We start from the raw sequence: 56,197 nt of genomic DNA on the forward strand, positions 1-56,197 counted from the left end.
CGCACGCTGACCCAGGGCACCGCTTCGGCGGCGGCCAAGTCCTCGGCCGCGCAGAAGGTCAAGGCCGGCGACAAGAGCACCGTCACCTACGGCCCGCAGCCGCTGATGGTGCCGGCCGACGGCGACTCCTACGACGCCAGCTTCTGGACCATCCCGTGCAACGAGGGTCCGTGGACCGGCTCGCCCAACAGCGCCATCAAGGACTCGCAGAAGCTGATCGACAAGCAGCTGCCGCTCCTGGGTGCCGGCTGGTTCATCCAGCCGTGCCTGTTCTGGAAGAAGCCGCCGTCCTCGCTGCCCGTGCTGGACGGCAAGGGTGTCCCGCCGGTGCTGATCGTCGAGTCGGAGCACGACCCGGCGACGCCGCTCGAGGGCGCGAAGCGTGCGCACAAGGCGTTCGCGGGTTCGCGGATGCTGACGATCACCGGCGAGGGTGACCACGGCATCTACGCCGGCGGCAACGCGGGTGTGGACAAGGTCGTGGAGGCCTACCTGGTCGACGGCGTCGTGCCGAACGACCAGAACCTGCCCGGCATGCCACTTCCGGTGCCCGCGGGCGCCTGAAGGCACTAGATGTGGTGGGGCCCCGCCGAACTCCGGTTCGGCGGGGCCTTTTCCACACCTGTGCACAGAGTTGTCCACAGGCGGTGGACAACTCCAGTGGTATTCCATCCATGCCCCCGCCACCGCCCTCAACGGAGGCGCTTCGCGCCGCGGTGGTATTAAAATCACGCCCATGGTGCGCGTACCGCTTACGGATGAAGAGCGCGAACGGGGCGAACGGCTCGGCCAGGCGCTGCGCGAGGCCCGCGCCGACCGGAGCATGGTCGACGTCGCCGCGGAGGCCGGGATCTCGGTCGAGACGCTCCGGAAGATCGAAACCGGCCGTATCCCGACGCCGGCGTTCTTCACGGTCACGGCCATCGCCGACGCCGTCGGCCTGCCGCTGGAGGAACTGCGCGCGGCCGTCGCGCCCGCCGCGTCGCCACCGCTTTCCCAGGCCAGTTGACCGCCCCGGGCCTGCGCTGGCACCTCACCGCTGACCCGGCTCGAGAAGCTGCGGACCCACGAGGACCGGCCCGGAGTCACCCAGGCCGAGAGCGGCAAGGTGCGCGGTGGAGGCGGTGAAGGGTCCTTCCTCGCGGCCACCGGACGACTTCGATCCAGGCCAGTCAGACCGGGCGCAGCTGCTTGAGGATGTACTCGCGGTCGTTGAGGAACGCGCAGCCCGGGACAGGCAGGTCGTAGCTGTTGAGCAGCTTCTCGAAGTCCGAGAACTCGTCGGCGGAAAAGCCGAAGCCGACGCGGTAGGCGTGCGCGGCCAACACGTCGGCCAGCTCCTCCCACTCGCCGGCCCACAGCAGGGTGCGGTAGTGCGTGTAGTCCTCCGGCGAAAGCCGGTTGCCGATCGTCGTCAGGACGCTGTCGGCGAAGAAGCTGATGCGGTTGCCCTTGAGGTCGGCGACCGTCGGGTTCGCCGGGTCGCGTGCCGTGTCGGGGTTGCGGATCACGCCCGGGCCGGCCACCGGGTACGCGGTGTGGACGTGCCCGTTGTCCTCGACCAGCACGATCAGGTGCACGTTGAACCGTTCGCCGGCGCAGCGCCAGCGGCCGTTGCGCTGCTGCCGGCGGGCCTCGCTGGGGTCGTTCGCGACGTCCTTGACCACGGAGATGATCTGCTCGTCGGTCCACCCGGCCGGGAACTCGCTGGTCGCCCTGCGCCCGACGCCCGGTGCGTGCCCGCCGCCCACTCGCTGCTCCCTTCGTCGCAACGAGCGTAGGTCAAACGGCGGCAGCGAGCACCACGATGCCGACCAGCTGCAGATCGAGCCCGCGGAACAGCTGGCGGGTGAGGTTGGCGGGCATCGGGCCCATCGGGGTGTCGACGAACCCGGGATTCGCGTAGTCAACGGCGGTCCGGGTGACCGTGCGCAGGATCGACAGGACCGACAGCGGCACGGCGAGCCAGGCCGTCGCGGCGAACGACGTCCCACCCGCGAGGGTGACCGCCACGAGCACTGTCCACCAAAGCAGACCCACGCCGCCGAGCACCAGGCCGTGGGCCAGCACCAGTTCGCGGTCCGTCGAGCCCAGCCACCGGCGCCGCCCCGGGTTGCGCCAGAGCTCGCCGAGGCCGCCGCCGAACGGCAGCAGCGCCACGTACCCGCCGACGCCGATCAGGACCGCGCCCGGCACCGTCGGCACCGCGATGTGCGCGACGACGACCGCGAGGCCGACCAGCAGCGCCGCGCCCGCGTACCGCACCCGGCCGAGCGTGCCCGCCCAGGCCAGCCGCAACGACGTCGGGCGGCGCAGCGAAAGCCCGCCGGTGGGCGCGGACGGCGGCAGCAGCATCATCGGGTCGAGGAAGGTGACGGCGACCGAGCGCAGCACCCGGCCGTCCCACCCGGCGAGCAGCGCCGCCCGGCCCGCCCGCGACACCGGCTCGCCGCCGAAGGCCAGCGGCAGCGCCGCCACCAGTACCCCGGCCGCGACGAGCTGGACGGTCGCCGGGCCGAGGCCGAGCGCCGCGATGCCCAGGCCGACGACCGCGAGCACCAGCGGGCCGAGCGCGTCGAGGCGTACCGACATCCGCCGCGCCGTCGCGAAGGCCGCCACCCCGGTCGCGGCGACCACCGCGACCGCCGCCCGCCACTGCTCCAGCCCGGCGCCGCCGACGGCGAGCAGCAACGCGGCCAGGTAGCCCGTCACCGCGACCACGCCGGTCCACGCGCCGAGCAGCCGCAGCGTGACGACCCGGCCGCGGTCCACCGGGGCGAAGTCGAGCCAGGTCAGCTCGGCCGGTTCGACCCACGCGAAGCCCCGCCGGAGCAGGCCGCGCCAGCCCACCGCGCAGCAGAGCGTCAGCAGCCCGAGCACGGCCGGGAAGTCCACAATGGACGAGCCGTAGAGCGCGGGCCGCCAGCCGTCGACGTGGAAGAACGCGGTGAACAGGAACCCGAAGCCGAACAGGAAGACGAAGGTGGCGGTGTCGCCGCTGAAGATCCCGCCGAACCGCTTGCGCCCGGGGATCCGCATCCGCCGCGGGGTCGGCGTCACCACAGTCACCACAGCTCGAGCACGCTGTCCGCGGCTTCGAGCAGCGGCGGGTGGTGGGTGGCCACCACGACCGCCGCGCCGGCCGCCGTCGACCGGGCGATCACCTCGACCAGCCACTCCTTGCCCGCGGTGTCCAGCGCGCGTTCCGGCTCGTCGAGCAGGAGCACCCGGTGCGGCCGCGCGGTGACGCCGAGCAGGAGCAGGCGACGGCGCTGGCCCGCGGAGAAGTGGCCGGACGTCACCCGCATGCGTTCGCCGAGGCCCGCGTCCCGCAGCAGCTCCTCGTGGTTGCCGAGGTCGGCGCCGAACGAGCCGGACAGCAGCTCGAGGTGCTGCAGCGGCGTGAGCTCGGCGAAGAAGTCGGAGTCGTCGAACAGCACCGACACCTTGCGGCGGAACTCGACGTCCCGCTCGTCCGGCACCTTGCCGTCGATCAGCACGCGGCCGCGCTGCGGCTTCTGCATGCCGTAGAAGCAGCGCATCAGTGTCGACTTGCCGACCCCGTTGGGCCCGACGATCGCCGCGCACTCGCCGGGGTCGACGGAGAAGTCCAGGTCGTCGAACAGCCACAGCTCGCCGGCCCGGACGCCGAGCGCCTTCGCGTCGATCATCGGAGGTGTTCGAGGACCGGCGCGAACTCGTCGAGGAACGGTTCGAGGATGGTGAAGTAGCTGAAGCCGAACCGCTCCCGGTGCCCGCGGAGCTGGTCGGCGATCTGCGCCGGCGTGCCGACGAGGACGACCGGCAGCTCGCTGAGCGCTTCGGCGTCCAACCGGCCTTCCACGATCAGTTCGACCTCGGCCAGGCCGGCCGCGCGGTCGTTCGTGACCTTCACGAACTGGCAGAGGAGGTTGAACTCCACGTGCGCCTCGCGGTCGCCGAGCTTCGCGCGGACGAACGCCACGCGCTCGTCGATCTCCTCGGGTGTGGCCGCGGCCAGGGGAGCGCCGTCGGGGGTCTTCGTGGTCCCGGTGAAGCCGATGATGTCGGCGTGCTCGGCGGCGAGGGTCAGCACCCGGTCGCCGCGGCCGCCGAGCAGCAGCGGCGGCCCCTCGGGACGCGTCGGCGTGGGCTTGTGCTCCGGGTCGGCGTACAGCCGCTTGAGCTCGGTGATCGTCCGCTCGAGGTGGTCGACGCGCTCGCGGGCGGACGGGAACGGCAGCCCGGCGGCCTCGAACTCCTCCTTGACGTACCCGGCGCCGAGCCCGAGCTCCAGGCGCCCGTCGGTGAACTGGTCGGTGCCGGTGACTTCCCGGGCGAGCAGCACGGGGTTGTAGAACGGCGCGTTGAGCACGAACGTGTTCAGCTTGACCCGCGAGGTGACCTCGCCGGCCAGGACGAGCGCCGGGAACGGCGGCGCCATGCCCAGGTGGTCGGCCGCCGACAGGACGTCGTAGCCGAGGTCCTCGACCTTGCGGCACTTCTCGACCCAGGCCGCGCGGCTGTCCGGCACGACCATGTTGACACCGAAGCGGAAATCCCCAGTCATGATGACCAAGGTACTCAGCGGAGCTTTTCGATCACCGGGGCCAGCCTGGTGAGATCGTCTTCGAGCACGGTGAAGTAGCTGACGCCGAGGGTTTCGCGGGTGCGCAGCAGCTGCTCGGCGACCGCTTCGGCCGAACCGGCGAGGACCGTCGCCAGCTCGCCGAGTTCGTCGACGCCGAGGTGCGGCACGAGCTGGTGGGCCTCCGCCAGTGCCGCCCGCCGGTCGCCGGTGATCCGGACGAAGTGGACCATCAGGTTCAGCTCGGTGTCCCGGCCGTCGAGCACGTTCCTGACGAAGTCCGCGCGCTCGGCCAGCGCGGCGGGACCGGCCAGGGCCAGCCGGCCCTCGGGCGCGCCGGGCGCGGTACCGGTGAGGGCGATGGTGTCGGCGTGCGCGGCGGCGAAGGTCAGCATCCGGTCGCCGCGGCCGCCGAGCAGCAGCGGCGGGCGCGGGCGGCCGTCGAACGCGCGCTCGACCTCGGTGACCGCGGCGGCGACCCGCCGGAACCGGTCGCCGGGCGTGCCCCACTCGATCCCGGCGGCTTCGAACTCCGCGCGGACGTACCCGGCGCCGAGCCCGATCTCCACCCGGCCGCCGGTGAACTCGTCGAGCGCGGCGAGGTCGCGGGCCAGGACCACCGGGTTGTGGAAGCTCGCGTTGAGGACGTAGGTGTTCAGCCGGATCCGCTCGGTGGCCTCGGCGGCGAGCAGCAGGGCGGGCACCGGCGCGACCCGGCCGAGGTGGTCGACCACGCCGGCGACGTCGTAGCCGAGGTCCTCGGCCTGCCGGCACTTCGCCACCCACTCGGCCCGTGAGCCGGGCACGTACAACGCCACGCCGAAGCGGAACGGTCTCATGGCCGCGAAACTACCGGGAAACGGTGGAAGGGGACGCCCCGACGGGACGTCCCCTTCCGCCTCAGAACGTTCAGCTCAGGCGCTGGGCCAGCGCGTCGAGCTCGTCGCGCAGCGAGGTCGGGACCTCGCCGATCTTCTCGAACCACTCCTCGATCAGCGGCAGCTCCTCGCGCCACTCCTCGGGCTTGACCTCGAGCGCGGCCTGGATGTCCTCGATCGGCTCGGTCAGGCCCTCGGTGTCGAGGTCCTCCGCGCGCGGCACGAAGCCGACCGGCGTCTCGACGGCGTTGCCCTTGCCCTCGACGCGCTCGATGACCCACTTGAGGATCCGCGAGTTCTCGCCGAAGCCCGGCCACAGGAAGCGGCCGTCGTCGCCGCGGCGGAACCAGTTGACGTAGAAGATCTTCGGCAGCTTGTTCGCGTCGGCGTTCTTGCCGAGGTTCAGCCAGTGCTTGAAGTAGTCACCGGCGTGGTAGCCGAGGAACGGCAGCATCGCCATCGGGTCGCGGCGGACGTTGCCGACCGCGCCGGCCGCGGCCGCGGTGGTTTCCGACGACATGGTGGCGCCCATGAACACGCCGTGCTGCCAGTCGCGGGCCTCGTTCACCAGCGGCACCGTGGTCTTGCGGCGGCCGCCGAACAGGATCGCCGAGATCGGCACGCCCTTCGGGTCGTCCCACTCCGGCGCGAGGATCGGGCACTGCGACATCGGCGTGCAGTAGCGCGAGTTCGGGTGGGCGGCCTTCTCGTCGGAGTCCGGCGTCCAGTCCTGCTTCTTCCACGACGTCGCGTGCTCGGGCCGGTTCTCCATGCCCTCCCACCAGATGTCGCCGTCGTCGGTCAGGGCGACGTTCGTGAAGACCGTGTTGCCCTTCTCGATCGTGCGCATCGCGTTCGGGTTGGTGTGCCAGTCGGTGCCCGGCGCGACGCCGAAGAAGCCGAACTCGGGGTTGACCGCGTACAGGCGGCCGTCTTCGCCGAAGCGCATCCAGGCGATGTCGTCGCCCAGGGTCTCGGCGCGCCAGCCCGGGATGGTCGGCTGCAGCATGGCGAGGTTGGTCTTGCCGCAGGCGCTGGGGAACGCCGCCGCGACGTAGTGGACCTTGTCCTCGGGCGAGATCAGCTTGAGGATCAGCATGTGCTCGGCGAGCCAGCCCTCGTCACGCGCCATCACCGACGCGATGCGCAGCGAGTAGCACTTCTTGCCCAGCAAGGAGTTGCCGCCGTAGCCCGAGCCGTAGCTCCAGATCGCGCGCTCTTCGGGGAAGTGCGAAATGTACTTCGTTTCGTTGCAGGGCCAGGAAACGTCCTTCTCGCCCGGTTCGAGCGGGTGACCCACGGAGTGCAGCGCGGGCACGAATTCGCGCTCGGACCCGTCCGGGGCAATGAACTTCTCGAGGGCGGCCTTGCCGGCGCGGGTCATCACGCGCATCGAAGCGACGACGTACGCGAAATCCGTGATTTCGATACCCAGCTTGGGATTGTCGTCACCGAGCGGGCCCATGCAGAACGGGATGACGTACATCGTGCGGCCACGCATCGAGCCGCGGAACAGCTCGGTCATGGTGGCCTTCATCTCGGCCGGGTCCATCCAGTTGTTGGTCGGACCGGCGTCCTCGGGACGCTCCGAACAGATGAAGGTGCGGTCTTCCACGCGGGCGACGTCGTTCGGGTCGGAAGTGGCCCAGAAGGAGTTCGGCTTCGACTTGAGCTGCACGAACGTGCCCGCCTCGACCAGCTCCTGGTTGATGCGGGCGGCTTCTTCGTCAGACCCGTCGACCCACACCACGCGGTCCGGGGTGGTCAGTTCGGCGACCTCCCGGACGAAGGACAGCACGCCGGTGTGCGTCGTCGGCGCGGTGTCCAGTCCGGGGATGGCGACTGCGGTCATCTCTACTCCTGACTTCCGACGACAAATGAGCCCGCCTCGGAACGTCAGTGTTCCGACGCGGGCCTCGTTGCCGGCGACCGAATGGCTTCGCACACCGGCTGGCGAACCGGTGTGTGCGATTTGGGATTCCCCGAGAGTAGCCGCATGACCGGCGAGTAACCGAGAGCTGACGTGTAGGTTCTCTCACAAGAACGATAAGGGAATCGATTCAGATGTCACTTGATCGGTGTATTCGCTGAAAATCTTCCGGTGGCCCGGGACACACCTGTGACCTTGTCGTTTTCATTGAAGACATGAAGAAAGCCCGAGGCCGGAGCCTCGGGCCTTCAAACTATGACCTGGGTCACTTTCAGTTCGGCGAAATCCACTGCCCGGTGCCGGAGTCGATGCGCGCGACGCCTTCCAGGGTCTGCGTGCCGGCCTCGCCCCAGGCGGCGTCGGCGGCCGGGTCGCCCTCGGTCCCCGAGTTCATCAGTCCACTGGAGACTTCGGTCCACTGGCCGGGGCCGGAGTGCTCGAACGTCGTGGTGGTGCCGTCGGCCTCGGTCTGCACGGCGATGTCCGCTTCGCCGTCGCCGTCCTTGTCGGTGAAGGCGATGGTGCCGCCGCTCTTCGTCTCGACGATGGCGGTGTCGTTGTGGCCGTCGTGGTCGGTGTCGATGGTCGCGACCCCCGCGTCGACCTCGCCGTCCGGCAGGTCGGCGTGGATGTGGCCGCCGGAGCTGTCGTCACGGCCGCCCGTGTCGGAGTCGTCGTGGCCGCCGCCGGAGCCGTCCTGGACCCACTGGCCGCTGGCCTCGTCGTAGACCGCCTGCTCGACGACCTTCCCGTTTTCGTCCAGCACGGCGTAGTGGTCGGCCTCGCCGTCGTGGTTCGTGTCGATGAAGGCCTGGCCCGAGCCGTCTTCGTGCTCGATGATCGCGGTGTCGTTCACCCCGTCTTCGTTCACGTCGTAGTTGACCTCGGCCTGGTACTCCTGGCCGTCGACGTGGACGGTCATCGCGTCCGCGCTGCTCGCGTCGGTGTCGCTGCCGCCGCTCTCGTCGACCCACATGGCACTTCCCCCTTCGAAACGCTCCGACCTGCTGTCTGAGGGTATGACTCACCGTAGGCCCGTTCGGTTCCGCTCCACAACCGGACCGGCGCTCAGGCCGTTTTGTCCCGCAGCGCCCGGATCCGGGTAAGGAAGGCTTCGGCGCGCTCACGGCCGTCGCTGACCTCCTTGAGCCGCTTCGACACGACCGAGATCTTCTTGGCGCGTTCCTGGGCGCCCATCTTGATCGTCTTGTCGACTTCCTTCATCTCCGCCTCGATGGCGTCGATGCGCCGGCCCAGCGCCTCGTCCAGTGCCATCGACAGCTGCTGCTCGGCCTCGATGAGCTGTTCGGCGACGAGCTGGTCGAGCGTCGAACGGGCGTCCGCGATGGCCTCCACCAGCCACTGCTTCATGTGCTGCTTGTCGGCCGCGTGCTTGCGCGTGCGGGCCATCCACCAGCCTGCCCCCAGGCCGATGATGATCGTCGCGGGCAGCACGACCGGGTTGAGGATCGCGACACCGGCCAGCGGGAGCGCGGCGACCTTGCCGGCGCCGACGCCGCCGGAGATGCCCATGAAGACGAGCAGCTTGTCCTCGGCCGTCGGCGGCTTCTTGTCCGGCGGGCGCAGCACCACCGGCGGGCCGCCCGCCCTGGCGAACTGCGCGCGGATGACGTCGAGCTCTTCGGGCGAGAACAGCTCCGACAGCGAGACGTTGGTGACCTGGTTCAGTCGTTGCGAGAGCAGCATGGAGATCCGCTGCGACGTCGTCTGCAGCGCGATGTCGACCTGCTGCGGCAGCGCGGCCAGCTCGTCGCGCTTGGCCGCGTCGATCAGCTGGCGGAAGTGGGTCTGCGCGTCCCGCATCTGGCGGCTGGACTCGTGGCCGACCTCGACGCGGGTGCGCTGCACCTCGCCGCGCAGCTTCAGCTGCCAGCCGCGGGTGGAGCTGCGGCGTTCGGCCTGCAGCTGGTCACGGCGTTCGCGCAGCTGCTCGGCCTCGGCCTCGCCCGCCGACAGCGCCCGGCTCTCGGCCTGCAGCTTGGCCTTCAGCTCGCCCAGCGCGCTGGACAGCGCGCGCAGCGTGTTCGCCTCGCCGAGCATCGCCGACCGGCCGACCAGCAGCTCCTGCAACGCCGTCTGGATCGCCGCGACCCCGGACTTCTCGCGCAGCATCGCGGCCATCTGCTCGTTGGGCGCCTTCGCCGCTGTCTCGAACATCCGCGCCGACACCGGGTGGAACACCGCGTCGGCGAAGCGGGGCGCATGCTCGCGCAGCAGCTGCTTGTCGGCCTCCATGACCTCGCGCCAGCCGCGGAACATGTCCACCTTGGTCAGCGCGAACACCACTGTCTCGACGCGCTCGCCGACGTCACGCAGGAACTGCAGCTCGGTCGCGGTGAACGGCGCCGAGGCGTCGACGACGAACAGCAGCGCGGTGGCGCCCGCGGCGGCTTCCTTGGCGAGCTCGCCGTGCATCGAATCGAGCCCGCCGACCCCCGGCGTGTCGACCAGCGAAAGCCGTTCAAGCAGCGGCACCGGGCCGGTGACCTCGACGTACCGCGGCGGGAGCTGGCCCGGCGGCAGCTCGTGGGCGGCGGAGACCCAGTTGATCAGCTGGCCGAGGTCGATCGGCACCGGGGCGAGCTGGCCGGGGTAGCAGGCGTGCGCGCCCCAGGTGTCCGCGTGGTCGAACACCAGATAGGTCGCGGTGGCGACGTCGGCGTCCACCGGGGACAGCCCCGGCCGCGCGATGAGCGCGTTGACCAGCGAACTCTTGCCGCGGTTGGTCTCGCCGACGACCACGACGGCCGGCTTTTTCGGCCGGGCCTTGCGGATGTCCTCGACCCACTTGGCGGCGTCCGGATCGGCGTCGCGGACGACGGTCAGCAGCTGGTCTCGGGTCGCGGCGACCTGCGCGGGCAGGCTCGGCGCGGTGGGTGCGCTCACGGGTTCTTCTTCGCGTAGACGGTGACGATCGGGGCGCGCAGCAGGCGGTCGTGGTCGGCGAAGCCGGTGACCTCGGTTTCGGCGACGATGCCGTCGAGCGCCGGGTCCTCGGTCGGGACCGCGCCGCCGGCTTCGTGGCGGGCCGGGTCGAACCGCTCGCCGTCGGGCCGCAGGGCGTGGACGCCGACCGCGGCGAGACCCTCCTCCAGGCGTTCGACGACGCCGCCGCTGCGGGCGCGGTCCAGGGCGTACAGGCACATCTGGATCAGCGCCTGGCGATCCGCGAGGGCACGCTCAAGGTCGCTCACCTGCTGCAAGGGGTGCACATCGGTGTCCGACGCGACGGAGCCGCTGTCGGTTCCCTCCTTGCGAAACCACGCCATGCGTCCAGTTTGGCGGACTCAGCCGCCGTCCGGGGGCGAAACCGGGCGAAGGAACCTGATCAGGATCGTCCGGAGGATCGCCTGCTCGGCCGCCAGATCGAGGTCCGGGTCGATGCTGGCCCGCGAGATCATCGCGTCGATCAGGCCGGCGAGCCAGCCGGCGACCGCGCGCGGGGCGACACCGGGGTCGATCTGCCCGGCCGCGGCGGCGCGGGCGACCAGGACGGCGAGGCCGTCCCGCAACGCGCGGTCGTTGCGCTGGATCAGCTCGGCGAACTCGTCGTCACGGGCGGCCTGCGCGGCGGCTTCCAGGACGATCCGGACGACCCCCGGGTGGGCGACCTGACCGGCCAGGTCGGTGACGACGTCGAGCAGGGCGGCCAGCGGGTCGTCCGTCCTCGCCGCCGCTTCGAGGCGTTCGGCCGTCTCGGCGGCGTCGTCGGTGAAGATCGCCGTGAAGACCGCGCGCTTGCTGGGGAAGTAGTGGAAGAGGCTGCCGGAGCTGATGCCCGCGGCCCGGCAGATGTCCGCCGTCGTCGTCCGCTCGAAGCCCTTTTCGGCGAAGCAGCCGGCGGCGGCGTCGACGATCGCGCGGCGCTTGGCCGCGTGCTTCGCCGGGTCGACGGTCCTCATCGCTCGACCGGCGGCTCGTCGCGCCAGGGGTAGCCGTGCTCGGCGAAGGCGGGCGCCAGCTCGTGGTTCTTGAGGTCGGTCTTCTCGCGGGCGATCTCGCGGCCGTCGGTCGTGCGCAGGACGAGTTCCTTGCCGTCGAGGTAGACGGCCTCGAGGTCGGCCTCGATGCGCCGGGTCTTGTCGCCGCGGACCAGCGTGACGCGGGTCGGCGACACCGTGACGACGAGCCGTTCGTGGGCCCAGATCGCGGCGAAGACCAGCCCGAGCACGAGCCCGCCGGCGACCGCGGCCAGCGTCGCCCACGGCTGGGGCAGCTTCGTGAGCACCTTGAAGACGCCCTGGAACGGGAAGGCGGGCAGCTCGGTGACCCAGGCGGCGATGGCCCAGACCCCCACGCCGAGCGCGCCGCCGATGAGCGGGCAGCCGACCCAGGACCCGGTGCGCAGCCACGACGGCTCGTCGACGGTCGTCTCCATGCCGCCTATTATTAGACCGCGTGCTCGGTTTATGAAAGCCGGGTCAGACGAGCTCGTCGATCACCTCACGCAGCACCGCTTCCAGGCCGGGGCCGTCTTCGGCGAGGCGGGAGGAGACGAGCACCTGGTCTTCGGCCGTGCGCAGCCAGATCGAGCCGGCGACGGAGATCTCGATGACGTTCAGCCGGAAGGGGTACGCGCGGCGGCCCTGGCGGACCTCGGCCTCGCGGACCAGCTGGCCGAGCCGCTCGCCGGCGACGATCTGGCGGCGGTAGAAGCCGGGCGCCCACGGCGTGCCACCCGGCGGCTCGTGCGCGCCGCGCAGGGCGGGCCCGCGGGCGTTGGCGAAGTGGCGGGCCGCGGCCGGGGCGAAGAAGTCGACGGCCTGGCGCATCGCCGAGCCCGGGGCGAGCGCCGTCCGGCCGTAGCGGGTGCGGGTGCTGCGCGGATCGGGGTCTTCGCGGTTGCGGAGGAAGGCCAGCAGGTCGACCCACCAGTCGGCCCACTGGGCCTGGACGGCGGCCCGGTCGAGCCCGGCCGGGACGTGCACCGGGACCTGCGGCTCCACCGGCGGCAGCACCTGTCCTTCGGAAACGGACAGTGCCAGGGCGTCACGGATGTACAGCGCGACGTCGACCTCGGTCTCGCTGCTCCAGCCCGCTCGCCAGGATGTCGTGTTTTCTAGGCGCACGTCTCAACAGTACGCGGGAACCGGCGCCCACCAGCGAAAGTCGGCAATCAGAAACAAGCTCACGCTTCGCGGACCTGTTGCCAGATCAAGAAGTACGCCCGGTGGACGACGTGCGCGACGCGGCTCTGCGCCGGCGTCGCCCCGAACGACGCGAAGGACCGCCACCAGCCCGCGCGCTCGAGGGCGTGCGCGGCCAGCTCCGGCCGCGGCGCGCCGGGCTTGCCGAGCTGGGCGCCGATGTCGGCGTTGCTGCCGACCCGCAGCACCTCTTCGGAGAGGTCTTCGGGCATGTCGACCGCGCCGGACGCGACCAGCGTCAGCGCTTCGAGCAGCCTCAGCTGGTGGGCCTCGGGCTTGGCGAGGAGCACCTCGATGGCGTCGTGGACGCGCTGGCGCTCCGCCGGGTCGGCCGACGCGTGCGCGAGCGCGGTCACCGAGGCCAGTGCCGCGGCCGCCTTGATGCCGTCGGCGCGGGCGGCGAACACGATCGACAGCCGCTGCCGCACCGCTTCGAGCCCGGACGCGTCGAGCAGCGCCCGCCGCAGCGCGCCCGCGGTGATCTCCGGCTCCTTGCGGATGGCCTCGACGGCGTGCGAGATGCCGAACAGGTCGAGCTTCTCCAGCAGCCGCAGCCGGGTGCCCGCCGGGACGTCGCACTCCCAGCTGGTGAAGATGTCGGCCGAGATCAGCATGGTCTGCAGGACGTCGTCGTCGAGCTCGGCGAGCTGGCGCAGGGCCTCGGCGTCGGCGGAGGTGAACCCGCCGGACTCGGCGGACTCGGCGATCAGGCCGATCACCGGCAGCACGTCGGCGACGCGCGGCTTCAGCGTGCTCGCCTGTTTCTCGGCGAGCAGCGTCGCGGCCTTCCAGACGTCGCCGCCGGAGCCCTCGACCGACTCCGGCGCGATGGTGTCGGCCTTGTTGAGGACGGCGATCGCGTTGACCGGGCCGGCCTCGCGGCTCGCCGTCGCCGCGGTGAAGGCGGCGAGGGCCTGCTGGTCGTCGGCGCGGACGCCCTGGGTGACGACGTAGAGGACGGCTTCGGCGCCGGCGACGGCGTTGCGCGAGGTGTCGTCGAGCTCGTCCGAGCCCTCTTCGTCGTCTTCTTCCTTGCGGTGTTTCGCCGCGCCCAGCAGCTGCTCGGTGCGGGACACCGAAGCGGCGTCAAGCGAGCCGAGGCCCGGGGTGTCGATCACCGTCATGCCCTGGAGGACGGCGTTGGTCAGGTACGCCTCGATGTGCGACACCTGCTCGATGTCGACGCCCAGCTCGGCGGGGATCATGCCGTCGGCGGCGAAGGGGAGCACCTGCTTGCGGCCGTCCGTGAAGACGATCTCGACGCGGTCGACCGTGCCGTACTGGAACCGGGTCACCAGCCGGGTGCACTCGCCGATGTCGGTCGGCGCGACCCGGCGCCCGATCAGCGCGTTGACCAGCGTGGACTTGCCCGACTTGATCCGGCCGGCCACGGCGACCTGCAGGGGCGCGCCGAGCCGGCGCAGCACTTCGGCGAACCCGGCGGCGGTGCGCGCCGAGACCTGCGGCTGCAGGCGGTGACACAGGTTGGCCACCGACATCGACAGCGGGCCCGCGAGCCGGCCCTGCTCCGGTGACGTCACGGCCCCCAGTCCTCCCCGGTCTCACGGACAACCCCTGAATCGTGCCATGCGCCTCATCCCGTGGTCGCACCGAAGGTGGTACCGGCGACCGACGCGCGATCCCGAGCGCGCGACCTAGTGTTGTGTGGTGCGACGGCTGAGCCTCTGGATGCGTGCCCACCCCATGGCGGGCGACTCGGTGCTGGCCGTCCTGCTCGGCTTGTTCGACCTGCTCCTGTTCGCCGCCGGCGGCCTGGACGAGGTCGTCGGCCTGCCGCCCTGGTACGTCACCGTGCCGGTGGAGCTCGCGATGGTCCTGCCGCTGGTGTTCCGGCGGAAGTCGCCGCTGTGGTCGGCCTACGTCGTGCTGGTGATCGGCGTCGTGCACGCAACGCTGGAGCTGGGCATCGCGAGCATCGCCGGCCTCGCGATGAGCATCTACTCGGTCGTCGTCTACGCCGGGCGGCGGCAGGGCCTGGTGTACGTCGGCGCGGTCGTGGCCGGGTCGGCCCTGATGCTGGCGCTGGGGCCGTCCGAAGAGCTCGTCATCTCGGCGCTGTTCCTCGCGTTCGGGATCGCCCTGTGCTGGACCCTCGGCGAGTTCGTCGGGGCCCGGCGCGCCTACGACGTGGAAGTGGAGGCCAGGTTGCACCTGCTCGAGACCGAACGGGACCAGGCCACCCGGATCGCGGTGGCCGAGGAGCGCGGGCGGATCGCGCGCGAGCTGCACGACGTCGTCGCGCACGCGGTGAGCGTCATGGTCGTGCAGGCCGACGGCGCTTCGTACGCACTGGCGAGCAACCCCGAGCTCGCGCAGCGGGCCCTGCAGACGATTTCCGAGACCGGCCGCGGCGCCCTCGGCGAGCTGCGGCGCCTGCTCGACGTGCTCCGCAGCGACGACGCCGACGGCGAGCCGCGGGTCCCGCAGCCGGACGCGCACGCGCTCGCCGAGCTGGCCGACCGGATGCGCACCGCCGGGGTGCCGGTGGACCTGGAGCTCGGCGAACTCGGCGACCTGCCGGCCGGCGTCTCGCTGGGCATCTACCGGATCGTGCAGGAATCGCTGACCAACACGCTCAAGCACGCCGGGCGCGGCGCGACGGCTTCGGTGCGGGTGCACCGCACCGGCGACCTGGTGGAGGTGCTGGTGTCCGACGACGGCGCCGGCCACATCCCCCAGCTGGTCCCGGCCGGCCGCCGCGACCCCCGCCTGCCGGGCGGCAACGGCCTGATCGGCATGCGCGAACGCGCGCACGTGTACGGCGGGACATTGGACGTGGGCCCGGCTCCGGGCGGAGGGTGGCAGGTCCGCGCGGCCCTGCCGGTTAGGTTGGACAAGTGATCAAGGTGGTGGTCGTCGACGACCAGGAGCTGATGCGCGTCGGGTTCCGCATGGTGCTGGGCGCCCAGGCGGACATCGACGTGGTCGGCGAGGCGGGCGACGGCGCACAGGCGATCGAGCTGGCGTCACGGCTGCGGCCGGACGTGGTGCTGATGGACGTCCGGATGCCGGTGCTCGACGGCGTCGAGGCGACGAAGCGGATCGTCGCCGCCGGCACCGCCCGAGTGCTGGTGATGACGACGTTCGACCTCGACGAGTACGTGTACGCGGCCCTGCAGGGCGGGGCGAGCGGGTTCCTGCTCAAGGACACCCAGCCCGACCACCTGGTGTCGGCGTTGCGGGCGGTGGCTTCGGGCGACGCGGTGGTGTCGCCGTCGGTGACCCGCCGGCTGCTGGACCGGTTTGTGGGCACGGGCGGCGCTCCGATGCGGGACACGGGCGAGCTGGACGTGCTCACCGATCGCGAGCGCGAAGTGCTGGTGCTGATCGCGAAGGGCATGTCGAACCTCGAGATCGCGGAGGCACTGTTCCTGTCGGAGGCAACGGTGAAGACGCACGTCGGGCGGATCTTGGCGAAGCTGGAGCTGCGGGACCGGGTGCAGGCCGTGGTGCTGGCCTACGAAACGGGTCTCGCACGCCCTGGCCTGGGCTGACCTCGAGGGGCACTTTCACGTGAAAGTGCCCCACGGACGGTCGCGACCACGGCCTTCGGTGCGCTGTACAGCTCAGCCTTGGTGACGATCACGAAGCGCCAGCCCAGCGCTTGAATCGCCGCTCGGCGCGCTTCGTCGTGCCGCGGCTGGTCACCCTCCCCGTGCCATTCGCCGTCGTACTCCACGGCGAGCTTCTGCTCCGGGAAGGCCAGGTCCAACCTGCCCGCGAACACGCCTTGCGCGTCGAAGACCTCAAGCTGGACGTCGGGCTCGAGGCCGGCGACGGCCAGCCAGACCCGCAGCTCGGACTCCGGAATGCTCTCCGAACGAGGATCCGCAAGCCGGAAGGCCTTCTTCGCGCGGACGATCCCGCTGTCGCGCCGGCCCTTCAGGTACACCTCCAGCTCCGCTGCGTCGACCTCCCCTGCTCGGAGCAGTGCGTCGAGGTAGCCGACGACCCGCGGCAGGGAAATGTGCAGCCTGGTGTTGGTCAGGATGTCGAGGGCAAGGCGCGGCGAAGTGGCCAGCCGGATCTCGTGCCACGGCTCGCTGTCGATCGATCCCCGGCTCGTCCGCCGGACGTGCACGCCGTCCCGCAAGCCGAACAACGGGTTTCCCGGCAGGATGAGTTCGACCGGGGCGTGCGAGCCGACCAGTTCCAGGCCGCGGACAGCGGCGGCCGAACACCCGGTGATCACCGCGTCCGATGGCGCGAGCAGAGCCGCGGCCCTGCACCGGAGCACGTGCGTGACCGGGACCGTCGAGGCCACATAGACGTTGCGAAGGAGCCTGGTGAAGAGGGGAGACCGTAGCGTTTTCTTGGTCAACGCACCCTCGGCGATGGCATGGCTCCCGAGGAACGGTTCGGCGAAGTCTGCGGAGGCGGAGAACGACACGACCCGAGCGTGCCGCACGCCCCGGCAGAACAAGCCGGTTCAAGATCAACTAACGCCCACTTGTCCACATCCCCCAGAAGTTGTCCCAAGGGGGCACTTTCACGTGAAAGTGCCCCATTCTAGGGTCAGCGGAAGTTGTCCGGTGGGGTGGTTGCCTCGTCCTTGTCCGTGTGGCGGACCTCTGTGATCCAGCGGCCGAAGTCGGGGCGGTCGCCGTCGATGTCCGTGTAGTCGTACTCCTTCATCAGCGTCCAGGACGCCAGCGTCTGGCCGGCGAAGCGGGACACCGAGGGGTCCTGCGCCAGGGCCGCGACGCCGCGGGCCAGCAGGTATGGCGTCTCCGAAATCTTGAAGTCGACCGGGGCCAGCTTGCCCACCGCGTCGCGCCAGTTCTCTTCTGTCACCTCGAAGTGGTCGAGCATCGACTCCGAGCGGAGGAAGCCCGGGGTCACCGCGAGGCCGACGCAGTCGTACGCCTTCAGTTCCGCGCCCAGTGCGCGGCCGAGGGCGCGGATGCCGCACTTCGCCAGGTAGTACGGGAAGCCCGCGCCGACGTAGTCGTCGTTGTCGCCGTCGGTCACCTCCAGGACCAGGCCGCGGCGGGCGATCACCAGGGGGAGCAGCCGGTGCAGGGCGATCAGGTGCGTGTCCAGCGCGTTGTGCGTCAGCTTGAGCGCGTCCTCCAGCGGCGTCTCCCAGTACGGCGCGTCGAAGTGGAAGTACATGTCGCCGCCCCAGACGTCGTCGACCAGGATGTCGATTCCGTCCACTTCGGACTCGATCTGCGCTCGTAGCGCGTCCACATCGGACACCGACGTGAAGTCGCAGCGGACGACCACCGCGCGGCCGCCCGCCGCCTCGACCAGCTCGCCCGTCTCCTCGATCGTTTCCGGGCGTTGCATCGGCGAGCGCGTCTCGCGCGTCGTGCGGCCGGTGACGTACACCGTCGCGCCCGCTCGGCCCAGCTCCACCGCGATCGCCCGGCCGCAGCCCCGGGTCGCCCCCGTGACCACCGCCACCTTGCCTTCGAGACTCATGGTTCCTCCCGTCCGCGCCACGCGGCCAAGACCGCGTCGACGTCCTCTGCCAGCCGGTCGGCCAGCCGCCCGTGCGGCCGGATCGACCAGTCGATCGACACCCCGTTGATCACGCCGAGCACCGCACGCGCGGCCCGCGGCACGCTCGGTGCGTGCGGCAACGACCCGGCCGCCGCCCGCACCAGCCGCCGCAGCTCCTCCTCGACCGCCGTGAAGTGCTCGCCCAGCAGCGACCGCAGCACCGGGTCGCCGATGTCCACGCCGAGCTGGCCCAGGTGGTTCGCCGCCTCTTCGGCGTCGCCGAGCACCGCGTAGACCGACACCGCCGCCGCGCGCAGGCCGTCGACCGGGTCGTCCGCCCGCGCGGCGCACTCCCGCATCTCCTCGACCGCCCGCCGCGTGGCCCGGCGGCTCATCGCCTGCAGCAGACCGCTCTTGGAGCCGAACCGCTGCGCGACCGTGCCGACCGAAACCCCGGCCTCCGCCGCCACCTGCGCCAGCGTGAAACCCGGGCCGCAGCGGCCGATCACGGTCTCCGCCGCACCCAGCAGCCGCTCGTCGGTGATGCTCCTCGGCCGGGCCACCCAATTATTGAACCACAGTTCATTAACTACCGCGAATCAGGGTCGCCTCAGGGTCATCACGGATCGCGCATCGGCCGGAAAGCCAGCAAGGTACTACTCAGGTAGGGGGACCGGTTCGGCCTCCAGGGTGACGCGCGAACCACCCCCGACCCGCGACGATGAACGCGTCGTAAGCGAGGGGCGGAAGAGGAGCAGCCATGATCGAGGCAACGGGCCTCACCAAACGGTACGGAAAGACGCTGGCGGTGAACAACCTGTCGTTCTCCGTGTCCGCGGGCCAGGTCACCGGCTTCCTCGGTCCGAACGGGGCGGGCAAGTCCACCACCATGCGGATGATCCTGGGCCTGGACAACCCGACGGGCGGCCAGGTCACCATCGGGGGCAAGAAGTACCACGACCTCAAGGAACCGCTGCGCACCGTCGGCGCGCTGCTCGACGCGAAGTGGGTGCACCCCAACCGCTCGGCGCGCGCCCACCTGCTGTGGATGGCGAAGTCCAACCGCATCCCGGCGAGCCGCGTCGACGAGGTCCTCGAGACGGTCGGCCTGACCAGCGTCGCGAACAAGCGCGCCGGCGGGTTCTCGCTCGGCATGTCGCAGCGGCTCGGCATCGCGGCCGCCCTGCTCGGCGACCCCGAGGTGCTGCTGTTCGACGAACCGGTGAACGGCCTGGACCCCGAGGGCATCCTCTGGATCCGGAAGTTCATGCACCGGCTGGCCGACGAAGGCCGCACCGTTTTCGTGTCCAGCCACCTGCTTTCGGAGATGGCGCTGACCGCCAGCAACCTCGTGGTGATCGGCCGGGGACAGCTGATTTCGCAGTCGTCCACCGAAGACTTCGTCGCCCGCGCCGCCGAGAACACGGTCAAGGTGCGTTCTCCGCAGCTGGCCGAGCTCCGTGACGCCCTGCAGCGCGCCAGCGCCGGGGTCGTCGAGGACACGAACTCGCTCGTGGTGTCCGGGATGGACAGCGACAAGATCGGCGAGATCGCCGCCGCCAACCGGATCGTGCTGCACGAGCTGAGCCCGCAGACCGGCTCGCTCGAGCAGGCCTTCATGCAGATCACCGGCGACTCCGTCGAGTACCACACCGGCCTCGACGCCGAGGCGCAGCACGTGCTCGAGTCCGCCAAGTAACCGGGGAAACCAAGACCATGAACCTGCTCGCCGTGGAACGCATCAAGCTGTTCTCGACCCGCTCGCCGTGGTGGTGCGCGCTCATCACCCTGGCACTGGCCATCGGCTTCGCCGCCATCTTCTCCGGCGCGTCGCCCGCCGACGAACCGGTCAGCGTGGCCGCCACCCAGTTCGGCGGCTCCCAGTTCGGCATCGCCGTCGTCATGGTGCTCGCCGCGCTCGCGGTGACCACCGAATACCGCTTCAACACCATCCGGACGACCTTCCAGGCGGTGCCGCACCGCTCGCCGGCGCTGGTCGCCAAGGCGATCGTCGTCGCGCTGGTCGCGCTCGTCATCGGGGAGATCGCCGCGTTCGGCGCCCTCGGCCTCAGCATGCTGATGCGGCCGAACGACGGCATCGGCCTGCACACCACGCAGGACTGGATGAACGTCGCCGGGCTCGGGCCGGTGTTCGCGGTCGCCGCCGTGCTCGCCGTCGCGCTCGGAATCCTCGTCCGGCACAGCGCCGGCGCCATCGCCCTGCTGCTCATCTACTACTTGGCCGTCGAAGAGCTGGTGCAGCTCATCCCGAAGATCGGGCACCACATCCACGAGTGGCTGCCGTTCAACGTGGCGAACAAGTTCCTGCGCGGCGCCGCCGCCGGGGGCGACGGCCCGCCGCCGTCGGACTCGCCGCTGAGCCCCGGCTGGGCGCTGGCGTACTTCGCCGGCATCGCGATCGTGTTCCTGCTCGTCGCGCTCGGGGTCGCGAAGAAGCGGGACGCCTGAGGGGAAACAGGGGAAAAGGGGAGAACACCGGATCCGGGTCGCGCTGTCGGGGGGCGACCCGGATCCGGTGTTTCGCAGTAGGCTCCCCATGGACGGACGGGGGGACCCATGATCGAAGCGACAGCACTGACCAAGCGGTACGGCGCCACCACCGCGGTCAACGAACTGACGTTCACCGCGCGGTCGGGGCGCGTCACCGGCTTCCTCGGTCCGAACGGCGCCGGCAAGTCCACGACCATGCGGCTGATCCTCGGCCTGGACACCCCGGACGCGGGCCACGTGCTCGTCGACGGCGTCCCGTACCGGGAGCTGAAGGATCCACTGAGGACGGTCGGCGCGATGCTGGACGCCACCTGGCGCCACCCCGGCCGCAGCGGGCGCGACCACCTGCGCTGGCTGGCCGCGACCAACGGCATCCCGGACAAGCGCGTCGAAGAGGTGCTCGCGCTGGTCGGCCTGACGAGCGTCGGCAAGACGCGCGTCCTGCAGTACTCGCTCGGCATGCAGCAGCGGCTGGGGATCGCCGCCGCCATGCTCGGCGACCCGCGCGTGCTGCTGTTCGACGAGCCGGTGAACGGCCTCGACCCCGAGGGCATGGCCTGGATCCGGCAGCTGCTGCACCTGCTGGCCGACCAGGGCCGGACCGTGTTCGTGTCCAGCCACCTGCTGCCCGAGATGGCGCAGACCGCGCAGGACCTCGTCGTGATCGGCCGCGGCAGGCTGATCTACCAGGGCACGATGGACGACTTCATCGCGCAGACGAGCGAGCACGGCGTCCGCGTGCGCACCCCGCACGCCGACCAGCTGCGCGCGGCACTGGCCGGGCAGGCCGAGTTCACCGAAGCCGACGGCGCCTTCCTGGTGTCCGGCTTGGACAGTGACCGGATCGGGCAGCTCGCCTTCGACGCCGGCGCGACCCTGCACGAGCTGAGCCCGATCACCGGGTCGCTCGAGCAGGCCTACCTCGACCTCACCCGCGACGCCGTCGAGTTCGCGGTGCCGTCTGTGTCGCCTGCGTCGTCTTCGGAGGCCGCCCGATGATCACCAACCTCCTCCGCGCCGAGCGCATCAAGCTCTTCAGCACGCGGGCGCCCTGGTGGTGCCTGGCCATCGCGCTCGTCGCGCCGCTCGGGTTCACCGTGCTGTTCTTCGCGCTGGCCGGCCCGGAGATCCCGCCGACCGTCGGCAACACCCAGCTCGCGAGCGGCAACGGCCGGACCGTGCTGCTCGTCCTCGCGGTGCTCGCGACCGCGTCGGAGTTCAACTGGGGCACCATGCGGCTGACGTTCCAGGCCGTGCCGAGCCGGGCGCCCGCACTGCTGGCCAAGGTCGTGGTCGTCGGCGCCTTGGGTGCGGTCCTCGGGCTGGTCATCGGCTTCGGCTCCTGGGGAGTCGCGACGCTGGTGCAGCCGGACGCCGACCTCGCGCTCGACTCGGGTGCCGCGCTGCGCTCGGTGCTCGGCCAGAGCCTGGTCTTCCTGTTCACCGCCGTCGCCGGCGTCGGCGTCGCGCTCCTGCTGCGCAGCGTCGCCTTCGCGCTGACGGTGGTCCTCGTGTGGACGCAGGTGCTGGAGGGCGTCATCGTCCTCATCCCGGGCGTCGGCAAGCACATCTACCAGTGGATGCCGTTCCACGCCGCCGACGAGTTCGTCGGGGCGGGCGGGTTCGCCGCGGGGCCGCTGGGGCTGCCGTCCGCGCCGCTCGGCCCGTGGGGCTACCTCGGTTACTTCGCGGCGATCACCGTTGCCCTGTTCGTGGCCGGCGTACTCGTCACGGCACGACGCGACGCCTGAGCGTGACCGCGGTCTCAATACCGCACAAAACCTTGTTAACAAAAGGTGAAACAACTGTGGCTTCTCTCACAGCCACCGGACATACTGCTACGACCAGGCAAGATTCATAAGTGAGAGCACCGGACCCGTCTGAACTCCCCCTGGAGGTGAATCTTGACGGTGGACACCGGGCAAGAATTGGGCGGCACGATTCCCCGAGCCCGCGTCGAAGACGACGCTCCCCGGCTCGAACCCATGCTGGACCTCGAATGGTCGCGGGCGATCGAACTCCCGCAGGCCGCCATGACGGCGGCGACCCCGGCCGAACTCCGCCGCGCGTGGGTGCACCGCGCGCCCGAAGACAGCGTCCTGGCCCTGTTCCGCGCTTCGGCCGGGATGGCGGGCCCGATCCCCGCGCCGTGGTGGCTGCGCGCGGTCGCGGACGGCAAGCTCGATTCGCGGGAACAGGGTTTCCGCGTCGAGGACCGGATCGCGCAACTGCTCGGCAGGCGCCCAGGGTGGGAATTCGTCCCGTGGGCCGCGGACGGCGAATCCGGCTACTGGGAGTTCATGCCGTCCGAACGCGGCAAATCGGGACACGCGATTCCGACGACGGTGATGAACACCGACCGGCACCCGGGCTGGATCGACGTCCTGCCCGCGCACACCGGGCGGACCCCGGACCCGATCCCGATCGCCGGCCTGGCCGGACTGCGGTCGCGTCTCGGGGTGATCGAGGCGGTTCGTTAATCCATCCATGCCCCCGCCACCACCCTCAACGGAGGCGCTGCGCGCCCAGCTACATTCCATCCGTGGAGAAACAGGACGGACGTCGGCTGCGCAGCGTGGTCAGTTACGTCAAGCGCGGTGGCCGGATGACCGTCGGGCAGCAGCGGGCGTGGGACGACCACTGGCCGCGGCTGGGCCGCACGGTGAGCGAGCTGCCCGAAGGGCCGCTCGACTTCACCGCGTGGTTCGGCCGCGAGGCGCCGGTGATGCTGGAGATCGGCTCCGGCATGGGCGAGACGACGTCGCAGCTGGCCGCCGCGGCGCCGGAGCTGAACTACGTCGCGGCCGAGGTCTACGACCCGGGCCTCGGCCAGCTGATGCTGCGCGCCGAAAAGCTCGGCGTCGAGAACCTGCGGCTGCTGCACGGTGACGCCGTCGTGCTGCTGACCGAGCACGTCGAGCCGGACACGCTGCACGGCGTGCGGCTGTTCTTCCCGGACCCGTGGCCGAAGAAGAAGCACCACAAGCGGCGGATCGTGTCGCCGTCGTTCGCCGCGCTCGTGGCGTCGCGGCTCGCGCCGGGCGGCACCTTCCACATGGCGACCGACTGGGAGAACTACGCCGAGCAGATGCTCGAGGTCTGCTCCGCCGAACCGGCGTTGAAGAACCGGTACGACGGCTGGGCGCCGCGCCCCGAGTGGCGGCCGGTGACCAAGTTCGAGCAGCGCGCCGACGTCGAAGGCCGCGTCTCCCACGACCTCATCTTCGAGAAGCAATAGGGGCACTTTCACGTGAAAGTGCCCCTCCCTGGTGGGCACTTTCACGTGAAAGTGTCGGGTTCGCCCCTCCCCCGACAGAGGGGCGAACGCCTTATTCGTCGGCCAGCGGCTCGGCCTGGACCCGCTTGAGCGCGGGTGTGCAGACCGACGCGCCGAGCAGGGCCACGCCGACCCCGAGCACGACCGGCGCCAGCAGCCACGGGCTGAGCACGATGCCCCGCGGGTCGACCATGCTGTAGAGCCCAACGCCGACGCCCACCCCGACGATTCCCGCGCCGATGGTGGCGACCAGAGCCGGCAGCGCGGCTTCCATCCGCAGCGCCCGCGACAGCACCCGCACCGGCGTGCCCGCGGCCATCAGCGCACCGAACGTGCGGCGGCGGTCCATCACCGAGCCCGCGGTCGCGACCGCGGCACTGCAGCCGGCCAGGACGCCCGCCGCGATCAGCCCGATCACGGTGACCCGGCGCAGGTCGCCGAGCTCGGTCTGCTGGTTGTACAGGTACTGGTCGCGGCTGCCGATCTCCGCGCCGCCCGCCGGCCCGGCCAGTGCGGTCCGGACGATCTCGCGGTTCGCGTCGGTGGTCGGCGCGACCACGGTGTAGTCCTTCGGTGCCAGGCCGTCCGGCAGCGCGGCCGGGTCGACGATCAGCGTGTCCGACAGGTCCGGGTCACGGGGCCGCACGGCTTCCACCCGCGTCCCCGACTTCGCGGCGACCGCCGGCCCGTCCCACGCGGTGGCGAACCGGTACTGCGCGAGGTCGATCGCCGAGCCGCCGATGACGGCCGGGCCGCCCGTGCAGTTCTCCGGCGTGAGCCCGTAGCGGGTCAGCTTGACGGCGTCGGCGCAGGTCATCACCAGCGCGCGGTGGCCGTAGCGGTTGTCGCCCGTGCCCTTGACGAGGTAGACCTCGCCGACCGCGACCGCCTTCTCCTGCTGGCCGTACTTCTGCAGTGACGCGTTGGCCTGCTCGACGATCGGGCCCGCGTGCTGGTCGTCGGTGTCGACGTAGAGCACGGAGTCGACGTAGGAGCGCCCGCCGCCGGCCATCGACTCGAACGTCGGCAGCAGCGTCAGCGCCATCGACCCGGCGAACACCGCCAGCACGATCCCGGCGGACGCGCGGTAGGCGCCCTTCGGGTCGTCACGCAGGCGGCGGCCGGCGAGCAGCGCCGACGGGCGCCGCCAGATCCGGACGAACGTGCCGCCCACCGCCGACGTCACCCACGGCCCGACGATCGCGGCCGAGCCGACCAGCAGGAACAGGCCCGCCATGACGAAACCGATGCCGCCGTAGTCCTTCGCCGTCGCCACCGCGACCAGGAAGAACAGGCCCGCCGCGGGCAGGGCCAGCAGCCGCCACCAGCGCAACGGCTTCTTCGTGTGGCCGCCGGTGGCGAACAGCGGGTTCTTGAGGACGCGGCGCAGGCCGAGCACGCCGGCCAGGACGACGAGCACCGGGATGGCCACGACGATGAACACCGTCAGCCCGACCGGCAGCGCGAAGTCGGACGCCAGCCAGGTGCCGCCGGCCCACGGCACGAACGACGCGAGGCCGTGCAGCGCCGGGCTGAGGAACAGGCCGAGCAGGGCGCCGATGCCTGCCGACAACGTCGTCTCGGCGGCCACCATGTTCGTGACCTGCCCCGGCGTCGCCCCGGCCAGCCGGATCGCGGCGAGCCGCCGTTCGCGCCGGGCCGCGGTCAGCCGCGCCGAAGACGCGACCAGCACCAGGCTCGGCACCAGCAGCACGATGATCCCGACCCAGGACAGCAGCATGAGCAGGGCGTCCGGGCTCGCCTTCCCGCTCGGGAAGCCCGCGATCCGGTCGGCGTTCTGCGGCATCGCGTCCGGCGTGTGCCCGGTCAGCGCGACGAGCTGCTCGGGGAACCGGAGGCCGTCCTCGCCGAGCGCGCCGACGGGCTTGCCGAACCGGTCGCCGAGCTGCGCGGCCGGGTTGGCCTGCAGGAGCCGGCCGAGCGCGGGCGACACGACGGTCTCGCCGGGGCCGGGCAGCTGCGGCACGCCCGGCGGCAGCTGGATCGAGCCGGGGGTCACGCCCGGAGCCAGCGCGACGTCGACGCGGACGATCTGCTTGCCGTCGAAGTAGTCCCTCGACGCGTTGTAGAGCAGGTTGACCGGGCCGTCGGAGCTCCGGCTGTAGAACTGCTCGCCCTGCCAGAGGGCACGTTGTTCGCGGTTCTGGGTGGCGAACGGCAGCGTCGCCAGCAGCAGCACCAGCCCGGTCGCGACGGCCACCCCGATCGCGGTGAGGATCGCCGACGTCCGGGTCCGCCGGTCGACCTTCAGCACCCGCAGGGCGATCTGGAGGGAGTTCACGCCGCGAGCCTCGTCGCGATCAGGCCGTCGCGGATGGCGACGGTCTTGGGCATCGACTCGGCCAGCTCGCGGTCGTGCGTCACCACGATCACCGCGGCCCCGGTCTCGTGGGCGGCGCCGAGCAGGGCGTCCATCGTCTCGCGGCCGGTACGCGTGTCGAGCGCGCCGGTCGGCTCGTCGGCGAAGATGACCTTCGGCCGGTGGGTCAGCGCCCGCGCGATCGCGACGCGCTGCGCCTCGCCGCCGGACAGCTCGCCGGGACGGCGCTTTTCCTTGCCCGCCAAGCCGAGCCGGGACAGCCAGACGCGGCCGGCGTCGATGGCCTCCTTGCGGCCGAGCCCGGCCAGCAGGGACGGCAGCGCGACGTTCTCTTCGGCCGACAGCTCGGCGACCAGCATCCCCGACTGGAAGACGAACCCGAACTCGGTGCGGCGCAGCTCGCTGCGCTTCTTCTCGCCGAGGTGGTCGATCCGCTGCCCGCCCAGGAAGATCTGCCCGTCGTCGGCGCGCAGGATGCCGGCCAGGACGTGCAGCAGCGACGTCTTGCCCGAGCCGGACGGCCCGACGATGGCGACGGCGTCCCGCGGCTGGATGTCGATGTCGATGCCGGCCAGGGCGTGCTGGGTGCCGTAGCGCTTCACCAGCCCGCGGCCGGACAGCACGGGGCCGTTCGTCACGTGTGGCGTGTTCGGGTCCACGAGGTTCTCCCTGTCGGTGAGGATCTTGATGCCGACGAGCCTCGCCGAGACCGGGGCGTGTCCACTTCGGGCAGACGGCTAGTCACGCCCGGGCCCGCATCGGCCGATCGGCCGAGGGTGCGCGGGCCAGTCGGCCAAGGTGCGGGTGCCGGGGAATCACGTAACGTCACGTTGTGCCCGCCGCGCCCCTGCCGAAAACGCTCTACAACCGCGCCGCCGCCCTGGTGCGGCGCATCGGCGTGCCCTCCGCCATCCTGTACGCCGCGCTGCTGTTCGACGTCATCTACACGACGCAGGCGGCACTCGACCGGCTCGGCCCGCGCCTCGTCGACTTCGGCCTGCTGCCGGGCATCTTCGCGATGGCGGCCTGCGGGCTCTGGGCCCAGAAGCGGGCGGCGGTCGCCGGGGTGGCCGGCGGCGGGGTGCTGATCGTCTCCACCCTCTTCATCCACGCGTCCCGCATCCCGCCGTACTCCAGCGTGCTGCCGAAGGTGACCATCACCGAGGTCGTGGCCGGGGTGCTGATGGTCTACTTCGTGGCCCGCCGGGCGCGGGCGGGCGTGGCGTTCTGCGTGATCAGCTTCCTGGTCGTCGCGGGCCTCGTCGCGGTCTTCGGCCGGTACGGGAGTGTCGCCGACGTCGACAGCGGCACCGGCTTCCAGGCGCTGCTGTTCGGCCTGCTGCTGCTCGTCGGCCCGCTGGTGCCCGCCATCGCGGCCCGCGACCGCAGCCCCCGTGGTGCCCCGCGGACGCGGCTGCTGCGCCGGGTGAACGAGCTGGCGATGGGCCAGTGGCCGCTGATGGGGCTGCTCGCGTTCGCCTTGCTGTTCGAGTTCGGCTACACGTACTCGAACACCGTCCGCGGGTTCCCGATCCTGTTCTGCTCGATAGTCGCGTCCGTCATCGCGGTGCTGTCGCCGCGGCGGCCCGCGGACGCGCTCCTCGGCCTCGCCGGGATCATGCTGGTGTCCGCGGTCGTCACGCCGTTCCTGGACCTGCGCGCCGGCGACTACCAGATGACGGGCGGGGTGCCGGTGGTGCAGGTCATCGCCGGCATGGGTGTGGTGGTGAACCTGACCCGCGCCCGCGGGCTGAGCCAGTCGTGGCCGCGGATCGGCGTGCTGTCGGCCGTCGTCGCGCTCGCGGCGATCCTCAACTCGTACCGGTCACGGGGTCTGCAGACCGACCCCCAGGTCCTGTCGGTACTGGCGTTCGCCGCGACGATGATGCTCGGCATCTCGGTCGCCATCGGCCTGATGCTGCGTTCGCGGGACGCCGAGCGGGTCACGGCCGTCCAGTCCGCGGTGAGCGACGCGCAGACCGCCGAGCGGATGGCGCTGGCCCGCGAACTCCACGACGTCGTCGCCCACCACGTCACCGGCATCGTCGTGCAGGCGCAGGCCGCGCGGATGATGGCCGAGCGGAACCCGCAGATCGCCGTCGAGGCGATGGGCCGGATCGAGAACGCGGGCGTCGAGGCGCTCGCGGCGATGCGGCGGCTGGTCCGGTCGATGCGGGGCGACGCGCCGGCTGGGTCGAGCGAGTTCAGCGAGCAGGCGACCACCGACCTGGGTGCCGACCTGCGGAAGCTGGTCGAGGGCGCCAACCACGGCGTGGCGACGTCGATGCACCTGGACCTGCCGCCGGACCTGCCGCACGAGGTCGGCCGCTCGGCGCTGCGGCTGGTGCAGGAGTCGCTGACGAACGTCGGCAAGCACGCCGCCGAGGCGACGGAGGCGTTCGTCCTCGCCGAGGTGGCGGGCGACCAGCTGCACCTGCGGGTGACGGACAACGGGCGCGGGACGACGCGCCGTCCGGCCGGCGGGTCGGGCGGCTACGGTCTGGTCGGCATGCGTGAACGCGTCGCGCTGCTCAAGGGCCGGCTGTCGGCCGGGCGGGACCCGGACGGCGGCTGGCGGGTCGAAGCTTGGCTGCCGCTGGCGGCCGGGGAAGGGGACGAGTGATCCGGGTACTGATCGCCGACGACCAGGAGATGGTGCGGATGGGGTTCCGCATGATCCTGGACGCGCAGGACGACATCGAGGTCGTCGCCGACGTCGCGGACGGCGTTTCGGCGGTCTCGAAGGCCCGCGAACTGCGTCCGGACGTCTGCCTGCTCGACATCCGCATGCCCGGCCTCGACGGCCTGGAGGTCACCCGGCAGCTGGCCGGGCCGGACGTGACCGACCCGCTGAAGGTGGTCGTCGTCACGACGTTCGACCTCGACGAGTACGTCCACACGGCGCTGCGCAACGGCGCGTCGGGGTTCCTGCTGAAGGACGCGGGCCCGGCGCTGCTGATCGAGGCGGTCCGCGCGGCCGACCGCGGCGACGCGCTCGTCTCGCCGCAGATCACCGTCCGGCTACTCAAGCACTTCGACGGGTCCGGCTCGGCGAAACCGCAGGTCCCGCCGCCGTCCGAGCCGCTGACCGCGCGCGAGCTGGAGGTCGTCAAGGCGGCCGCGCAGGGGATGACGAACACCGAGATCGGCAAGGAGCTCTTCATGTCGTTGTCGACGGTGAAGACGCACCTGGCGTCGGTGCAGAGCAAGATCGGCGCGCGGAACCGGGTGGAGACGGCGGCGTGGGCGTGGCGGAGCGGAGTCGTTTCGTGATTCCGGGTGCGTAGTATCCAGAGATGCAACGCCGTTTCCACGCCCCTGTCGTTCTCCCCGCCGACCCGTCCTGTTCGCTTCTCCGTGACGCGGTCGTCGACGTCGACGCCGACGGGCGCATTTCCTACTGCGGACCGGCGGCCACCGCCCCCGAGTCCGCCGCACCGGTCACCACCCTGACCGGCATCCTGCTGCCCGGCTTGATCAACACGCACGCGCACAGCCCGATGACGCTGCTGCGCGGCATGGGCGGCGACCTGCCGCTGCTGCCCTGGCTCAACGAGATCATCTGGCCGGCCGAGGCGAAGCTGCGCCCGGAGGACATCCGCACGGGCATGCTGCTCGGCTCGGTCGAGATGCTCCGCCACGGCGTCACGACGAGCGCCGAGATGTACTTCGAGGGCGAGCAGCTGGTCGACGCGGTCCTCACGACGGGCGGCCGCGTGCTGGTGGCGCCGCCGGTGATGGAGCTGCCGGGCCTGGACTGGAAGGCCCAGCTGGCCGGAATCGAGCGCTGGATCGACACGGACGGCCTCCGCTTCGGCCACGGCGACCGCATCGAGCTGGGCTACGGCCCCCACTCCGCGTACATGTTGTCTTCGGACGGACTGCGCGCTACGGCGGAGTCGGCTGCTTCGCGGGGTGCGCTGGTGCAGATCCACGTCGCGGAGGCGGCGGCGGAAGACTCTGCTGTTCGTGCCTCGCACGGTTCGGTGCCCGCGCTCTTGAGGGAGCTGGGCATGCTGGACGGCCGGGTGCTGGCGGCGCACTCGATCCACCTGTCGGATTCCGACATCGCGCTGTACGCCGCGCACGGGGTCGGGATGGCGCACTGCCCGGGCTCGAACGCGAAGCTGGCCTCGGGGATCGCGCGCATCGCGGACCTGCGCGCGGCGGGCGTCGCGGTCGGGCTCGGCACGGACGGCCCGGCGTCCAACGACGACATCGACCTGTGGGAAGAACTGCAGCTGGCTGCCATGTTCGCCCGGCTGGCCACCGGAGACTCGACGGTGTTGACGGCGGCGGACGTGTTCCTGCTGGCGACCCGCGGCGGTGCGGCGGCGCTGGGCCGGCCGGACATCGGCGCGCTGGAGCCGGGGCGGTGGGCCGACCTGGTGCACGTCGACCTGGACGACCCGGCGTTCGCCTGCGGGCTGGACGTGCCGGACGTGCAGCTGCTGTCGAACCTCGTGTGGGCGGCGGGTTCGCGGCGGGTGCGGGACGTGTGGGTCGCCGGTGAGCAGGTCGTGGCCGACGGCGAGTCGGTGAAGGTGGACCGGGCGAAGGTGCAGGCCGGCGTGGCCGAGACAGCGGCGCGGCTGCGGGCTTGATCCACAAGCGCGTGCGGCTGTGGACAACTCGGTGCTGACGGGCCGGGTTGTCGGTGGGCGGCGATAGACTGGAACCGGGGTCAGCCCCCTGGGAGGGCGGGGAGTTTGGCGGGCCCTCCCCGCTCAGCGCGGCCGGAGGATGACCTCCGTCGGGTGGGCGTCCGGGGTGGCCGACACCGCCGTCACCACCGCGGTGGCCACCGAGTCCGCCTTCAGCAGGTGCGACGTGTCGTACTCGCGGCCTTCGCCGGCGAAGATCTCCTGCTGCATCTCCGTGTCCGTGCGGCCCGGGTACACCGACGTCACGCGGATCCGCGGCTCCTCCTCGCGGAGGGCGTCGGCGAAGGCGCGGACCGCGAACTTGCTCGCCGCGTACGGGGACCAGCCCGGGCGGGCGTTCAGGCCCGCTCCCGAGTTGATCACCACCACGTGGCCGCCCGCCGCGCGCAGCGCCGGGAGCAGGAGGCGGGTCAGCTCGACCACCGCCAGGGTGTTGACCTCGAAGTTGTCTCGCCACGCCGACGCCGAGGCGTCCTCGATGCGGCCCAGCCGCGCCACGCCCGCCGAGTGGACCAGGACGTCCAGTGCCGTGATGTCCGCGACCGCCGACGCCAGGGATGCCGGGTCCGTCAGTTCCACCGGCCACGGCTTCGCGCCCGGGAGCTCCTTCGCCAGCGCAGCCAGTGCGTCGGCGTCGCGGCCGCCGAGGAGCAGGCGGTGCGTCGGGGACAGCTGGTGGGCGACCGCCGCGCCGATTCCGCGGGATGCGCCGGTCACCAGGGCCAGGGGGAGATCCGTCATGCCCTCACCGTAGCGGCGAACCCCGCGTCCACCGTGCGGTCTTCGCGCTTGCCGGGCCCCAGCGGGCGCGGGTCCGCGCAGCCGGACGCCGGGTCCGCGTCGGAGTCACCCGTGTCGTCGCCGGTGTCCTTGGCCGTCGGGTGGTGGCCGTCCGCGGTGAAGCACACCTGGTACGTGCCGTCCTCCAGGCCGTCGAAGGCGTACGAGCCGTCTGGGCCCGTGACGAGACTCGAGACTTCCTTGCCGCTCGCGTCCTTCAGCACCACCTTGACGCCGGCGAGACCCGGTTCGCCCGCGTCCTGCCGGCCGTCGCCGTTGGTGTCGGCCCAGGCGAAGTCGCCGATGCGGTTGGTCGGGGAGAGCAGCCCGAGGTCCGCCGCGAAGTCCTCGTGGGACGGGCCGCCCACCGTGCGCGGTGCGGTGCAGCCGTCCGGGCCGGCGTCCGAATCGCGGTCTTCGCTGCCCGCGTCGCGGCGGGTCACCGTGAAGTCCGCCGGCACGGCGAAGCAGACCTGGTACGTGCCGTCCTTCAGCTTCTCGAAGCCGTACTTGCCCTTGTCGTCGGTCGCCGTGGTGCCGACCGTGCCGCCCGCGCCGTCCTTCAGCGTCACCTTGACGCCGGCGACCCCGGGCTCGTCCGGGTCCTGCAGGCCGTCGCGGTTGCGGTCGGCCCAGACGAAGTCGCCGATCTTCGCGATGGCCGGCGGCGGCAGCACCGTGATCGTCGCCGACGCCGTCTTGTCGCCGAGCGTGCCGCCCGGGTGGTGGACGCCGGTGACCTTCGCCGTGTTGACGTGCCCGTTGTCGGCCACCGTGAGGTCCGGGTGGTCGCAGGTCAGCTGCCGGTTCGCGCCCGGGGCCAGCGGGAACGGCGCGAACGACGTGGCGCACCACGGGTCCTGCACCGTGATGCCGGTGAGGTCCTGGGTGCCCTCGTTGGTCACCGTGATGCGGTAGTGCGCGGTTTCGCCCGCGGTCACCGTCGCGAACGAGGCCCACGCGCCGGTCGCCGGGTTCTGCACTTCCTTCTTCACCGAGTACGCCGCCAGCTGCAGGTCGAGGCAGTCCCAGTGCAGCCGGTCGAGGGTGGACGTGGCGAAGAACTTCACCGCTGTCGCCTTGGCCGGGGCCGTCGCCGCCGGGAACTCCTGCCTGACGAGGGTGCCGTCGCCCTCGTAGTGGTCGGCGACGAGCTTGGTCTCCTGGATCTGCGTGCCGGTGGCGTCGTAGAAGCGCAGGCCGGTGGCCGGTTCGTAGCGCGGCGCACGGGCCGCGGTCCAGACGCTGAGGGTGTAGACGCCGCCGGGGACGAACCGCTCGGTCTGGTACGCGGTGCTGGTCTTGCCGTCCGGTGTCTGGAGGAACGCCGCCCGCTGCCCGTCGACGGCGAAGTCCGGCGCGGTCAGCAGCTTCGGCACCTTCGCGGCCGGTGTGCCGGGCGGGACCGGGGCGGCCGGGGCGAACACGTACCCGTCCGGAGCGCCGTTTCGCGCCGCGAGCTCGACGCTCGGGTTCGCCGCGAGCCCGCCGCAGACCGGCGGCGCGTCCTCGGCGACGGACGCCGAAGCGGGCACGACCGCCGCCGCGATCGCCGCCACCGCCACCGCCGCCGTGCGTCGCGAGAAGATCACCTCTCGACTATGGCGCGCGGCACGGGCCCGCACCGGCCGAGAACCGTCCACTTAAGAGTGAACCTTGCTCGGCCGGGGCGGGCCCGGGTGTCAGCGCTCGCCGATGCGGCCGGGCAGCCCGAAGCGGCCCTTCTTCCACACCGAGACCAGCGACGGCCGTGGCTGGGCGGTGCCGCCGTCGGGCCAGTGCGACGTCGGGTTCGCCGAGCTCGCCGCGTTCTCGCCGGGGTGCTGGACCGCGACGAGCACCAGGTTGTCCGTCACGACCGGGCCGCAGGTCTCGGCGCCGACCGGCACCGAGAGGAACTGCTTTACGTGGCCGCGCTCGGCGCCGGTCACCGGCACCGAGAACAGGCCGTCGTTCCAGCCCAGCGCGTTGCCGTCGGTGGCGACCCACAGGTTGCCGTGCCGGTCGAAGGTGACGTTGTCCGGGCAGGAGATCGGGCTGACCTGGTCCTTCGGGAAGCCGCCGTAGTAGGTGTCGGCCGCCTTCGGGTCGCCGCAGACCAGCAGCAGCCGCCAGGCGAACCGGGTCGAGGCCGCGTCGCCGCAGTCCTCCTCCCACTCCAGGACCTGGCCGTTCTTGTTGGCCACCCGCGGGTTCACCTCGTCGACGCCCGCCTTGCCCGCCGCGCCGCGGTCGCTGTTGTTGGTCAGCGCCGCGTAGACCCGGCCGTTGACCGGGTTGGGCTCGATGTCCTCCGGGCGGTCCATCTTCGTGGCCGCGACCTTGTCGGCCGCCTGCCGGGTGAAGACGTAGACCTCCTCGGCGGTCATGCCGTCCACAAAGGACTTGTTGCCGCTCGCCAGCGGGATCCACTCGCCGGTGCCGTCGAACTCGCCGTCGGCAGGCAGCGTGCCCTTGCCGTCGATCTCCGAAGCCGGGCTGTCGCCGGTGAACCGGGCGACGTACAGGGTGCCGTCGTCGAGCAGCGCCGAGTTGTGCCGCCGCGCGTGCGCGCTCTTGCCCGGCTTGTACTTGCCGTTCGAGACGAACTTGTAGATGTACTCGAACCGCTCGTCGTCACCGGTGTAGGCGGCCACGCGGCCGTCGGCGGTGATCTTGATGTTCGCGCCCTCGTGCTTGAGGCGGCCGAGCGCGGTGTGCTTGATCGGCGTCGAGTTCGGGTCGTTCGGGTCGATCTCGACGACCCAGCCGAACCGGTTCGGCTCGTTGGGCTCCTGCGCGACGTCCCAGCGCTTGTCGAACCGCTCCCACTTGCGGGTGCTGGCGCCGGTGCCGATCGCGTACCGCTTCAGCCGCGCGGCCGCCACCGGGTCGGTGACCTTCTCGGAGTTGGCGAAGTACTGGTGGATGTTCTCCTCGCCGGAGAGCACGGTGCCCCACGGCGTCACGCCGCCGGAGCAGTTGTTCTGCGTGCCGCGGACCTTGCGCCCGGTCGGGTCGGCCGACGTCTTGAGGTACTTCGAGCCGGCGGCCGGGCCGCGGACCTCGAAGATCGTGTCGAGCGTGATCCGGCGGCCGTACCGGCTGGGCACGACCTCCAGGCCGCCGTGGACCGGGTCGCGGCGGGTCAGCAGCACCGACAGCCCGTGCGCCGCCCAGGCGATCTTGACCTGCTCCTCGGTCGGGTTGGCCGGGTCGTACTGGTCGGCCGGGAACATGTGCAGCTCGGTCGTGTACTCGTGGTTGACCACGAGCAGGTTGGTCAGGCCCAGCGGGTCCTGCGGGATCAGGCCGACGAAGTCGTTGTTGTAGCCGAACTGCTTGGCCTGCGCGGCCGCGGTCTGCTTGGTGAAGTCGAACTTCGGCGCGCCCGGGACGACCGGGTCGCCCCAGCGGATGACCACGCGCTGGGCGTAGCCGTCGGGGATGCTGACCGCGTCGAGCTTGTTCGGCGGCACGGGCGTGAAGTCCGTCCCGGGGACCGGACGCGGCTTCGGGCCGCCGTGGCCGTTCGCCGAGACGCCGCCGGGCGCGGCGGCCGCGGTCCCGGACAGCGCGGCGAGGCCGCCCGCGGTGGCGGCGAGCACGGCGCCGGCCTTGAACACCCGGCGGCGGGACATGTCCTTGACGATGTCGCCGAAGTACTCGTTCCCGGACTCGTTCGGCTCCGGGTGGGCGCACGCGTTGCCGCAGCGGTACTCGCAGGTGATCGGGGAACGTCCACCCGCGTGCGCGGGGAACAGCGGGAGCAGACGGTCGGGCACAGCGCCTCCATGGTGGGAGTTCGGGAACGAAGCGACCGTATGTGCCGAAAACCAGCCGATCCAGACTTCTGGATGAACAACGGGTGTATTGCTCGCAATGCCCACGCGCGGACCCCCTGAACGGCCGACGGCCCCCGGACACTTGGTCCAGGGGCCGTCGCTCTGCGTGAGATCGAACCAGCGTGAAATCTAGAACTCTTCGCCGACGAGCACCGCTTCCTTCGGCACCGAGTGCGAGTCGGCCTGGCGCTCCCGCAGCGAGAGCAGCGCGCCCGCGACGACGCACAGCACGGCCGAGGCGACGAACGGCGCCTGCGGCGAGCCGAACCACTCGGCGACGTGCCCGACCAGCGTCGCGGCGACCGCGCCGCCCAGCCAGCGGCAGAAGTTGTAGCCCGCGCTGGCGACCGGGCGCGGCGCGTCGCTGATCGACATCGCGGTGCCGGTGAACAGCGTGTTCAGCAGGCCGGACACCAGCCCGGAGACGATGATGCCCACCACGAGCACCGGCTTGCTCGGCACGGCGAGGACCAGCATCAGCACGGCGTACCCGAAGACGGCGGCCGCGGCGGCGTGCCGTTCGCCGAGCCGGGCGGCCAGCCGCGGCGCGAGGGCGACCCCGGCGACCGCGACGCACAGGCCCCAGCCGCAGAACACGAGGCCGACGGCGATCGCGCTCCAGCCGAGGACGAACGGCGACCAGGCGAGCACCGCGAAGAACGCGGCGGTGTACAGGGCCGAGGCGACGGACGTGCGCAGCAGGCCGGGGTGCTTGAGCGCGCGCAGCGGGTCGAGCAGCTTGACCGGCGTCCGCTTCTCGTGCTTGTCGCTCTTGAGGAAGACCGCGCACAGCACGAGCGCGCCGGCCATCAGGATCGCGGTGCCGGCGAACGGGCCGCGCCACGAGATGCTGCCGAGCAGCGCGCCCAGCAGCGGGCCAACCGACAGGCCGACGCCGAGGGCGGCCTCGTAGAGCAGGATCGCGCCGCCCTGACCGCCGGTCGCGGCGCCGACGATCACCGAAAGCGCCGTCGCGATGAAGAAGGCGTTGCCGAGGCCCCAGACCGCGCGCAGCCCGACGAGCTGCTCGATCGACCCGGCGGCCGCACACAACGCGGTGGCCGCGACGATCAGCGTCAGCCCGACCAGGACGGTGCGCTTCGCGCCGAACCGGGCGCTCGCCGCGCCGGTGAGCAGCATCGCGACGACCTGGACGCCGAGGTAGGACGAGAAGAGCAGCGTGACCTGCGACGGCGTCGCGTCCAGGCCCTTGGCGATGGACAGCAGGATCGGGTCGACCAGGCCGATCCCCATGAAGGCGATGACCGCGGCGAACGCGGTGATCCACACCTGCTTGGGCTGGCCCTTGACCGCGTCCAGCAGGCTCGAGTGGTGTTCAGCGCTCATCGCTGATCAGTTCCTCCTTCTTGGTGTCGACAAGTAGCTTGGCGAGAGCGGGCAGGGCGGCTTCGATCGCGGCGCGATCGGTCTCGTCCATCGCGATGAGCCGCTCGCGGAGGAACTCCTCGCGAGCCGTCACCAGTTCGGCGTAAAAGCGCAAGCCCTCGTCGGTGACTTCGACCAGCACCGCGCGGCCGTCGGCGGGGTCCGGGCGGCGGGTCGCGAGGCCGAGCCGTTCGAGCCTGCCGACGACGTCGGTCATCGACGGCAGCTTGACCTGCTCCAGCTCGGCGAGCGTGCTCATCCGCCGCGGGCCGCCGTTGACCAGCTCACTCAGCACCGAACCCTGGGTGAGGGTCAGCGTCAGCTGCGGCGTCTGGCGGCGCACCTGCTGGTACAGCCGGAAGACCAGCGGCCGCAGCCGGTGGGCGAGATCGGTGATCGCGGAAGTCACTTAGCTAGGCTAACAAAAATTAGTAAGGGTGGCTAAGTAAGTCCGCTCACAGGTTAGGCTCGACGCCATGGACGCGGTGATCTTCGACCTCGACGGCGTACTGGTGGACTCCGAGCGGAACTGGGACGAGGTGCGCCGCGCGGTCGTCGCCGAGCACGGCGGCACCTGGCGCGCGGAGGCGACCCGGGCCCAGCAGGGGATGAGCACCCCGGAATGGGCCCGCTACCTGGTGGAGGAGCTCGGCGCCCGGTTGTCACCGTCGGCAATCGCCACGCTCGTCGTCAAGCGGATGGCCGCCCGGTACGCCGAGGAGCCGCCACTGATCCCCGGCGCGGTGGACGTCGTCCGGCAGGTGTCGAAGCGGTGGCCGGTGGCGATCGCGAGCTCGTCGCCGGTGATCCTGATCAAGGGGTTCCTCGACGTGACCGGCCTGCCGGTCGGGGCGGCGGTGTCGTCGGAGCAGGTCGGCGCGGGCAAGCCGGCGCCGGACGTCTACCTGCGGGCGGCCGAGCTGCTGGGCGTGGCGCCGCAGGGCTGTGCCGCGGTGGAGGACACGACGAACGGGCTGCGGTCCGCGCTGGCGGCGGGGATGGCGGTGTACGCCGTGCCGAACCCGCACTTCCCGCCGGACCCCGAGGTGCTGGCGCAGGCGACGGCGGTGGTGGAGAAGATCACCGACTTGCCGGCGGCGCTGGGATTCAGCTGACTTCGAACCGGACCGGCGGCGAACCCGGGTTCACGTCGGCGAGGAACACCTGGCCCATGTCCACCACGGCGACCGCCTTGGCTTGGCTCAGGTCACCGGCGGCGTCGTAGAGGCGCAGCGTGTGCACCGTCCGGGCGACGAGGAAGACCGCCTTGCCCGCGGGCAGCGGCCCACCCTTCTTGCCGACGTACCCAGCGCTCACGGGATATCCCGACACAGGAACGCACGACGGTGACTCGATGCCGAAGTTCGAGTCCGTTCCGCCGTGGGTCGCTCCCTTGGGCAGTGCCTCGATGCAGAACACGGGCCGTCCCGTGGTGTCGAGGGACTGGGAGGCGTACGAGGTCCAGGCGTCCGTTTGGCCAGCGAAGTCGATGAGCGCCTTCGGTTCGCCCGGGAAGCTCAGGCGCAGCGAGATCTCAGGCTTCGCGAACACCAGTTCCTGCCCCGGCTGCTTCGCGGGCTGCGGGGGAGGCGGGGGCGAAGCCGTGTTCAGCTGGGTGGCCAGCAGCACGCTGGTCAGCACCACCAGCACCGCGGCCAGCGGGGCGCCCCACACCGCCACCTTGCGACGCCGGGGCGGCCGCCGCTGCCTGCGCTGCTGTTCCGCCCAGGCCGCGTCGAGGTCGGGCGTGACCTCCCGGGCCTGCCCCCGCAGTGCTTCGGCCAGCTTGCGTTCCAGGTCGGTCATCGCTCACCTCCCAGGTCGTCCCCCAGGTGCTTGCGCAGATTCTCCATCGCGTGGTGGGTGGTCGCCTTGACGGTCCCCGGGGAGATGCCCAGGGTTTCCGCGATGGCCGCCGTGCTCAGGTCGAGCCAGTACCGCAGCACCAGCACCTCGCGTTGCCGGCGGGACAGCTTCGCCACCACCGCGCGCAGCTGCTGGTGCTCCCAGTTGGCCACCGCCGTGACCTCGGCCGACAGCTCGTCCGGCGGCCGGTCCTGCGGGGTCCGCCGGACGACCCGCAGGTGCCGGGTCCGCGACCGCGACATGTTCACCACGGTCGTGCGGAGGTAGCCGGCCACGCGCGTGTGGTCGGTCAGGGAGTCCCAGCGCTGGTGGAGCTTGACGAAGGCCTCCTGGGCGACGTTCTCCGCGTCGTCCGCGCCGAGCAGGTGGGCCAGCCGGGTCATCTGGCCGAAGTACTCCCGGAACAGGTCGTGGAAGGTCGGCGCGCCCAGGTCCCCCGGCACGCTCTCACCCACGCTCGCACTCACACCCCGCCAACGCGCACCCCGCCCCACCGGTTTAGTGCACCATGAGAAAAAGGCCGCCACCATTGGTGACGGCCTTCTTCGTAGCTCAGCTCTACCGCTCGATCTCGCCGCGGATGAACTTCTCGACCGCGTCGCGGGCGGTCGCGTCGTCGTACTGCTCCGGCGGCGACTTCATGAAGTAGGACGACGCCGACAGGATCGGGCCGCCGATGCCGCGGTCGAGCGCGATCTTCGCGGCGCGGACGGCGTCGATGATGATGCCCGCCGAGTTCGGCGAGTCCCAGACCTCGAGCTTGTACTCCAGGTTCAGCGGCACGTCACCGAACGCGCGGCCCTCGAGCCGGACGTAGGCCCACTTGCGGTCGTCGAGCCACTGCACGTAGTCCGACGGCCCGATGTGGACGTTGCCCTTGCCCAGCTCGCGGTCGACCTGCGAAGTCACCGACTGGGTCTTCGAGATCTTCTTCGACTCGAGCCGCTCCAGCTCCTTCATGTTCAGGAAGTCCATGTTCCCGCCCACGTTGAGCTGCATCGTCCGGTCGAGCTGGACGCCGCGGTCCTCGAACAGCTTCGCCAGCACGCGGTGCGTGATGGTGGCGCCGACCTGCGACTTGATGTCGTCGCCGACGATCGGGACGCCGGCGTCGGTGAACTTCTGCGCCCACTCGGGGTCGGAGGCGATGAACACCGGCAGCGCGTTGACGAACGCCACGCCGGCGTCGATCGCGGCCTGGGCGTAGAACTTGTCGGCCACCTCGGAGCCCACCGGCAGGTACGACACGAGCACGTCGGCCTGCGCCTCGCGCAGCGCGGCGACGACGTCGACCGGGGTCTCGTCGGACTCCTCGATCGTCTCGCGGTAGAAGCGGCCGAGGCCGTCGTGCGTGTGACCGCGCTGGACGGTGACGCCGAGCGGCGGCACGTCGGCGATCTTGATGGTGTTGTTCTCGGACGCGAAGATCGCCTCGGACAGGTCGCGGCTGACCTTCTTGGCGTCCACGTCGAACGCGGCGACGAACTCGATGTCGCGGACGTGGTACCCGCCGAAGTCGACGTGCATCAGACCCGGGACGCGCGTGGCCGGGTCCGCGTCGCGGTAGTACTGGACACCCTGGACCAGCGACGCCGCGCAGTTGCCGACGCCCACGATGGCCACCCGTACGCGGCGGTTGTCGCCCATGGGGGTTTCTCCTTCATCCGTGTCTGTTCAGTAGGTCTGGTGCCGCGACGCTGCGGCCCGGGCCGGGCGGCTCAGGTCTCCGGACCCTGCCGTTCGGCTTGTTCGTGCGCGATCAGCTCGTTGAGCCAGCGCACCTCCCGCTCGCTGGTCTCCAGCCCCAGCCGGTGCAGCTCGCGGGTGTAGCGATCGATCTTCTCCTCGGCCCTGGCCAGCGCCGCCCGCAAACCCTCGCGGCGCTCTTCGACGCGGCGGCGGCGGCCCTCGAGGATCCGCATCCGCACGTCGGCCGGGGTGCGCGAGAAGAAGGCCAGGTGGACGCCGAAACCTTCGTCGTCCCAGGTCTGCGGCCCGGCGTCGCCGAGCAGCTCACCGAAGCGTTCCTTGCCCTCCGCGGTGAGCTTGTAGACCCGCCGTCCGCGCCGCGACCACGCCCGGTCGTCGGCCTCGTCCAGCTCTTCGACCAGGTACCCGGCCCGCAGGAGCTTCCGCAGGGTCGGGTACAGCGAGCCGTACGAGAACGTCCGGAACGTGCCGAGCGTCTCGTTCAGCCGCTTGCGCAGCACGTACCCGTGCATGGGCGCTTCGTGCAGGAGACCCAGGATCGCGAACTCCAGCACACCGCACCCCCTTCCGGGAACAAACCGAGACGACCCGCGTTGCTCCGAACGAGCGCCTCGATCCAACCTACTCAGCCACTATATCGCGCCGATACATCGAAGTGGCGAAGGTAACCTCGACGTACTACCCATCGAGGCCGAAATTCACCGGAGAGTTATCGAACCTCCGGCGTGTCCGCCCCGGTCCCGGGCCTGCCCACGCTAGGGGGCGTGGACGTCACAGAAAGAGCCCGTACTCTGTCCTCGTGATTAACCAGCGGCAGGTCGTGGACTTCGCGCTGCAGCGCCGTGCGCTGCTGGCCGAAGTCCGCTCCGGGCGCGTCGGCAGCTACGAAGCCTGCGACGCGAGCCCGTACCTGCTGCGGGCGGCGAAGTTCCACGGCCGGGACGGTGAGCTCCCGTGCCCGATCTGCCGCCAGGAGCCGCTGACCCTGGTGTCCTGGGTCTACGGCGACGAGCTCAAGCACGTCGCGGGTTCGGCGAGGACCCCCGAGGAGCTGGCCAGGATGGCCGGCCTGTTCGCCGAGTTCACCGTGTACGACGTCGAAGTGTGCCGGGCGTGCCACTGGAACCACTTGGTGCGGTCATACGTCCTGGGCACGGGGGAACCGGCGGGTCCACGAAGGACCGCGGGCCGGTGAGCCACCGCACGACCATCGCAACACGCAGGTCAGTACCCCTGCGGGCACTGATCCGGGAGGACCGTCCGTGACCGACGACAACCGCTCCTGGCCCAACCAGGAGCCAGATGCACCCCGTCGCGCCCAGTGGCCGGGTGAAGACGCGGGCCCGGCGTGGCCCGGTGAGTCGCCCCGGCGCGCCACCCCGCCTCGCGGCAACCCCCGGCAGGGCGGCCCGGCCTGGCCCGCCGGCGACGAAGGTGGCCGGCAGTGGCCCGGTGACCAGCCACGACGCCCGCAGGGTCAGGCCGGCGCGCCCGGCCGTCGCCAGCCACCGCCGCCCGGCGGCCGCCGTCCCGGTGGCCCGCCCGGTTCGCCGCCGCAGGGCTTCCGGCAGCCCCCGCCCGCCGGGCGCCGTCCGGAACCGGAACCCGAGCGTGAGCCGGATCTCATCACCCACCACGCGCACAACGGGACCGAGGACGCGTACGACGACGACCGCCGGTTCGACGAGTTCGCCGACGACGTCGAGCCCCAGCAGGAGCTCGACGAGAAGGGCCGGAAGGTCCTCACCCCGGCGCAGAAGAAGAAGCGCCGCTGGAAGATCATCCGGCGGGTCGCCTACGCGTGCGTCGGTGTCTTCTTCGTCGTCCCGGCGATCGCGTTCGTGATCACGTACTTCATGGTCGACGTGCCGACGCCGGAGAGCGTCGCGGCGCTGCAGAGCCAGCCGATCACGTACTACTACGCCGACAACAGCGTCATGGGGAAGTCGACCAAGGGCGGCGACCGCCAGCTGCTGAAGCCGGGCGAGATCCCCGACGTCGTCAAGCACGCCGTGTACTCGGCCGAAGACGCGACGTTCGAGACCAACTCCGGCTTCGACTTCACCGGCATCCTGCGCGCGGTCTTCAACCAGGCGACCGGCGGCCAGGGTGGTGGCTCGACCATCTCCCAGCAGTACATCAAGCAGGCCACCCAGAACGACGCCCCGACGCTGACCCGCAAGTGGACCGAGCTGGCCAAGTCGTTCAAGATGAACAACCAGGAGTCCAAGGAAGAGATCATCACGGGCTACCTGAACATCGTCTACTTCGGACGCGGGGCCAACGGGATCCAGGCGGCGGCCAAGGCGTACTTCAACAAGGACACCAAGGACCTCAGCGCGTCCGAAGCATCGCTGCTCGCGGGCCTCATCCAGGGCCCCGGCCGGTCGGAGAACCAGGACTACATCCACCGGCGGTGGACGTACGTGATGGACCAGATGGTCGCCAACAAGTGGCTGCGCGCCGACGAACGCGCGAGCGCGCAGTTCCCGACGCCGGTCCCGAAGGCGTCCAAGGACAGCGGACAGACGATGCCGTACCACATCCAGCAGCGGATCGACGACGAGCTGGCGGCCGAGGGCTACGACAACGCCAAGCTGCACGCGTCCGGCGCCAAGGTCTACACCACGATCGACCCCAAGGCCCAGAAGGCGGCCGAAGAAGCCGTCGCGGAGAAGATGAAGGGCCAGACCGACGACCGGCTCCTCAGCGCGCTGGTCGCGGTGAGCCCGAAGACCGGCGGCGTCCTCGCCTACTACGGCGGCCCGGACATCGTGAAGAACGCCGAGGGCAAGGACCAGACCGGCCAGGACCGGGCCAACCAGGCGCGGAACCCCGGTTCGTCGTTCAAGGCGTTCGACCTCACCGCGTACCTGAAGATGGGCAAGGGCCTCGGCGACACCTTCGACGGGCAGAACAACCGGAAGTTCGGCAACCCGCCGCGGACGATCCGCAACGCGGGCGAGAGTTCCAGCTGCGGCCCGGAGTGCACCGTCGCCGAGGCGATGGAGATCTCGGCGAACACCGTGTTCTACGACATGGTCTACAACATCACGAAGCCGGCGCGGGTGGCCCAGGCCGCCAACGAAGCGGGCGTGCCGACGTCGCCGCAGATGAGCCAGGACATCAACATCGCGCTCGGCGGTGGCGCCACCGTGGCGACGCCGGAGGCCATGGCCGCGGGCTACGCCACCTTCGCCGGCGACGGCATGCAGCGTCAGGCCCACTTCGTCGCCAAGCTGACCAACGCCCAGGACGAGGTCGAGTTCGACGAGAGCAAGTACCAGGCCAAGCCCGCGTTCGACAGCGACGCGCAGAAGACCGCGCAGATCGCCGGCAACGTGACCACGGCGCTCGGCCCGGTCATCCCCCACTCGAAGCTGGAGTGCCCGACCGGTCACCAGTGCGCCGGCAAGACCGGTACGCAGCAGTACGACCCGCGCGACGGCGACCCCGCGGCGTACCGGGACCGCAACGCCCAGACCTGGATGGTCGGCTACACCCCGTCGGTCTCGGCCGCGGCCTGGGTCGGCGGCGACGGCAACATCCCGCTGCACGACAACAAGAACAAGCCGATCTTCGGTAGCACCATCGCCGGTCCCATGTGGGAAGCGTTCATGCAGAAGTACCTGGAGGGGACCCCGGGCGAGAAGTTCGACAAGGTCGACCCGATCGGCAAGGACGCCAACGACGTCACCACGACGCAGTCGAAGCCGTCGAACACGCCGACGCCGTCGGACACGCCGACCTCGACCCCGACCGAGCCGTCCTCGGAGACGCCCACCGAATCCGAAACCGAAACCTCGACGTCGCGGACCCGGACCCCGCGGCCGGGGCCGGGCGGGTCCACCATCCCGCTACCGGGCGGCGACGGTAACGGGTTCGCCCGGCCACCGGGTTCGGAAGACGGCTGACCGAAGGGCCCCCGCACTGCGAGTGCGGGGGCCCTTCGCTGAACCACCGCCGTCCGTGGTCCGTGTGGAGTGTCGAGGGGTCTGCGCCCGCAGCCCACTTGCGTACCCGAGGACGGCCCCGTGTACACCGACCGAAATCGCTCGAGGCTCGGCCGCCGGCCGGTTCCGCGTGGTCGTTACCAGCCACGCCGGCCTCTCCCGCGGCCGGACGAACCGGACGAGCCCACCGCCGACATCGCCGCCGACCCGCGCCGCCGCCGCTGGAAGACCGTCCGCCGGGTGGTGTACGTGCTGTCCGGCCTGTTCTTCCTGGTGCCCGCGGTCGCCTTCGTGATCACGTACTTCGCCGTCGACGTGCCTTCGCCGGCCTCGGTCGCGCAGTCGCAGGGCCAGGCGGTCACCTACCTCTACGCCGACGGCACCGAGATGGGCAAGGACGTGCCCACCGGCGGGAACCGGCAGCTCCTCGACCCCGCGCAGATCCCGGACGTCGTCAAGAAGGCCGTGATCGCCACCGAGGACGCGTCCTTCGAGACCAACTCCGGGTTCGACGTCTCCGGCATCCTGCGGGCCGCCTACAACCAGGTCACCGGCGGCTCCGGCGGCGGCTCGACGATTTCCCAGCAGTACATCAAGAACGCCTCCGGCGACGACGCGCCGACGTTGACGCGCAAGTGGGTCGAGCTCGCGAAGTCGTTCAAGATGAACCAGACCTACGAGAAGGCGGACATCATCACCGCCTACCTCAACATCATCTACTTCGGCCGCGGCGCCTACGGCATCCAGGCGGCGGCGCAGGCGTTCTACGGCAAGGACGCCGCCCAGCTGAACTTCTCCGAGTCCGCGCTGCTCGCCGGGCTGATCCAGCAGCCGGGCCGGTCGGAAAACCCGACGGTGGCTCGCGACCGGTGGAGCACCGCGCTGGACCGCATGCAGCGCAACGGTTACCTCTCCGCCGCCGACCGGAAGGCGGCGCGGTTCCCGACCCCGATCCCGCTCGTCGAATCGCGGCAGGGCAACACGGTCAACCCGTTCGTCAAGAAGCAGGTGAAGGCCGAGCTGGCCGCGGCGGGGATCCCCGAGGAGAAGTACTACTCGGGTGGGTTCCAGGTGTTCACGACGATCGACTCGAAGGCGCAGGACGCCGCCGAGCAGGCCGTGGCACAGGGCATGGCCGGGCAGACCGACGACCGCGTGCTCGGCGCGATGGTCGCCGTCGACCCGAAGACCGGCGGCGTGCTCGCCTACTACGGCGGCGAGCCGATCGTGAAGGGCCCGAACGGCGAGGACCAGGCCGGGCGCGACTGGGCGGACGAAGCGCACAACCCCGGGTCGTCGATGAAGCCGTTCGACCTCACCGCGTTCCTCAAGGGCGGCCGCGGGCTCAACGCGGTCTTCGACGGCCGCTCGCCGCGCTCGTTCCCGGACGTGCCGCTGCCGGTGCGCAACGCCGGCGCCAGCAGCAGCTGCTCCGAGGTGTGCACGGTGGCCGAGGCGATGCAGCGGTCCACCAACACCGTCTTCTACGACATGGTGCTCAACGTGACCAAGCCGGCGGGGGTGGCCGAGGCCGCGCAGGAAGCGGGCATCCGCACGAAGGACAACGGCGGCCGCAGTGTGCTCTTCACCGGGGACAACAACATCTCGATCGGCGGCGGCCAGACCGCGGTGACGCCGGCGGACATGGCCTCCGCGTATGCGACCTTCGCCGCCGGCGGCATCCAGCACAGCCGCCACTTCGTGCAGAAGGTGACGAACTCCCAGGGCGAGACCGCCTACGAAACCGGCGCGCGCGCGACGGACGCGTTCGCGGACAACGACCGGGACCGGAGCAGGCAGATCGCCGGCAACGTGACGGCCGCGCTGGCGCCGGTGATCCCGTTCTCGCGGCTGTCCTGCCCGGCCGGGCACGAGTGCGCGGGCAAGACCGGGACCCAGCAGCACACGCCGGCCGCCGACGAACCCGCGTCCGCGGCGAACACGAACTCGCAGACGTGGATGGTGGGCTACACCCCCTCCGTGTCGGCCGCGGTGTGGGTGGGCGGCGACGGCGACAAGGCACTGCGCGGCCCGAACGGCGCGCCGCTGACGCCGTCCGTCGTGGCCGGCCCGGTGTGGCAGCGGTTCATGCAGCTCTACCTGGCCGGGAAGCCGGCCGAGCGGTTCGACCGCGTCCAGGCGATCACGGCACCGCAGGACGACCAGCTGCAGTTCCAGCTCCAGCTCCGGCAACAGCAGGTGCAGCAGCAACAACAGCAGCAGCAGCAGGACGACGACCGCTTCACGATCGGCCGCGGCGACAACCGCGACCAGCGGCAACAGCAGCAGGACGGCGTCCGCGGCAACGACCGGCGCGACGGCCGCGGGCGTGGCAACGGCAACGACACCGGGCAGGCGAACTTCGGCCCCTGACAGCGGGTCGTCCGGCGAAGGAGGCCGTGACCTCGAAGCTGGGGGTCACCGAGGTCACGGCCGGTCAGGGGGTCAGAGCTCGACCACGGTTCCTTCGACACCGGAGCGGTGGGCGGCCTCGATCACGCGCAGGGCCTCGACCGAGGACGCCGGGTCGACCGGGAACTCGCCTTCGCCGCGCAGGGCGTCACGCACCTCGGCGTAGAACTGCTCGTAGCGGCCGGTCTCGGTGGGCACCGTCTTGACGTCGCTGCCGACGCCGATCCGGCCCGCGTCCGCCGCCGGCTCCACGCCCCAGCCGTCGTCCCCGGGGCGCATGCCCGCCTTGATCTGCGGTTCCTGCACGTCGAGGCCGTACTTGGTGAACGTGGCCCGCTCGCCGAGGACCCGGAACCGCGGGTTGAGGGTGCCCGCCAGCGCGGACGCCCACAGGTGCGACCGGACGCCGTTCGCGTGGTGCAGCGCGACGAAGACGTCGTCGTCGACCTGGACACCCGCCCGGCGGCGGTCGACCTCCGCGTAGACGCGGGTGACCGGGCCGAACAGCTGCAGCGCCTGGTCGACGATGTGCGCGCCGAGGTCGTAGAGCAGGCCGCCGGCCTCGGCCGGGTCGCCGAACTCGCGCCAGTTGTCCTTGGGCTTCGGCACCCAGCGGTCGTAGCGGGATTCGAAGCGGAAGACGTCGCCGAGCCGGCCGGACTCGAGGACCTTCCGCACGGTGAGGAAGTCGGAGTCGAGCCGCCGGTTCTGGAAGACCGTCAGGCCGACGCCGGCCGCCTTGGCCGCGTCGACGACCCGCTGGGCTTCGGCGGCGGTCGGCGCGAAGGGCTTGTCGACGACCACCGGCAGGCCGGCTTCGATCGCCCGCAGCGCGAGCGGCACGTGGGTGCGGTTGGGCGTGCTGACCACGACGAGGTCGAGGTCGCCCGCCCGCTCGAACAACGCGTCGGCGCCGGGCACGACGTCCGCGCCCGGGTGGTCGGTGCGCGCCTGGGCGGCGTTGCCCGACGTCGTGATGACCGCCGGGGTGAGCCCGGGGGTCGCCGCGACCAGCGGCGCGTGGAACACGCGGCCACCGATGCCGTACCCCAGGATGCCCACACGCAAGTCGTCCGCCATGCCCGTCATTAAACCCCGCCGCTCCGCAATAAAACAACAGCGTTGCCTAACTGACCAGACGTGCGAAGATCCGTCCATGGCGGACACCGGGGTGAACCTGCGCGACGTGCGCGCGCACAACCGCGCCCTGCTGCTCTCGCACATCCTGCGCGCCGGCGGACTCAGCCGCGTGGAGCTCGCCGAACGCACCGGGCTCACCCAGCAGGCCGTCTCCAAGATCGTCCCCGAACTGCTCGACACCGGCCTGCTGGACGAGCAGCGCCAGCCCTCCGCCGGGGTGGGCAAGCCACGCACGGCGCTGCGCATCCGGGCCGGCGCCAAGCATGCGCTCGGCGCGCGCCTCGACCGTGACGAGTACCACGTGCTGCGCACCAACCTCGTCGGCGAGGTCGAGGAGACGGCGGGCGGCCCGCTGCCGCCCGGCTTCACGCCCGCGCAGGCCGTCGAGGCCATCGGGGCGACCGCGCTCGAGCTCGCCGACGGCTTCGACGTGCTCGGCCTCGGCCTCGGCGCGGTCGGGCCGCTCGACCACCACGCCGGCCTGGTCCGCGACGCCACGAACATGCCCGGCTGGCACGACGTCCCCCTGCGCGGCCTGCTCGAGCGGCGCACCGGGCTGCCGGTGACGCTCGACAAGAACACCAACGCGGCCGCGTTCGCCCGGCTCTGGCCGCACGGCGAGCCGACGGCGACCGCGGTGGTGCTCGTCGGCACCGGCATCGGCGTCGGCCTGCTGATCGACGGGCGGCTCTACCGCGGCCCGCGGACCAACGCGGGTGAGTTCGGGCACACCACGATCGCGTTCGACGGGCCACGCTGCGCCTGCGGGCGACGCGGCTGCGTCGAGATCATGGTCAAGCGCGCGCCGGACACCCGGGCCGCGGCCGGCCTCCTCGGCATCGGGCTCGCCGACCTCGTGCAGGTGCTCGACCTGGAGCGGATCGTGCTGGCCGGGCGGGCGGTCCGGGACGAGCCGGGCGTCCACCGCGAAGCCGTCTCGGAACGGCTCGAGGAGCTGCTGCCGCTGCCGCACTGGCAGCGCATCGAGGTCGTCGAAGACACCTCCGGCGAGGAGCTCGTCACCCGCGGCGCGGCCGCCGAGGTCCTGGCCTCGTACTACGCGAATCCGGCGTGATCACCGGCTTCACCACAGCGCACGTCGATCACCGATACGATCCGCCTCGTGCCAGAGGAGACCACGCGGGAGGCGGACCCCAGGCCCGTGACGCTGTCCCGGGCGGACCGGGTCGTCCCCAGCTGGAACGAGCCACTGGCGGCGGCGGTCACCAGACCCGTCGGCGGCCCGCTGGGTGAGCACGCGGCGGTCGGCAGGCACTGGTTCTGGTCGCCCCAGCGCGTCGGCCTGCTGCTGGCCACGCTGGCCCTGATGCTGTGCTGGTTCGGCAAGGGCTCCTGCATCCAGCAGTACCAGGACGCAAACGGGAACACCCAGCTCGACTGGCGCGCGGGCCGCCCGTTCGTCGCCATGTGCTACTCCGACATCGTGCCGCTCTACGGCTCCGAGCGGCTCGACCGGCCGGGCACCTTCCCGTACTACACGTCGTGGCAGGAAAGCTCGCAGACCGCCGAGAACAACACCCGGTACATGGAGTACCCGGTGCTCACCGGCCTCTTCCAGTGGGCGAACGCGAAGCTCGCCCAGGGCTGGTACAGCGTCGCACAGGCCGGCTGGCTGCCGGGCGCGCTGCCGGTGGCGATCTACTTCGACATCACGGCGTTCTTCCTCGCGCTCGCCTGGCTCGTCACCGTCTGGGCCACCGGCCGGACGATGAAACGCCGTCCGTGGGACATGGTCCTGGTGGCGATCTCGCCGCTGGTGCTGGTGCACGCCTTCACCAACTTCGACGCGATCGCGACCGCGTTCACCGCGGCCGGCCTGCTCGCCTGGGCGCGGAAGCGGCCATTGCTCGCCGGGCTCCTGCTCGGCCTCGGCGCGACGGCGAAGCTCTACCCGCTCTTCCTGCTCGGCGTGCTGTTCGCGCTCTGCCTGCGCGCGGGCAGGCTCACGCCGTTCTGGAAGACGGCGGCCGCCGCGGTCGTGACGTGGCTGGCGGTGAACGCGCCGTTCATCCTCACCGCGACCCGCGGCTGGTGGGAGTTCTTCCGGATGAGCGCCCTGCGGCCGATGGACCCGGACTCGCTGTACAACGTCTTCTCGTACACCACCGGCTGGGCCGGGTTCGACGGCGTGCTGCAGAAGAACCAGACACCGACGTACCTCAACATCACGGTGGCCGTGCTGTTCCTGGCCTGCTGCGCCGGGATCGCCTACCTGGCCCTCGCCGCGCCGCGGCGGCCGCGCGTCGGCCAGCTCGCGTTCCTCGTCGTGGCCGCGTTCCTGCTGACGAACAAGGTGTGGAGCCCCCAGTACTCGCTGTGGCTCGTCCCGCTGGCCGTGCTGGCCATCCCGCGCTGGCGGCTGCTGCTCGGCTGGATGCTGATCGACGCCGTCGTCTGGGTGCCGCGGATGTTCTACTACCTCGGCGTCGACCACAAGGGCCTGCCCGAGGGCTGGTTCCTCGGCACGGTCGTGGTCCGCGACCTGGCCGTCATCGGCCTGTGCGTGCTGGTCGTCCGGGAGATCTACCGGCCGGCCACCGACCTGGTCCGGATGGACGGCGACGACGACCCGGCCGGCGGCTTCCTCGACGGCGCCCGTGACGTGATCATCCCGAACGCGGTCCGGCGCCGCCGGCGGGCCGTGACCGTCTAGCCGAGCTGTTCCCGCAGGTAGGCGATGTCGGCGGCCTGGCCGTCGGGCGGCGTCTCGACGACGACCGGGGCGCCCGCCGCGCGCGCGACGGCGACCAGCACCTCGGGGTCGATCGTGCCCTCGCCCTTGACGACGTTCGCGTGCCGGTCGCGGGTGGAGCCGAACTCGTCGCGGGAGTTGTTGAGGTGCACCAGGTCGATCCGGCCGGTGATGGCCTTCACCTTCTCGACGGCGGTGGCCAGGTCCCAGCCCGCGGCGAAGGCGTGGCAGGTGTCCAGGCAGAACCCGGCGCCGAACTCGCCGACCTTGTCCCACAGCCGGGCGATGACGTCGAGGTCGCGGGTGATCGCGTTCTCGCCGCCGGCGGTGTTCTCGATCAGGATCGGGACCTTGAAGCCGCCCTTCTCCTGCTCGCGCTCGAAGAGCTTGCGCCAGTTGTCCAGGCCGGCCTCGACGTCGTCGTTCGCGCCGACGTGCCCGCCGTGCACGATCAGGCCCTTGGCGCCGACCGCCGCGGCGCCGTCCGCGTGCTGCGTGACGTTCTTCCGGGAGGGGATCCGGATCTTGTTGTTCAGCGAAGCCACGTTGATCAGGTAGGGCGAGTGGATGAACACCTCGACCGGGTCGGCCGCGATGGCCTCGCCGTGCGGGTGCGGCTTCGGGGCTTTCCAGCCCTGCGGGTCGGAGAGGAAGAACTGGACGACGTCGGCTTTGCGCTCGGCGACCGCGGTCAACGGGTCGTCGTCACGGACATGGGCGCCAATCAGCATGCCGAGCACGGTACTCCGGACCCCTAGTGCGGCCGGTGAGCCCGCTTGGTGACGCTGGTGGAGTACCGTGAGCGCGTTCCGTGATCCAGATTTGGTCCGACTGCCGGAGGGCACCGATGGGGAAGCACGTCGCCCGGATCACCGCACTGGGGTTCACCCTCGCGGCGTCGGCCACGCTCGCACTGCCCGGCCCGGCGAGCGCCGACACGAGCCCCACACTCGGCGGCAGCTGCGAGGCCACGCTGCAGAACGGCGGGTCGCCCGGCCTGACCCTGGACGCCGGCGCCCCGCTGAACGCCCCGAACCAGCTCACGGTCGGCCTGGACTCGAGCTCGCGGAACACGAACGGCTCGAAGCCCCTGCTCACGTTGCCGCTGGGCGACACGGTGAAGGCGCTCGGCATCGGCCAGGTACCGCTGGTCGGCGACGCGACGGCGAAGGGCGTCTGCCCGGCCGCGCAGGGCACGCTCAACACCGTCGGCGGCCTGACCCAGGGCGTGGCGGGCGAACTGCCGCCCCTCCCGCCTGCCCCGCCTGCCCCGCCGGGGCCGCCGGGGCCGCCGGGTCCGAACCCGCCCGGCCCGACGCCGCCGGGTCCGCCCGGCTCCAGCACCGGCCCGGTCGTCAGCGGCCCGGGGAGCGCGGGCCTGCCGGGCGACGCGATCTCGGGCATCTTCACCAACGCCGCCCTGCTGCCGGGGAGCCTGGTCCAGGCGCCGGTGATCGCGCAGATCATCCCGGGCCGGCAGGTGCCGCCACCGACCGTCGACGCCGAGCGGTCCGGTACCGCCGAGGCCCTGCCGGGTGTCACGCCGCCGGCGAAGCTGCCGATGCTGCTCGCCGTGCTGGCGCTGGCGATCGTCGCGGCCGCGCTCGTCCGGGCCTGGATCCGCCGCAGCCCCGCCTGACGCACGGTCACCCCGCTTCCACCCGAATGCCGGACATTTTTGAGCGAGCGGGCGTCACCGAGCTGCCTTAGCGTCGTTGTACTGGGAAGTAGGCGACGACACCAGGGGCGGCGAGCATGCGGGATCGGACACGGAGGGCAACGGCGGTCGGTGCGGCGGCGGTCGTGCTCGCGGGTTCCGCCGTGCTCGGCATGCCCGGCACCGCCTCGGCCGACACCATCCCGGCCAAGTGCGGTGACACCGTGACCGCGAAGCCCGGCGATGTCATCTCGACCCCGTTCGGCCTGAAAACGGTGACGGACGGGCTGACCAGCCTGGTGGGCGGTCTGCTCGGCGGCCTCTGCAAGGTCACCGTGAACATCGTGGACACGGTCGTCGCGCCGGTTCCGGTCGTCGGCGCGCCCGCGGCGGGGGCGCTGAACAACACCGTCGCCGGCACCACGAACGGAATCACCCAGGCCACCGGCGATGTCGGCCGGAGCCTGAGCGGGGGTGGCAAGCAGTCGTCGCCGCAGCCCGGCGGCACAGGCGGCAGCCCGCAGCAGCCGCCGGCGCAGGGCGGGTCCGGGGGCGCGCCGCAGGGCGGCACCCCGGCCGGCACCACGCCGATCCCGGACGCGAACAGCCCGCTCCTGCCCGGCTTCGCGAGCACCCCCGTGTTCGGCGGCTTCCCGTTCACCTTCGGCACCGGCTACGCGCCGATGCGCGACTACAGCGGCATCCCGTTCGCGACGGCCGGGCTGTTCACGCCGTCGCCCGCCATCCGGTACGGCAGCCAGATCCCGGGCTACGCGCCGCAGTACGGTCTCACCGGTCCGGACGGCACCGCGGAGAACAATTCCGGTGTGCAGGCCGCCGGGCAGGCGGAAGCGCTACCCTCGGCATCGGACGGATTCACGAACGGGTCGAATCTGCCGCTGCTGATCGCGGTTTTGGCACTCTCCGGAGTCAGTGCGGGCCTTGTCCGCACCTGGGTACTCCGCCGAATGGCCGCTGCGAATTGATCCAACTGCCGAGTATCTTTCGCGTATCTCCCTCGTTCATCCTGATGTTGCCTCGAACGACGCCCCCGTAATCCCTGGAGGACAGCTCGTGCGGAAGACCATGACCGTCATCGCCATGGCCGCGTTCATGGTCGGCGGAGCGTTCCTCTCCACGGGCACGGCCTCCGCCGCCACGACCCTCGCGGGCACCTGCACGGGCTCGGTCAGCGGCAGCATGGGCGACACGGTCGCGGTCACCGGCGCCTCGGTGAAGGAACTGGTCCGCAAGGGCGCCCGCGACTACGTCAACAGCCACTTCTGGACCTTCGCCAGCGTGTGGCCGGATTCCCTCGCCGACACCATCGCCGGCAAGGGCGCGCTGACCGTCGGCCAGGTGCCGAACGCCGCGGGCGGCACGATCGCGGGCTCCGCGGTCGGCGGCGCCGTCGCCACCGCACTGAAGGGCGCGAACGGCCTGGGCGTGCTGGACAGCACCAAGAACGAGGTGCTTGCCGCGATTTCGTCGAACGTCGCGAAGAACTGCGGCCTGACCACGATCGCCACCAACTACGCCGCGCCCGCGACGCCGGGCGCCGGCACCCCGCAGGCCCGCACCGACACCGTCCCCGGCGGCGCGTCCGGCAACCTCTCGAACCTGAACCCGGGCACCAGGGGCGGCACAGGCGGCACAGGCGGCAGCGCGCCGATGCGCGACTACAGCGGCATCCCCACCGCCACCGCGGGCACCGCCGTCGCGCCCGGGGTGCGCTACCCGGCGAACGGCACCCTCCCCGGCGACCTCTCGGCGCCGCAGGCGGGCCAGGGCGACCAGAGCGGGCAGAGCGGCCAGGGCGCCGACATCCGCGACGCCGGCAACGCGCAGTCGCTGGCCTCGAACAGCGCGGCGGACGACGTGCAGCTGCCCATGCTGCTCGCGGTGATCGTGCTCGCCGGGGTGACCGCCGGGCTCGTCCGCACCTGGGTGCTGCGCCGGGCCGCCTGACCCCCGGGAAGAGACCCGCTGTCCGGCCGCCTCGGCACCCCCAGGTAGCCTTACCTGGACAAACCCTCCTGCCACGGACAGCCCGTGGCCGCGAGCCCATAGGAGGTGAGTGGTTGTGTCACGCCATTACGAGGTAATGGTCATCCTGGACCCCACGCTCGACGAGCGCACGGTCGCCCCCACGCTGGACAACTTCCTCAACGTGATCCGCACTTCGGGCGGTTCCGTGGAGAAGGTCGACGTCTGGGGCCGCCGCCGCCTTTCGTACGAGATCAAGAAGCACGCCGAGGGCATCTACGCCCTGCTGGACCTGAACTCCTCGGCCGACGCGGTCAAGGAGCTCGACCGGCAGCTGTCGCTGCAGGAGACCGTGCTCCGCACCAAGGTCATGCGTCGCGAGGTCAAGCGCGCCGCGGCCAAGCCCGCTGCCGCCAAGGCCTGAGCCCGAGGGGAACCCCGATGGCTGGAGACACCGTCATCACGGTGGTCGGCAACCTGACCTCCGACCCGGAGCTGCGCTTCACCCCGTCCGGTGCGGCGGTCGCGAACTTCACCGTCGCGTCCACCCCGCGCACCCTCGACCGGCAGTCCGGCGAGTGGAAGGACGGCGAGGCGCTGTTCCTGCGCTGCAACATCTGGCGCCAGGCGGCGGAGAACGTCGCCGAGTCCCTCACCCGCGGCGCCCGCGTCGTCGTGCAGGGCCGCCTGAAGCAGCGCTCGTTCGAGACGAAGGAAGGCGAGAAGCGCACCGTCGTCGAGCTCGAGGTCGACGAGATCGGCCCCTCGCTGCGGTACGCCACGGCCAAGGTCAACAAGGTCAGCCGCGGTGGCGGCGGTGACTTCGGCGGCGGCGGTGGCGGCGGGAACCGCGGCGGCGGCGGCGGTGGCGGCATGCCCGCCGACGACCCGTGGGGTTCCGCCCCGGCCGCGAGCAGCGGTGGCGGCGGCTTCTCCGACGAGCCCCCCTTCTGATCTCGTACACATCCACACAGATTTGAATTACCAGGAGTAGACAGTGGCCAAGCCACCCATCCGCAAGCCCAAGAAGAAGGTCTGCGTGTTCTGCAAGGCCGAGAAGAAGGGCCGCCCGGAACTGATCGACTACAAGGACACCAACCTGCTGCGGAAGTACATCTCCGACCGCGGCAAGATCCGTGCCCGTCGCGTCACCGGCAACTGCAGCCAGCACCAGCGTGACATCGCCATCGCGGTCAAGAACTCCCGCGAAATGGCGCTGCTGCCCTACACCTCGACCGCGCGCTAAGGGAGGGCACGGAAATGGCGAAGATCATCCTCACCACCGACGTGGCCAACCTGGGCGGCCCCGGCGACATCGTCGAGGTCAAGGACGGCTACGCGCGCAACTACCTGCTCCCGCGGGGCTACGCGATCGTGGCCTCCAAGGGCGCGGAGAAGAACGTCCGCACGATCCAGCGCGCGCAGGAGAGCCGTCGCATCCGCGACCTCGACCACGCCAAGGAGATCAAGGCGACGCTGGAGGGCCTCGGCGCCGTCCAGCTCACCGGCAAGGCGGCCGCGGGCTCGAAGAAGCTCTTCGGTTCGATCACCGCCGGCGAGATCGTCGACGCGATCAAGGCGGCCGGTGGCCCGCTGCTCGACAAGCGCGTCATCGAGCTGCGCGACCACATCAAGACCGTGGGCAAGCACTCGGTCGGCGCCCGGCTGCACCCGGACGTCAAGGTCGACGTGCGGCTCGAGGTCAAGGCCGTCGCCCAGTAGGGTCGGCACCGTAAGGCAATACGTCGTGAGAAGGCGGGCCGTCCCCTGGTGGGCGGCCCGCCTTCACGCTTTCCGGGGAACCTCGGACACCGCGGCGGCGTCGGAGGAGAATGGGCGAGGACGCGAAGGGGATGGGATCGCATGGCTAACGAGGTCAACATGTCCGCGCCGGCCGGTGGTGGCGGCGGCTTCACGTTCGACGCCGACAAGATCGACGGCGTCATCAAGAAGTGGCAGGACCTG

Annotated in this window: 56 protein-coding genes (2 of these 56 only partly in view); 27 read left to right on the plus strand and 29 right to left on the minus strand. The window is 71.3% G+C overall.

The window, feature by feature from the left end:
- Positions 1-564: the 3' end of an alpha/beta hydrolase gene (locus tag BLW76_RS06615; protein ID WP_091304959.1), read on the plus strand. It extends 1,056 nt beyond the left edge of the window; 564 of the gene's 1,620 nt are visible here — the last part of the coding sequence; the start codon falls outside the window, past its left edge; it ends in the stop codon at positions 562-564.
- A 172-nt stretch (positions 565-736) separates the two neighbouring features.
- Positions 737-1,009 carry a helix-turn-helix transcriptional regulator gene (locus BLW76_RS06620; protein ID WP_091304960.1) on the plus strand — a complete coding sequence of 91 codons (273 nt, stop codon included), beginning with the start codon at positions 737-739 and terminating at the stop codon, positions 1,007-1,009.
- Positions 1,010-1,172: 163 nt separating this feature from the next.
- Here BLW76_RS06620 and BLW76_RS06625 read toward each other — a convergent pair whose 3' ends face one another.
- The 13 genes from BLW76_RS06625 to BLW76_RS06685 all read right to left on the minus strand — a co-directional run bounded on the left by BLW76_RS06625 (position 1,173) and on the right by BLW76_RS06685 (position 14,042).
- Positions 1,173-1,751 (minus strand): EndoU domain-containing protein, encoded by a 579-nt coding sequence (locus BLW76_RS06625; protein ID WP_091304961.1) that lies wholly within the window; start codon positions 1,749-1,751, stop codon positions 1,173-1,175.
- 31 nt (positions 1,752-1,782) lie between these two features.
- Positions 1,783-3,063 carry a DUF6297 family protein gene (locus BLW76_RS06630; RefSeq protein WP_091304962.1) on the minus strand — a complete coding sequence of 427 codons (1,281 nt, stop codon included), beginning with the start codon at positions 3,061-3,063 and terminating at the stop codon, positions 1,783-1,785.
- 2 nt (positions 3,064-3,065) lie between these two features.
- Positions 3,066-3,671, minus strand: coding sequence for an ABC transporter ATP-binding protein (locus BLW76_RS06635; RefSeq protein WP_091304963.1), 606 nt, complete (start codon positions 3,669-3,671; stop codon positions 3,066-3,068).
- Positions 3,668-4,549: an LLM class F420-dependent oxidoreductase gene (locus tag BLW76_RS06640; RefSeq protein WP_091304964.1), complete on the minus strand. Its 882-nt coding sequence runs from the start codon at positions 4,547-4,549 to the stop codon at positions 3,668-3,670. Before BLW76_RS06640 ends, BLW76_RS06635 begins: the two co-directional genes overlap by 4 nt.
- A 14-nt stretch (positions 4,550-4,563) precedes the next feature.
- Positions 4,564-5,406 carry a TIGR03621 family F420-dependent LLM class oxidoreductase gene (locus tag BLW76_RS06645; protein ID WP_091304965.1) on the minus strand — a complete coding sequence of 281 codons (843 nt, stop codon included), beginning with the start codon at positions 5,404-5,406 and terminating at the stop codon, positions 4,564-4,566.
- Positions 5,407-5,476: 70 nt separating this feature from the next.
- Positions 5,477-7,297 (minus strand): phosphoenolpyruvate carboxykinase (GTP), encoded by a 1,821-nt coding sequence (locus tag BLW76_RS06650; RefSeq protein WP_091304966.1) that lies wholly within the window; start codon positions 7,295-7,297, stop codon positions 5,477-5,479.
- A gap of 349 nt (positions 7,298-7,646) precedes the next feature.
- On the minus strand, positions 7,647-8,351 hold the full coding sequence (locus tag BLW76_RS06655) for a hypothetical protein (protein WP_091304967.1): 705 nt from the start codon (positions 8,349-8,351) through the stop codon (positions 7,647-7,649).
- A 92-nt stretch (positions 8,352-8,443) separates the two neighbouring features.
- Positions 8,444-10,282: a dynamin family protein gene (locus BLW76_RS06660; protein WP_091304968.1), complete on the minus strand. Its 1,839-nt coding sequence runs from the start codon at positions 10,280-10,282 to the stop codon at positions 8,444-8,446.
- On the minus strand, positions 10,279-10,665 hold the full coding sequence (grpE, locus tag BLW76_RS06665; protein WP_091304969.1) for a nucleotide exchange factor GrpE: 387 nt from the start codon (positions 10,663-10,665) through the stop codon (positions 10,279-10,281). Before grpE ends, BLW76_RS06660 begins: the two co-directional genes overlap by 4 nt.
- Before the next feature lie 18 nt (positions 10,666-10,683).
- Entirely contained in the window at positions 10,684-11,298 is a 615-nt protein-coding gene (locus BLW76_RS06670) for a TetR/AcrR family transcriptional regulator (RefSeq protein WP_091304970.1), read from the minus strand.
- Positions 11,295-11,774, minus strand: coding sequence for a YqeB family protein (locus tag BLW76_RS06675; RefSeq protein WP_091304971.1), 480 nt, complete (start codon positions 11,772-11,774; stop codon positions 11,295-11,297). Before BLW76_RS06675 ends, BLW76_RS06670 begins: the two co-directional genes overlap by 4 nt.
- Before the next feature lie 43 nt (positions 11,775-11,817).
- Positions 11,818-12,465 (minus strand): hypothetical protein, encoded by a 648-nt coding sequence (locus tag BLW76_RS06680; RefSeq protein ID WP_091304972.1) that lies wholly within the window; start codon positions 12,463-12,465, stop codon positions 11,818-11,820.
- 59 nt (positions 12,466-12,524) lie between these two features.
- Positions 12,525-14,042, minus strand: a complete 1,518-nt coding sequence (locus tag BLW76_RS06685; protein ID WP_208613257.1) for a dynamin family protein — start codon at positions 14,040-14,042, stop codon at positions 12,525-12,527.
- A gap of 190 nt (positions 14,043-14,232) precedes the next feature.
- On the opposite strand from BLW76_RS06685, the gene BLW76_RS06690 reads away from it, so the two are divergent.
- Entirely contained in the window at positions 14,233-15,405 is a 1,173-nt protein-coding gene (locus tag BLW76_RS06690) for a sensor histidine kinase (RefSeq protein ID WP_425266001.1), read from the plus strand.
- Positions 15,402-16,058, plus strand: coding sequence for a response regulator (locus tag BLW76_RS06695; protein ID WP_091304975.1), 657 nt, complete (start codon positions 15,402-15,404; stop codon positions 16,056-16,058). Before BLW76_RS06690 ends, BLW76_RS06695 begins: the two co-directional genes overlap by 4 nt.
- Here BLW76_RS06695 and BLW76_RS06700 read toward each other — a convergent pair.
- The 3 genes from BLW76_RS06700 to BLW76_RS06710 all read right to left on the minus strand — a co-directional run bounded on the left by BLW76_RS06700 (position 16,022) and on the right by BLW76_RS06710 (position 18,575).
- Positions 16,022-16,801: an endonuclease domain-containing protein gene (locus BLW76_RS06700; protein WP_244170070.1), complete on the minus strand. Its 780-nt coding sequence runs from the start codon at positions 16,799-16,801 to the stop codon at positions 16,022-16,024. The genes BLW76_RS06695 and BLW76_RS06700 overlap by 37 nt on opposite strands.
- Positions 16,802-17,079: 278 nt before the next feature.
- Complete coding sequence (locus BLW76_RS06705; protein WP_091304976.1) at positions 17,080-17,991, minus strand: SDR family NAD(P)-dependent oxidoreductase; 912 nt, start codon at positions 17,989-17,991, stop codon at positions 17,080-17,082.
- On the minus strand, positions 17,988-18,575 hold the full coding sequence (locus BLW76_RS06710) for a TetR/AcrR family transcriptional regulator (protein WP_091304977.1): 588 nt from the start codon (positions 18,573-18,575) through the stop codon (positions 17,988-17,990). Before BLW76_RS06710 ends, BLW76_RS06705 begins: the two co-directional genes overlap by 4 nt.
- Before the next feature lie 197 nt (positions 18,576-18,772).
- Between BLW76_RS06710 and BLW76_RS06715 the strand changes: the two genes are divergently transcribed.
- The 6 genes from BLW76_RS06715 to trmB all read left to right on the plus strand — a co-directional run bounded on the left by BLW76_RS06715 (position 18,773) and on the right by trmB (position 23,761).
- Positions 18,773-19,711 (plus strand): ABC transporter ATP-binding protein, encoded by a 939-nt coding sequence (locus tag BLW76_RS06715; protein WP_091304978.1) that lies wholly within the window; start codon positions 18,773-18,775, stop codon positions 19,709-19,711.
- 17 nt (positions 19,712-19,728) lie between these two features.
- Positions 19,729-20,481 carry an ABC transporter permease gene (locus BLW76_RS06720; protein ID WP_091304979.1) on the plus strand — a complete coding sequence of 251 codons (753 nt, stop codon included), beginning with the start codon at positions 19,729-19,731 and terminating at the stop codon, positions 20,479-20,481.
- 108 nt (positions 20,482-20,589) lie between these two features.
- On the plus strand, positions 20,590-21,522 hold the full coding sequence (locus tag BLW76_RS06725; protein ID WP_091304980.1) for an ATP-binding cassette domain-containing protein: 933 nt from the start codon (positions 20,590-20,592) through the stop codon (positions 21,520-21,522).
- On the plus strand, positions 21,519-22,274 hold the full coding sequence (locus tag BLW76_RS06730) for a hypothetical protein (protein WP_091304981.1): 756 nt from the start codon (positions 21,519-21,521) through the stop codon (positions 22,272-22,274). The genes BLW76_RS06725 and BLW76_RS06730 overlap by 4 nt, the downstream gene beginning before the upstream one ends.
- Positions 22,275-22,433: 159 nt before the next feature.
- Positions 22,434-23,003 (plus strand): hypothetical protein, encoded by a 570-nt coding sequence (locus BLW76_RS06735; RefSeq protein ID WP_091304982.1) that lies wholly within the window; start codon positions 22,434-22,436, stop codon positions 23,001-23,003.
- A 125-nt stretch (positions 23,004-23,128) separates the two neighbouring features.
- Complete coding sequence (trmB, locus tag BLW76_RS06740) at positions 23,129-23,761, plus strand: tRNA (guanosine(46)-N7)-methyltransferase TrmB (RefSeq protein WP_244170122.1); 633 nt, start codon at positions 23,129-23,131, stop codon at positions 23,759-23,761.
- 91 nt (positions 23,762-23,852) lie between these two features.
- On the opposite strand, the gene BLW76_RS06745 is transcribed toward trmB, so the two are convergent.
- Together BLW76_RS06745 and BLW76_RS06750 are read right to left on the minus strand one after the other, a co-directional pair.
- Positions 23,853-26,102, minus strand: a complete 2,250-nt coding sequence (locus BLW76_RS06745) for an ABC transporter permease (protein ID WP_091304984.1) — start codon at positions 26,100-26,102, stop codon at positions 23,853-23,855.
- Positions 26,099-26,800, minus strand: coding sequence for an ABC transporter ATP-binding protein (locus tag BLW76_RS06750; RefSeq protein ID WP_091304985.1), 702 nt, complete (start codon positions 26,798-26,800; stop codon positions 26,099-26,101). Before BLW76_RS06750 ends, BLW76_RS06745 begins: the two co-directional genes overlap by 4 nt.
- 173 nt (positions 26,801-26,973) lie before the next feature.
- Here BLW76_RS06750 and BLW76_RS06755 point away from each other — a divergent pair, with 173 nt between their 5' ends.
- From BLW76_RS06755 to BLW76_RS06765, 3 genes are read left to right on the plus strand one after another with little or no spacing between them, the layout of a single operon-like run.
- Positions 26,974-28,764: a sensor histidine kinase gene (locus tag BLW76_RS06755; protein ID WP_091304986.1), complete on the plus strand. Its 1,791-nt coding sequence runs from the start codon at positions 26,974-26,976 to the stop codon at positions 28,762-28,764.
- Entirely contained in the window at positions 28,761-29,414 is a 654-nt protein-coding gene (locus BLW76_RS06760) for a response regulator (RefSeq protein WP_091304987.1), read from the plus strand. Before BLW76_RS06755 ends, BLW76_RS06760 begins: the two co-directional genes overlap by 4 nt.
- Before the next feature lie 23 nt (positions 29,415-29,437).
- Positions 29,438-30,745, plus strand: a complete 1,308-nt coding sequence (locus BLW76_RS06765) for an amidohydrolase family protein (protein WP_091304988.1) — start codon at positions 29,438-29,440, stop codon at positions 30,743-30,745.
- A gap of 123 nt (positions 30,746-30,868) precedes the next feature.
- Here BLW76_RS06765 and BLW76_RS06770 read toward each other — a convergent pair whose 3' ends face one another.
- The 5 genes from BLW76_RS06770 to BLW76_RS06790 all read right to left on the minus strand — a co-directional run bounded on the left by BLW76_RS06770 (position 30,869) and on the right by BLW76_RS06790 (position 37,204).
- Positions 30,869-31,546 carry an SDR family oxidoreductase gene (locus BLW76_RS06770; RefSeq protein WP_091304989.1) on the minus strand — a complete coding sequence of 226 codons (678 nt, stop codon included), beginning with the start codon at positions 31,544-31,546 and terminating at the stop codon, positions 30,869-30,871.
- On the minus strand, positions 31,543-33,177 hold the full coding sequence (locus BLW76_RS06775; RefSeq protein ID WP_091304990.1) for a DUF7850 domain-containing protein: 1,635 nt from the start codon (positions 33,175-33,177) through the stop codon (positions 31,543-31,545). Before BLW76_RS06775 ends, BLW76_RS06770 begins: the two co-directional genes overlap by 4 nt.
- A 90-nt stretch (positions 33,178-33,267) precedes the next feature.
- Positions 33,268-35,349 carry a PhoX family protein gene (locus BLW76_RS06780; RefSeq protein WP_091304991.1) on the minus strand — a complete coding sequence of 694 codons (2,082 nt, stop codon included), beginning with the start codon at positions 35,347-35,349 and terminating at the stop codon, positions 33,268-33,270.
- Positions 35,350-35,538: 189 nt separating this feature from the next.
- Positions 35,539-36,756, minus strand: a complete 1,218-nt coding sequence (locus BLW76_RS06785) for an MFS transporter (RefSeq protein WP_091304992.1) — start codon at positions 36,754-36,756, stop codon at positions 35,539-35,541.
- Entirely contained in the window at positions 36,746-37,204 is a 459-nt protein-coding gene (locus BLW76_RS06790) for a MarR family winged helix-turn-helix transcriptional regulator (protein WP_091304993.1), read from the minus strand. The genes BLW76_RS06785 and BLW76_RS06790 overlap by 11 nt, the downstream gene beginning before the upstream one ends.
- A 67-nt stretch (positions 37,205-37,271) precedes the next feature.
- On the opposite strand from BLW76_RS06790, the gene BLW76_RS06795 reads away from it, so the two are divergent.
- A complete protein-coding gene (locus tag BLW76_RS06795) occupies positions 37,272-37,910 on the plus strand; it encodes an HAD family hydrolase (protein WP_091304994.1) in 639 nt (212 codons plus the stop codon).
- On the opposite strand, the gene BLW76_RS06800 is transcribed toward BLW76_RS06795, so the two are convergent.
- The 4 genes from BLW76_RS06800 to BLW76_RS06815 form a co-directional block, all read right to left on the minus strand.
- Positions 37,903-38,601 (minus strand): hypothetical protein, encoded by a 699-nt coding sequence (locus BLW76_RS06800; RefSeq protein WP_091304995.1) that lies wholly within the window; start codon positions 38,599-38,601, stop codon positions 37,903-37,905. The two genes, BLW76_RS06795 and BLW76_RS06800, sit on opposite strands and share 8 nt — an antisense overlap.
- Complete coding sequence (locus tag BLW76_RS06805) at positions 38,598-39,116, minus strand: RNA polymerase sigma factor (protein ID WP_091304996.1); 519 nt, start codon at positions 39,114-39,116, stop codon at positions 38,598-38,600. Before BLW76_RS06805 ends, BLW76_RS06800 begins: the two co-directional genes overlap by 4 nt.
- Before the next feature lie 103 nt (positions 39,117-39,219).
- Entirely contained in the window at positions 39,220-40,308 is a 1,089-nt protein-coding gene (locus BLW76_RS06810) for an inositol-3-phosphate synthase (protein ID WP_091304997.1), read from the minus strand.
- A gap of 71 nt (positions 40,309-40,379) precedes the next feature.
- On the minus strand, positions 40,380-40,925 hold the full coding sequence (locus tag BLW76_RS06815; RefSeq protein ID WP_091304998.1) for a PadR family transcriptional regulator: 546 nt from the start codon (positions 40,923-40,925) through the stop codon (positions 40,380-40,382).
- A 245-nt stretch (positions 40,926-41,170) separates the two neighbouring features.
- Here BLW76_RS06815 and BLW76_RS06820 point away from each other — a divergent pair, with 245 nt between their 5' ends.
- The 3 genes from BLW76_RS06820 (at position 41,171) to BLW76_RS06830 (ending at position 46,697) form a co-directional block, all read left to right on the plus strand.
- Positions 41,171-41,566 carry a DUF5318 domain-containing protein gene (locus BLW76_RS06820; protein ID WP_091304999.1) on the plus strand — a complete coding sequence of 132 codons (396 nt, stop codon included), beginning with the start codon at positions 41,171-41,173 and terminating at the stop codon, positions 41,564-41,566.
- A 67-nt stretch (positions 41,567-41,633) separates the two neighbouring features.
- On the plus strand, positions 41,634-44,285 hold the full coding sequence (locus tag BLW76_RS06825) for a transglycosylase domain-containing protein (protein WP_143060544.1): 2,652 nt from the start codon (positions 41,634-41,636) through the stop codon (positions 44,283-44,285).
- Positions 44,286-44,405: 120 nt separating this feature from the next.
- Positions 44,406-46,697: a transglycosylase domain-containing protein gene (locus tag BLW76_RS06830; protein ID WP_091305000.1), complete on the plus strand. Its 2,292-nt coding sequence runs from the start codon at positions 44,406-44,408 to the stop codon at positions 46,695-46,697.
- Positions 46,698-46,769: 72 nt separating this feature from the next.
- Here BLW76_RS06830 and BLW76_RS06835 read toward each other — a convergent pair whose 3' ends face one another.
- On the minus strand, positions 46,770-47,816 hold the full coding sequence (locus tag BLW76_RS06835; protein ID WP_091305812.1) for a Gfo/Idh/MocA family oxidoreductase: 1,047 nt from the start codon (positions 47,814-47,816) through the stop codon (positions 46,770-46,772).
- 76 nt (positions 47,817-47,892) lie between these two features.
- On the opposite strand from BLW76_RS06835, the gene BLW76_RS06840 reads away from it, so the two are divergent.
- Together BLW76_RS06840 and BLW76_RS06845 are read left to right on the plus strand one after the other, a co-directional pair.
- Positions 47,893-48,951, plus strand: a complete 1,059-nt coding sequence (locus tag BLW76_RS06840) for an ROK family transcriptional regulator (protein ID WP_091305001.1) — start codon at positions 47,893-47,895, stop codon at positions 48,949-48,951.
- Between the two features lie 48 nt (positions 48,952-48,999).
- Positions 49,000-50,550: a glycosyltransferase family 87 protein gene (locus tag BLW76_RS06845; protein WP_091305002.1), complete on the plus strand. Its 1,551-nt coding sequence runs from the start codon at positions 49,000-49,002 to the stop codon at positions 50,548-50,550.
- Here BLW76_RS06845 and BLW76_RS06850 read toward each other — a convergent pair.
- Complete coding sequence (locus BLW76_RS06850; protein ID WP_167384492.1) at positions 50,547-51,320, minus strand: deoxyribonuclease IV; 774 nt, start codon at positions 51,318-51,320, stop codon at positions 50,547-50,549. The two genes, BLW76_RS06845 and BLW76_RS06850, sit on opposite strands and share 4 nt — an antisense overlap.
- 116 nt (positions 51,321-51,436) lie before the next feature.
- On the opposite strand from BLW76_RS06850, the gene BLW76_RS06855 reads away from it, so the two are divergent.
- The 8 genes from BLW76_RS06855 to BLW76_RS06890 all read left to right on the plus strand — a co-directional run.
- Complete coding sequence (locus BLW76_RS06855; RefSeq protein ID WP_091305004.1) at positions 51,437-52,228, plus strand: hypothetical protein; 792 nt, start codon at positions 51,437-51,439, stop codon at positions 52,226-52,228.
- 116 nt (positions 52,229-52,344) lie between these two features.
- A complete protein-coding gene (locus BLW76_RS06860; protein WP_208613231.1) occupies positions 52,345-53,232 on the plus strand; it encodes a hypothetical protein in 888 nt (295 codons plus the stop codon).
- 100 nt (positions 53,233-53,332) lie between these two features.
- Positions 53,333-54,214 carry a hypothetical protein gene (locus BLW76_RS06865; RefSeq protein WP_091305816.1) on the plus strand — a complete coding sequence of 294 codons (882 nt, stop codon included), beginning with the start codon at positions 53,333-53,335 and terminating at the stop codon, positions 54,212-54,214.
- A 115-nt stretch (positions 54,215-54,329) separates the two neighbouring features.
- Positions 54,330-54,656: a 30S ribosomal protein S6 gene (gene rpsF / locus BLW76_RS06870; RefSeq protein ID WP_200876551.1), complete on the plus strand. Its 327-nt coding sequence runs from the start codon at positions 54,330-54,332 to the stop codon at positions 54,654-54,656.
- 17 nt (positions 54,657-54,673) lie between these two features.
- Positions 54,674-55,186 (plus strand): single-stranded DNA-binding protein, encoded by a 513-nt coding sequence (locus BLW76_RS06875; RefSeq protein WP_003098746.1) that lies wholly within the window; start codon positions 54,674-54,676, stop codon positions 55,184-55,186.
- A gap of 43 nt (positions 55,187-55,229) precedes the next feature.
- Complete coding sequence (gene rpsR / locus BLW76_RS06880; protein ID WP_003098744.1) at positions 55,230-55,478, plus strand: 30S ribosomal protein S18; 249 nt, start codon at positions 55,230-55,232, stop codon at positions 55,476-55,478.
- Positions 55,479-55,492: 14 nt separating this feature from the next.
- Positions 55,493-55,954 (plus strand): 50S ribosomal protein L9, encoded by a 462-nt coding sequence (gene rplI, locus BLW76_RS06885; RefSeq protein ID WP_091305005.1) that lies wholly within the window; start codon positions 55,493-55,495, stop codon positions 55,952-55,954.
- A gap of 141 nt (positions 55,955-56,095) precedes the next feature.
- A protein-coding gene (locus tag BLW76_RS06890) for a hypothetical protein (protein ID WP_091305006.1) crosses the window boundary here: on the plus strand, positions 56,096-56,197 show its beginning. Its footprint extends 255 nt past the window's final position; the window shows 102 of its 357 coding nt (coding positions 1-102); the start codon lies at positions 56,096-56,098; its stop codon lies off the right edge, out of view.

This window comes from Amycolatopsis tolypomycina (assembly GCF_900105945.1).
GTDB lineage: Bacteria > Actinomycetota > Actinomycetes > Mycobacteriales > Pseudonocardiaceae > Amycolatopsis > Amycolatopsis tolypomycina.

Bases quoted from the DNA above. Each gene is read 5' to 3' on its own strand.
- BLW76_RS06620 (WP_091304960.1), top strand. From the start codon at position 737: ATGGTGCGCGTACCGCTTACGGATGAAGAGCGCGAACGGGGCGAACGG.
- BLW76_RS06635 (WP_091304963.1), bottom strand. From the start codon at position 3,671: ATGATCGACGCGAAGGCGCTCGGCGTCCGGGCCGGCGAGCTGTGGCTG.
- BLW76_RS06640 (WP_091304964.1), bottom strand. From the start codon at position 4,549: ATGACTGGGGATTTCCGCTTCGGTGTCAACATGGTCGTGCCGGACAGC.
- BLW76_RS06645 (WP_091304965.1), bottom strand. From the start codon at position 5,406: ATGAGACCGTTCCGCTTCGGCGTGGCGTTGTACGTGCCCGGCTCACGG.
- BLW76_RS06650 (WP_091304966.1), bottom strand. From the start codon at position 7,297: ATGACCGCAGTCGCCATCCCCGGACTGGACACCGCGCCGACGACGCAC.
- BLW76_RS06655 (WP_091304967.1), bottom strand. From the start codon at position 8,351: ATGTGGGTCGACGAGAGCGGCGGCAGCGACACCGACGCGAGCAGCGCG.
- grpE (WP_091304969.1), bottom strand. From the start codon at position 10,665: ATGGCGTGGTTTCGCAAGGAGGGAACCGACAGCGGCTCCGTCGCGTCG.
- BLW76_RS06670 (WP_091304970.1), bottom strand. From the start codon at position 11,298: ATGAGGACCGTCGACCCGGCGAAGCACGCGGCCAAGCGCCGCGCGATC.
- BLW76_RS06675 (WP_091304971.1), bottom strand. From the start codon at position 11,774: ATGGAGACGACCGTCGACGAGCCGTCGTGGCTGCGCACCGGGTCCTGG.
- BLW76_RS06685 (WP_208613257.1), bottom strand. From the start codon at position 14,042: ATGTCGGTGGCCAACCTGTGTCACCGCCTGCAGCCGCAGGTCTCGGCG.
- BLW76_RS06690 (WP_425266001.1), top strand. From the start codon at position 14,233: ATGCGTGCCCACCCCATGGCGGGCGACTCGGTGCTGGCCGTCCTGCTC.
- BLW76_RS06705 (WP_091304976.1), bottom strand. From the start codon at position 17,991: ATGAGTCTCGAAGGCAAGGTGGCGGTGGTCACGGGGGCGACCCGGGGC.
- BLW76_RS06715 (WP_091304978.1), top strand. From the start codon at position 18,773: ATGATCGAGGCAACGGGCCTCACCAAACGGTACGGAAAGACGCTGGCG.
- BLW76_RS06720 (WP_091304979.1), top strand. From the start codon at position 19,729: ATGAACCTGCTCGCCGTGGAACGCATCAAGCTGTTCTCGACCCGCTCG.
- BLW76_RS06725 (WP_091304980.1), top strand. From the start codon at position 20,590: ATGATCGAAGCGACAGCACTGACCAAGCGGTACGGCGCCACCACCGCG.
- BLW76_RS06730 (WP_091304981.1), top strand. From the start codon at position 21,519: ATGATCACCAACCTCCTCCGCGCCGAGCGCATCAAGCTCTTCAGCACG.
- trmB (WP_244170122.1), top strand. From the start codon at position 23,129: ATGACCGTCGGGCAGCAGCGGGCGTGGGACGACCACTGGCCGCGGCTG.
- BLW76_RS06765 (WP_091304988.1), top strand. From the start codon at position 29,438: ATGCAACGCCGTTTCCACGCCCCTGTCGTTCTCCCCGCCGACCCGTCC.
- BLW76_RS06770 (WP_091304989.1), bottom strand. From the start codon at position 31,546: ATGACGGATCTCCCCCTGGCCCTGGTGACCGGCGCATCCCGCGGAATC.
- BLW76_RS06785 (WP_091304992.1), bottom strand. From the start codon at position 36,756: ATGAGCGCTGAACACCACTCGAGCCTGCTGGACGCGGTCAAGGGCCAG.
- BLW76_RS06795 (WP_091304994.1), top strand. From the start codon at position 37,272: ATGGACGCGGTGATCTTCGACCTCGACGGCGTACTGGTGGACTCCGAG.
- BLW76_RS06800 (WP_091304995.1), bottom strand. From the start codon at position 38,601: ATGACCGACCTGGAACGCAAGCTGGCCGAAGCACTGCGGGGGCAGGCC.
- BLW76_RS06810 (WP_091304997.1), bottom strand. From the start codon at position 40,308: ATGGGCGACAACCGCCGCGTACGGGTGGCCATCGTGGGCGTCGGCAAC.
- BLW76_RS06835 (WP_091305812.1), bottom strand. From the start codon at position 47,816: ATGGCGGACGACTTGCGTGTGGGCATCCTGGGGTACGGCATCGGTGGC.
- BLW76_RS06840 (WP_091305001.1), top strand. From the start codon at position 47,893: ATGGCGGACACCGGGGTGAACCTGCGCGACGTGCGCGCGCACAACCGC.
- BLW76_RS06850 (WP_167384492.1), bottom strand. From the start codon at position 51,320: ATGCTGATTGGCGCCCATGTCCGTGACGACGACCCGTTGACCGCGGTC.
- BLW76_RS06855 (WP_091305004.1), top strand. From the start codon at position 51,437: ATGGGGAAGCACGTCGCCCGGATCACCGCACTGGGGTTCACCCTCGCG.
- BLW76_RS06860 (WP_208613231.1), top strand. From the start codon at position 52,345: ATGCGGGATCGGACACGGAGGGCAACGGCGGTCGGTGCGGCGGCGGTC.
- BLW76_RS06865 (WP_091305816.1), top strand. From the start codon at position 53,333: ATGACCGTCATCGCCATGGCCGCGTTCATGGTCGGCGGAGCGTTCCTC.
- BLW76_RS06875 (WP_003098746.1), top strand. From the start codon at position 54,674: ATGGCTGGAGACACCGTCATCACGGTGGTCGGCAACCTGACCTCCGAC.
- rplI (WP_091305005.1), top strand. From the start codon at position 55,493: ATGGCGAAGATCATCCTCACCACCGACGTGGCCAACCTGGGCGGCCCC.